Genomic DNA, 57,671 nt, shown 5'->3' on the forward strand with positions numbered 1-57,671 from the left:
CGGTCAATGTCACCGTGGTGGTGTCATCGACATCGCTAACGATGGTGCTGACCGGAACGGTGTTAGGAGCAATGGCTTCCAAGTTACCGCCCGATGCCGAGGCAATCGATTCGGTGACGGTGGTTGGGCCTTGGTACACGTCGTTGCCGACAGGCACATTGAGCTCACCCGAGCTTGCGCCCGCAGCGATGGTGATGGTCTTGCCGCTGTCCAACGTAACGGTCACAGGACCGTTCTGCGCGGTGACGGGTTTTCCGTCAGCACCGGTCAGAGTGGCGGTGTAAGTGATCGTGCCGTTTTCGTTCACGGTCGGTGTGGCGGTCAATGTCACCGTGGTGGCGTCGTTGACGTCGCTGACGATGGTGCTAACTGGAGCAGTGTTTGGAGCAATGGCTTCGAGATTACCGCCGGATGCATCTTTGATCGATTCGGTGACAGTCGTTGGACCTTGGTACACGTCGTTGCCGACAGGCACATTGAGCTCGCCCGAGCTTGCACCCGCAGCGATGGTGATGGTTTTGCCGCTTTCCAACGTTACGGTCACCGGACCGTTCTGCGCGGTGACGGGTTTGCCGTCAGCACCGGTCAAAGTGGCGGTGTAAGTAATCGTGCCGTTTTCATTCACGGTTGGCGTGGCGGTCAATGTCACCGTGGTGGTGTCGTTGACATCGCTGACCACGGTGCTGACCGGAGCGGTGTTTGGCGCAATGGCTTCCAGGTTGCCACCGGATGCCGAAGCAATCGACTCAGTCACGGTGGTCGGGCCTTGGTAGACGTCATTACCGACCGGCACATCGAGCGCACCCGAACTTGCACCGGCTGCGATGGTGATGGTCTTACCGCTGTCCAAAGTCACGGTCACTGGACCGTTCTGCGCGGTGACAGGTTTACCGTCGGCACCGGTCAGCGTGGCGGTGTAGGTGATCGTGCCGTTTTCATTCACGGTCGGCGTGGCGGTCAAGGTCACCGTGGTGGTGTCATCGACATCGCTAACGATGGTGCTGACCGGAGAGGTGTTAGGAGCAATGGCTTCCAAGTTACCGCCCGATGCCGAAGCAATCGATTCGGTGACGGTGGTTGGGCCTTGGTACACGTCGTTGCCGACAGGCACATTGAGCTCACCCGAGCTTGCGCCCGCAGCGATGGTGATGGTCTTGCCGCTTTCCAAAGTCACAGTCACTGGACCGTTCTGAGCGGTGACAGGTTTACCGTCAGCACCGGTCAGGGTCGCGGTGTAGGTGATCGTGCCGTTTTCATTCACGGTCGGCGTAGCGGTCAGCGTCAGGGTAGTGGCATCTACCGAGTCGGTAATCGTAGTCACCGCAGGCGCCGTGCTCGGCACCAGATTCTCAAAGTTGCCGCCGGTTGCGCCGGTGATCGTGGTGCTAACGGTACTGCCGTTGTTGTAGACGTCGTTGGCTGGGGTATCGACAGCCACGGTACCGGTAGTTTGACCAGCAGCAATAGTAATGACCGAGCCGTTGCTCAAGGTCACAGTCACCGGGGTCTGAGCCGGATTGGTCAGCGTCGCGGTGTAAGTGATCTGGCCGCCTTCGGTAATCGTGTTGTTCGCACTCAGGGTGACGGTGGTGGTGTCGATGGTGTCGGTGATCTGGGTCACTGCCGGCGTGGTCGGCACGGTCACGGCGATGCCGCTGCCGCCGGTGGTACCCGTCACGGTCACGCTGATCTGGCTTGGGTCGTTGTAGACGGTGTCGTTCGGCGCGAGCGGTACGTTGACGCTACCGGTCAGTTGTCCGGCCTGGATCACGATGACCGCACCGTTGGACAAGGTCACGGTCAGGTTGGTCAGTGGCGCCTGGGTAACGGTTGCGGTGTAGACCAGCACGCCGCCGGCTTCGGTGATGGTCGGCGTGGCGCTCAGGCTCATGGTCGCATTGAGCACGGCGTTGGCTGTCGTATCGGTGGTGTCGCCACCCAAGGTGTTGTTGTCGGTCGCGGCGGCCGCAGCGAGGCCTGCGGTCGGGAAGCCGATCGTCGGATCGACGCTGCCGGCCGTGGCGTCCAGCACGACGAAGCTGTGGCCGCCACCGGCGGCGCCACCTGTACCCGCGGCGGTTGGGCCTGCGGCGGTGGCTTCCAGGGCGGTCGTCGGGTCGACGCCGGCGGCGATGGCTTGCTGCAACTCATCTACAGACGGCGCGGCTTGGGCTGTGGCCTGTTCGAGGTCGGTGGAGGAGTCCGGAGCGCTGGCGCTCCACTGAGTGTCGCGGCCCAGGTCCAGCGTGCGGCCATCGGCCAGCTCCAATGTGACGGCGCCGGCAGGGCCGGTGTCCAACTGGTCGCCCACATTCAGGCGATCGCCCTCAATGAGTACGCGCCGAATACCTTCGGGGGATACGGCGAAAACCTGACCAACAATGCTTTTGACAACGGCAATAACACTGCTCATTGAAGACTCTCCGGGTACCACGTTCAGTAGACTTCCATGGACCCGACAGCCTCGATGGCCATAGCGGTCTGGACGTTCATGCTCACTAAGGGAAAATGTTTTGACGCTTTAATTTGACAATATTTTGACTGTATTTTTCGGCGTATTTTGTTTCTGCCAAACTATTGACCTTCTGCCGGCCATCCTAAACAATCGCTTCCGTAATGTCACATTGATATTTAAGCGGCGACCTGTTCTTTCGGTGCGTGTTCCAGCCCCTGTTTTGAACTTTCCGACATACGGTCATTCCGGTTGCCATCATCCGATGCAGCGCCACGTTTCGCTGTGATTCAAGACAAGAGTTTCGGGAATAAACCAACCATGCGTTCGCACCTGCTCAAGGCTTTACCTTTCGCCCTCGCCGCCAGTTTCGTACAAGCACAAACCTTGCCGCAGGCCATGCAACAGGCATTGGACGTCCATCCGGAAATCCAGGCCGGCGTGAACAGTCGCCTGGCGGCTGACTATCAGCTCAAGGCGGCCAAAGGCGGCTACCTGCCTAGAGTGGACCTTGCAGCCGGTTATGGCCGTGAAGGCACCGACAGTGTGACGACCCGTTCGGGCAGTAATAATCATTGGGAAACCTTGAACCGCAGCGAGTCGAGCCTGCGTCTGTCGCAAATGGTTTTTGACGGTTTTGCGACGTCCAGCGAAGTAGGGCGTCAACAAGCCAACGTGAATTCCCGTGCTTATTCCTTGCTGGACGCGTCCGAGCGCACCGGGCTGACCGTGGCCCAGGTCTACCTGGACGTGCTGACCCGTCGCGAGTTCGTGCGCCTGGCCGAGGAAAACCTCAAGAGCCACGAGCGCATTTACGACCAGATCAAGCTACGCACCTCCCGTGGCGTGGGCAGCGGTGCCGACCTGGACCAGGCCGAAGCGCGCATGGCCCAGGCCCGCAACAACCTGATCACTGAACAAACCAACCTGGCCGATGCCGAGACCAATTACCTCAGCGCCGTCGGCCAACTGCCCGACCAGTTGGATCGTCCCGCCGACTTTATGGCGCTGTTGCCGGCCAACCTGACCGAAGCCCGTGCCCAGATGCTGGAAAACAGCCCGGTGCTGCGTTCGGCCGAAGCCGACATCGCCGCTGCCGAGAAACAGTATGAAGCTGCCAAGTCGAGCTTCTACCCACGCTTTGACGCCGAGCTGGGCCGCACCGCCGACAACGACCTGGACGGCCAGAACGGCCACAACAACGAGTGGCAAGCCATGCTGCGCATGCGCTTCAACCTGTATGCCGGTGGCAGTAACAAGGCCGACCTGGAGTCCAAGTCCTACCTGTCGAACCAGGCGTTGGATATTCGCAACAACGCGCTGCGCCAGTTGAACGAAGAGCTTGGCCTGGCCTGGAACGCCCTGAACAACGCCAACGCCCAGGTGCCGGTTGCCCAGCAATATGTGGATCGCAGCAACAGCGTGCGCACCGCCTATCAGCGTCAGTTCAGCCTGGGTGAGCGCACCCTGCTCGATTTGCTCGACAGCGAAAACGAGCTGTTCAGCGCCTCCCGCCGCCTGGCGGAGATCAAGAATGTGCAGCTGTTCACCCAGTACCGCATCAAGGCGACCATGGGCCAGTTGCTGAAAAGCCAGGGTGTGGTCGCGCCGTTGGCATCGGTTGTGCAGAACGACGTGAAACCCAAGGTCCAGTTGCCTGGGATGAATTGAGTCCTCCAACCCGTTTCAATCAGTCAGAGTGCCGAGCGTGGAATCAGAAGTCAGTCCAGTCGAACTAGTCCATGACCCGCGCACGCTGCACGACGACCCGCTGTTGGATGGTTTGCTGGCGCTCTGCATGCTGCATCAGAAGCCTGCCAGCGCGGCGATGCTCACCACCGGCCTGCCGTTGCCCAAGCAACGGCTGAGCGTCGAATTATTGTCGCGTGCGGCGGCCCGTGCCGGTCTGCAAGGCCGGGTGCTGCAACGCAAGCTCGAGCAAATCCCCGCCATCGCCATGCCGGCGCTACTGCTGCTGAAAGAAGGCCGCAGCGCCGTCCTGCTGGGCTGGGTCGAGGACGGCCAGGCGCGTTTGCTGCTCAGCGAAAGCGACGGCGGTGAGGTCACCGTCAGCCGTGACCTGCTCGCCGATGACTACAGCGGCAAGGTGTTCTTCGCCCAGCCGCAGCATAAATTTGACGTTAATCACGGCACGCTCATTCCCCGGGCGCGTTCGTGGTTTCGTGACACCCTCAAGCGGTCCCGCTGGCTGTACGCCGACGCCATCGCCGCCAGCCTGCTGATCAATATCATCGCCATGGCCGCGCCGCTGTTCGTGATGAACGTCTATGACCGCGTGGTGCCGAACCAGGCCGAATCGACGCTGTGGGTATTGGCGGTCGGCATCACCGGCGCCTATGTGTTCGACCTCATCCTGAAAATGCTGCGCAGCCTGTGCCTGGATCTGGCGGGCAAGAAAACCGACCTGATCATCTCGGCGACACTGTTCGAGCGCATCGTCGGCATGGCGATGAAATATCGTCCGGCGCGGGTGGGCAGCTTCGCCCAGAACATCCATGAGTTTCAAAGCCTGCGGGACTTCCTGGCCTCGCTGACGCTCACCAGCCTGATCGACCTTCCGTTCACTCTGTTGATCTTCATGGTCATCGCGATCCTCGGCGGGCATCTGGTGTGGATTCCGGTGGTGGCGTTTCCGCTTGCGCTGTTGATCGGTTATGCGCTGCAGAAGCCGTTGGTAGCGACCATGGAGCGAACCATGGCCCTGGGCGCCGAGCGCCAGTCCAGCCTGATCGAAACCCTGGCCGGCCTGGATGCGGTGAAGGTCAACAACGCCGAGAGCGAGCGCCAGTACCAATGGGAACAGACCATCGGCACCCTCAGTCGCCTTGAGCTGCGGGTGAAGATGTTGTCCGGCCTGGCGATGAACATCACGTTGCTGATCCAGCAACTGGCCGGTGTGGTCATGATTGTCTTCGGCGTCTACCAGATCATCGCCGGCAATCTCAGCATGGGCGGGCTGGTTGCCTGCTACATGCTCAGCGGCCGCGCCCTCAGCCCGCTGGCATCGCTCTCGGGTTTGCTGACCCGCTATCAGCAGGCGCGGGTGACGATGACCTCCGTCGACCAGATGATGGAGTTGCCACAGGAGCGCAATTTCGAAGAGCGTCCGCTGAGCCGCAAGGTGTTGCAGGGGGCGATTGAATGCCGCCAGCTGAACTTCACCTACCCGAACCAGCAGAACGCGGCGTTGAAAAACATCAACCTGGTGATCAAGCCTGGCGAGAAGATCGGCATCATCGGTCGCAGCGGCTCGGGCAAGAGTTCGCTGGCCAAATTGCTGGTGGGCCTTTACCAACCGGACGACGGCGCGTTGCTGGTGGACGGCGTGGACATCCGCCAGATCGATGTCAGCGAGTTGCGCTACAACATTGGCTACGTGCCCCAGGACATCCAGCTGCTGGCCGGCACCCTGCGCGACAACCTGACCTCCGGCGCCCGCTACGTCGAAGATGAACTGGTGCTCCAGGCTGCAGAACTCGCGGGCGTGCATGAATTTGCCCGCCTGCATCCGCAAGGTTACGAACTGCAAGTCGGCGAGCGCGGGCAGAACCTGTCCGGCGGCCAGCGGCAAAACGTCGCCCTGTCCCGCGCGCTGCTCCTCAACCCGCCCATCCTGCTGTTGGACGAACCCACCAGTGCCATGGACAACACCGGTGAAGAACGCTTGAAACAGCGCCTGGCCGCCGTGGTGGAAAACAAGACCGTGCTGCTGGTGACGCACCGGGCATCGTTGCTGTCGCTGGTGGATCGCCTGATCGTGATCGATCGGGGGCAGATCCTCGCCGATGGCCCGAAAGCCGCCGTCATGGAAGCGTTGAAGAAGGGGCAGATCAGTGTTGCTTAAATCGGACTCAAAAGGCGCTATCGGCCGCTACTTCAAAGGTTCCGAGTCGCTGCACGGCCAGCCGCTGCCCGAGGTCAACAAGGCGCTGATCGAAGACGCTCCCCGCGTGGTGCGCCTGACGATCTGGGGCATCATTGCCTTCTTCGTTTTCCTGGTGTTGTGGGCCAACTTTGCGGTGATCGACGAAGTCACCAAGGGCGACGGCAAGGCGATCCCATCGTCCAAGATCCAGAAAATCCAAAACCTTGAAGGCGGCATCGTCGCTGAGCTGTTCGTCAAGGAAGGGCAGATCGTCGAGGCCGGCGCGCCGTTGATTCGCCTGGACGACACCCGGTTTGCCTCCAACGTCGGCGAAACCGAGGCGGATCGCCTGTCGATGCTGTTGCGGGTCGAGCGCCTGAGTGCCGAAGTCGATGACCGGCCGTTGAAGTTTCCGCCCGATGTACTCAAGGCAGTACCGGGCCAGGCTGCCAGTGAGGAGTCGCTGTACATCAGCCGCCGTCAGCAATTGCACGATGAGATCGGTGGCTTGCAGGAGCAGTTGATCCAGCGTCAGCAGGAGCTGCGCGAGTTCATTTCCAAGCAGGCGCAATATCGCTCTGGCCTGGCACTGCAACGCCAGGAAATCAACATGTCCGAGCCGTTGGTGGCCCAAGGCGCGGTATCGCCGGTGGAAGTGCTGCGGCTCAAGCGCGCCGAAGTCGAGACCCGTGGGCAACTGGACGCCACGACGCTGGCGATTCCCCGTGCCGAATCGGCGATCAAGGAAGTGCAGCGCAAGATCGACGAGACCCGCGGCAAATTCCGCAGTGAAGCGCTGACCCAACTCAACGAAGCGCGCACCGACCTGAACAAGGCCCAGGCCACCGGCAAGGCCCTGGAAGATCGCGTTAGCCGTACCCTGGTGACATCGCCGGTGCGCGGCATCGTCAACAAGATGCTGGTGAATACCATTGGCGGTGTGATCCAGCCGGGTAGTGACCTGATAGAAATCGTGCCGCTGGACGACACCATCCTGGTGGAAGCGAAAATCCGTCCCCAGGACATCGCTTTCCTGCACCCTGGCCAAGACGCCACGGTGAAATTCACGGCGTATGACTACACCATCTATGGCGGGATGAAAGCCAAGCTGGAACAGATTGGTGCCGACACCATCACCGATGAAGACAAGAAGACCACCTACTACATCATCAAGCTGCGCACCGAACGCAGCCACCTGGGCACGCCTGAAAAGCCCTTGCTGATCATCCCGGGGATGGTAGCGTCGGTGGACATTATCACCGGCAAGAAAACCATCCTGAGCTACCTGCTCAAACCGATCATCAAGGCCCGGTCCGAGGCGTTGCACGAGCGGTAAATAGATATTTGCGGCGCACGCGCTTTTGTGGCGAGGGGATTTATCCCCGCTGGGCTGCGCAGCAGCCCCAACCAGCCACTTCGGTGTGTCAGGCATATTTGCATTCAGCCATTCAGGGCTGCTGCGCACCCCAGCGGGGATAAATCCCCTCACCACAGGATCAATGGTGGTCCCATAGGTTCTGCCATATACATATGCATTTTTAATATTTAAATTAAGTTTCTTATACCTTTAAAGTCACCCCCCTGCGTACCTGCCGACCAATCGGCGCGCCGCACGACACAAACCAACACGGTGACCCCGTGAGTTTTGATCGAGTGCGCGCCCATTCAAGCGCGCCGTGCGTGGGAGTGATGTATGCCAGCCGTCTCTTATTCTCCAGATTCAAATGCCGCGAACAGCGCGCCACAGTCGTTCGACATCCGCCCATTCTCCGATGCCGTAGGCGCCGAGATCATCGGCCTGGACTTGTCCCGGCCCATCAACGACCAGGATTTCGCCCGCATCCACCGCGCCCACCTCGACTATCACGTGGTGGTGTTCCGCGAGCAACGCATCACCCCTGAACAACAGATCGCCTTCAGCCGTCGTTTTGGCGTGCTGCAGATCCATGTGCTCAAGCAATTCCTGCTGGCCGGGCACCCGGAAATCCTCATCGTTTCCAACATCATCGAAAACGGCCAGTCCATCGGCCTAGGCGATGCCGGCAAGTTTTGGCATTCGGACCTTTCCTATAAGGAATTGCCCAGCCTCGGCTCGATGCTCCACGCCCAGGAATTGCCGAGCGAAGGCGGCGACACGTTGTTCGCCGATATGCACAAGGCGCTGGATGGTTTGCCCGAAGCGCTGCGTAAGGCGATCGAAGGCCGTTCGGCGGCGCATTCTTATACGGCGCGTTACAGCGAAACCAAGTTCGAGGGCAACTGGCGTCCGAAGCTGACGCCCGAACAACTGGCCCAGGTCGCTGAAGTCGTGCATCCGATCGTCCGCACGCATCCGGAAACCGGGCGCAAGGCATTGTTCGTCAGCGAAGGCTTTACCACCCGCATCGTCGGCGTGCCGGAGGATGAAAGCACCGCCATCCTGACAGAGCTGTATGCCCACAGCGTGCTGCCGCAGAACATCTATCGCCATCAATGGCAGCCCCACGACCTGGTGTTCTGGGACAACCGTTCGCTGATCCACCTGGCCGCCGGTTGCCCAAGCCATCTGCGCCGCAAGCTGTATCGCACCACCATCCAGGGCGACGCCCCTTTCTGATCGGCTGCGCAGCGCGCAAAGAGCCTGGAGAATCACCATGTCCAAACGCATTGCTTTTGCACCGTTGGCCGCGGCCATCGGCCTGGGGTTCAGCCTGCTCGCCGGCAGCCTGGTTGCGCCGGCCAGCGCTCACGCCGAGGGCGAGATTCGCATCGCCGAGCAGTTCGGCATCGTTTACCTGCTGCTCAATGTGGTGCGCGATCAACAACTGATCGAAAAGCACGGCAAGCAGGAAGGCATCGACATCAAGGTCGACTGGACTCAATTGTCCGGCGGTGCGGCGGTCAACGATGCGTTGTTGTCGGGTTCCATCGACATTGCTGGGGCCGGCGTCGGGCCGTTGTTGACTGTCTGGGATCGCACCCGTGGCAAGCAGAACGTCAAGGCGGTGGCGTCGCTGGGCAACTTTCCCTATTACCTGTTGAGCAACAACCCGAACGTCAAGACTATCGCCGACTTCACCGAGAAGGACCGCATCGCGGTGCCGGCGGTGGGTGTTTCGGTGCAGTCACGGATCCTGCAATACGCCGCCGCCAAGCAGTGGGGCGACAAGGATTTCAATCGCCTCGACAAGTACACCCTGGCCGTCCCGCACCCGGACGCCACGGCCGCGTTGATCGCCGGGGGCACCGAGTTGACCGGGCACTTTTCCAACCCGCCGTTCCAGGACCAGGCCCTGCAAAACCCCAACGTCCACGTCGTGCTCAACTCCTATGACGTGCTCGGGCCGAACTCGCCCACGGTGTTGTTCGCCACCGAGAAATTCCGTGATGAAAACCCGAAGACCTACAAGGCCTTTGTCGAGGCCCTGACCGAAGCCGCCGAGTTCGCCCAGAACGACAAGGGTGCGGCGGCGGACACCTATCTTCGGGTGACCAAGGCCAAGATTGACCGAGCAACCTTGTTGAAGATCATCGATAACCCGCAGATCGAATTCACCGTCACGCCGAAGAGCACCTACCCGCTGGCGGAATTCCTCTACCGCGTCGGCGCCATCAAAAACAAACCGGCGTCGTGGGAAGACTATTTCTTCCAGGACGCCAAACCGTTGCAAGGGAGCTGATTGTCATGAACGCGCCATTGCAAGGCCACGCGGCCAGCAACCCCACCTCCGCCAGCACGGCGTTGTTGTCGGTGGATAACGTCAGCCTGGAATACCGCACCCCGCAGCGTGTGGTGCGGGCCACCCATCAAGTCAGTTTCGAAGTCGACCCGGCGGACCGTTTTGTACTGCTCGGCCCGTCGGGTTGCGGCAAGTCCACGCTGCTCAAGGCCATCGGCGGTTTCATCGCGCCGTGCGAAGGCGAGATTCGTTTGCAAGGCCAACCCGTCAACGCGCCAGGCCCTGACCGGATCGTCGTGTTCCAGGAATTCGACCAGTTGCCGCCGTGGAAAACCGTGAAGCAGAACGTGATGTTCGCGCTGCTGGCGTCGGGCACGCTCAAGCGTCGCGAGGCCGAGGAGCGGGCGCTGCATTACCTCGACAAGGTCGGGCTGGCGGCGTTTGCCGATGCTTATCCCCACACCTTGTCCGGTGGCATGAAGGCCCGCGTCGCAATCGCCCGGGCGCTGGCGATGCAGCCGAAAATCCTGTTGATGGACGAGCCCTTCGCCGCCCTCGATGCGCTGACCCGACGCAAGATGCAGGAAGAATTGCTGCTGCTCTGGGAGGAGGTGCGTTTCACTCTGTTGTTCGTCACCCACTCCATCGAAGAAGCGCTGGTGGTGGGCAATCGCATCCTGCTGTTGTCACCCCATCCGGGGCGTGTCCGGGCGGAAATCCACAGCCATCAATACGACCTGCACAGCCTCGGCGGCGTGGGGTTCCAGCATACGGCGCGGCGGATTCATGGATTGCTGTTCAATGAAGGTCAGCCGCCTGAAACCGAGCGTGAGCTGGATTTCACCGACATCCGTATTGCGTATTAAGGGGGGCCGTTCATGAGCCAATTATCGCCTGCGCGCGAAGAATACGAAGTCGACCTGCAACCCCTGACCCACGTGCCGCTGGAGCGCGAATTGCCCCTGGGCCAGCGCCTCTGGCAGCAGGGTTGGCTGCGTAAAAGTCTGATCCTGATAGTGCTGGCGGTGCTGTGGGAGGGCGTGGCGCGCTACCAGAACAATGACCTGCTGTTGCCGGGCTTCCTGCAGACCGCCAACGCGTTGTACGACGGTTTGTTCAGCGGCGAGCTGTTGGGCAAGGTCTGGATTTCCCTGGTGGTGCTGCTCAAGGGTTATCTGCTGGGCATCATCCTGGCGTTTGGCCTGACCACCCTGGCGGTGTCGACGCAGTTGGGCCGCGACCTGCTCAGCACGTTGACGTCGATGTTCAACCCATTGCCTGCCATCGCCCTGTTGCCGTTGGCGTTGCTGTGGTTCGGCCTGGGGCAGAACAGCCTGATTTTCGTGCTGGTGCATTCGGTGCTGTGGGCGCTGGCGTTGAACATGTATGCGGGCTTTCTCGGCGTGTCGGAAACGCTGCGCATGGCCGGGCGCAACTATGGCCTCAAGGGCCTGCGCTTTGTGCTGTTCATCCTGATCCCGGCGGCGCTGCCGTCGATCCTCGCAGGGCTGAAGATCGGCTGGGCCTTCGCCTGGCGTACCCTCATTGCTGCCGAACTGGTGTTCGGCGCGACCAGTGGCAAGGGCGGCTTGGGTTGGTACATCTTCCAGAATCGTAATGAGTTGTACACCGACAAGGTGTTTGCCGGGTTAGCGGTGGTGATCCTGATCGGGCTGTTGGTGGAGAACCTGGTGTTCGACAGTCTGGAGCGGGTGACGGTGAAGCGCTGGGGGATGCAGCGTTGAGCCATTCCTGAAATCACTTGGAGCCCGTGGCGAGGGAGCTTGCTCCCGCTCGACTCTGTAGGCGCTGGCGAAGCCTGCGATCTTTGATCTTTGATCTTTGATCTTTCGCTTGAGATAGCAATGCCCAGGAAAAGATTGCAGCCCCTACGCAGCTCCACAGAAGCGCCTGTGGCCTGGCTGGGCGGTGCAATGCTTGTTAAACCCTCAACATAATTAGCCAAGTAAAGCCCCTCCCTTTTCCTTTAGACTTGCCGCCTCCAAGCAAGCCTTCAGGACACGGAATGCCAGTCCCTCCCAACCCCCTTCGCAAAGCCCTGGTCGTTTGGTTGTACGCGGCGGCCCTGATGCATCTGCTTGCCGGCCTCATGCTGACCTGGGCCGGTCATTCCGGCTTGCTCGATGACTATCTGAACACCATCGAACTCGCTTTCTGGGGCGCCGATTCAGTGCCTGCTACGGCCCGCGCGCAACAGGTCTGGTGGCTGGCGTTGTTCGGCGCCACGTTGCAAAGCTACGGGTTGTACATGCTCGCCCTCGTCCACATCGGCAATCGATTGAAGAGCGCCATGCCCTGGGGCTGGCTCATCGTCGGCATCCTGCTGTGGGCGCCCCAGGACATGTGGATTTCCGCCCAGGCGCGGGTCTGGTCGCACCTGTGGTTCGACAGCGTTGCCTTGCTCGTTTTATTGCCGCCGCTGTTATGGCTATATCGCCACGATCGTCAAACCTCCCTGCCTGACAACGCGCCGAGTGAATCCAACCATGGCTGATTTTTCACCGCTGGACTGGGCAATCGCCCTGCTGATCGCCCAGGCAATCCTCGGTGCGCTGGACACCTTGTATCACCACGAACTCACCGTCGCCTTGCCCTATCGCCACAGTGCGCGGCTAGAGCTGTCGATCCACGCCTTGCGCTCGTGCTTCTACGGGATCCTGTTCCTGGGCATTGCGCATCTGGCTTTCGAGGGGACGTGGGCGATAGTCATCGCGTTGCTGTTCGCCCTGGAGATTTGCCTGACGCTCTGGGACTTCGTGGTGGAGGACCGCAGCCGCAAGCTGCCGCCTATCGAACGCATCATGCACACGGTGCTGGCGGTCAACGGCGGGGCGTTCTTTGCGTTGTATGGCGTGCAATTGGCGCAGTGGGCGAGTTTGCCAACCGGGCTGAGCGCAATCGACCTCGGCTGGCGCGGCTGGCTGTTGACCTTGTTCGCCATCGGCGTGACGGCCTCGGGGATTCGCGACGGCTTGGCGGCCTTGCGTATGCAACGCGCGGGCAAGCCCGCCAACCCGTTTGCCGGTGGCGCCTACAAGCGCGTGCTGGTCACGGGCGGCACCGGGTTCATCGGCGAAACATTGGTCAATCAACTGCTCGACGCCGGGCACACGGTCAGCGTGTTGGCTCGCGATCCGTTGAAAGCGGCCTATCTGTTTGACGGTCGCGCCCGTTGCCTGCGTTCGTTGGGCAAGCTGGGGCATGAAGAAACCTTCGACGTGGTGATCAACCTGGCCGGTGCGCCGGTGGCCGGCCCGCGCTGGAGTCCCAAGCGCCAGGCGCAACTCATCGCCAGCCGGGTCAATACCACCGAAGCCTTGATGGCCTGGTTGAGAAACGCGCGGCACAAACCGGCGTTGTGGGTCCAGGCTTCGGCGATTGGTTTTTACGGCGTGCGTGACGCCGGTGAAAGCCTGGATGAAAGTGCCAGCCAGGGCGAGGGTTTCATGGCTGAGCTCTGCGCGCGCTGGGAAGCCTCCGCGCGGCCTGCCGTCGAGTTGGGCGTGCGCCAGGTGGTGCTGCGCCTGGGTGTGGTGTTCGGGCCGGGCGGTGCATTGCTGCCATTGCTGATTCCGTTTCGCCTGGGGTTCGGCGGGCGGATGGGCGACGGCAAGCAAATCATGAGTTGGGTACACCGCGACGATGTCATCCAGGTGATCGCCCGGGCCTTCGCTGATCAAAGCCTGAGCGGCACCTACAACCTGGTGGCGCCGGAAACGGTCAGCCAGGCGCTGTTCGCCGAAAGCGTCGGCAAGGTGCTCAAGCGCCCGGTGTGGTTCCATATTCCGGCCGCGCCAGTGCGTGCTTTGGCTGGCGAGATGGCCCAGCTGTTTTTCGATGGACAGCGCGTGGTGCCCGACCGTCTCGTCGAGGCCGGCTATGCGTTCCGTTACCCGACGCTCGACGCAGCCCTGCGCGACCTGGCCTGAGGAACATCCATGAGCAAGCCCCGGATGTACCTGCTGGCCGGCAACGGCAGCGCCGCCGATTGGTGGGGTGACGCCTTGCCGCACTTCCAACACTATGACGTAGTGCCCCTGGAACTGCCCGGCTTCGGCAATAACCCGCAGGCACCTTGCGAAGACCTTGCGGCCTACGCCGAAGCATTGCTGGCGACGACGGTGCGGGGCAGCGCGATCATGGCGGTCGGCGTGAACGCCTTGCTGGTGCTGCACGCCTTGCAACGCCAGCCGGGGCACTTTTGCCGCAGCGTTTTGCTGGCGCCGGTGGGCGCGTTTTTGTGGCAGCGACGGTTGCCGGCGTTGATGTCGCCGCTGCCGATTCGAAAGACCATTCACTGGCTGCTGGCGAACAAGCCGACGCTGTTTGCCCACAAGTTTTCCAGCCAGGCCTGGACGCCGGCGCAGTGCCAGCGCATGGGCGCCGGCTATGCCCGCTGCCGGGCCTTTGTGCCGCATTGGGACCTGGTGCGCGCCGACACCGCGTTGCCGCTGCTGGAATGGATCACGGATCCGGTGGAGCTGGTCTGGGGTGATCAAGACAAGGTGTTGGGCGTCGCCCAAGCGGCGGCCTGGTCGGCCATCCTTGCCCGCGCCGATTTGACCATCAGCCTGAAGCCCGGCTGGGGCCACTATCCATGGATTGATTCACCGGCTGAATTCGCGATGTGGCTGGAGTCCGGCGAGCGTGGTTTTGTCGCGCATACCAAGGGCGGCCGCTTGCGTCTCGCGGCGCTGGCTGGGCAGCCGGTGCCGGCGGCGCTGTCGCTCAACCATTGCGATGATCCACGTTTGCCAGGCTTTCTGAACGGCCAGCCGGATGCTACCTGGGCCGTGCGTTCTTCCAGCTACGGCGAGGATCAGGCCGATGCGGCGAATGCCGGCTTGAGCACCACGTTCCTGCGCGAACCGACGTGCAACGTGCCGGCGCGCATTGCCGAGTTGAGCGCGGCGGGTGTCGAGGAAGTGGTGGTGCAGCGCTTCATCACGCCACGGTTGTCCGGGATCGCGTTCGTGCGTCACTTGTCTGTTGAATTGGAGTGGGTCGAGGGGCATCTGGAGTCGTTGGCCGATGGCCAAGTGAGCCCCGAGCGCGCGGTGATGTCCCGCCTCGGCGAGTCATGGAGCAGCGGCACCTTCAGGCCTGCCTATGGCCTGACCGCCGAAGTGCTGTGGCGCTTTCTGCAAGGCGTGCTGCGGGTCTTTCATTACGTGCCCGGTGATGTTGAATGGGCCTGGGACGGGACCCAGCTGTGGCTGTTGCAATACCGCCCGATCAGCGACTACGGCTGGCGCCGTCACCTGACTGCCGCCAACATTGCCGAGATCCTGCCGCCCCGACCCAGCGTTCTGGTGGAGTACGCGCAGCGCCGTGCGGCGACGAGTATTCCGGCGATCATGGCGCGTTGGGATCGGCGGGTGCTGCAGGACAACGAGCCTTTTACGGCGGTGTTTGGCGGCGCTTCGTACATCAATAATGATTTGTTTCTCGCCCGGCTGGCTGACTGGGGCGTCAGCGCCAGCAGCTATGCCGGCGAGGTCGGCGGCGCGACACCGCACCTGCCCTGGCGGCCACTGCGCCTGCTGCGTTCGCTGCCGTTGTTCCTGCGCATGCAACGCATCGCCCGAGGGCATTTGCTGACGCTGGAAAACGGCCTCCGACGTTTTGATCGAGAGCTGCACGAGCTGACCGGACAAGGCGCCAACGGCCAGCAATTAGCCGACTGGTTTACCCGCTTCTACGTGTTCGTGGTGCAAGGCAACCTGTGCATCGCCAGCGCCTTGGCGAGCAGCGGCGGGGACTGGCTGGGACGACCGCCGACCGCCTATGACGATCTCGAACACAGCCCTCATCGCCTGCCGTGGGAGACCGACCCGGCCACACCGCGTCCGGCGCCGATCGAGCTGCCATTGCAGGCCTTTCCTCAATGGCCGGTGGCGATTCGCCTGGCCCACGGTGTAGGCCTGCCGGGGTTGCGCGGCTATTATTTGCAGGTGCGCGAATGGTATCGCGATAACCTGATGCGGATCTTTTTCCGCCTGCACCACGCCATGCCGGGCGCTGACCGGACGCACTGGTTCGCACCGCACCCGGACATCCGCAGCCGCGACGGCAGCTTCTGGCAGGACGGTCGTGAAGGCACTGAACAGGCAAGCGGATTCCTCATCTACCCGGGCCAGGCCCAAGGCATCCTCGGCGAGGACATCCTGCTGGAAGACACCCTGGACCCTGGCCGCCACGCCCACTACCAAAACGCCCGCGCCGTGATCGCGCGCATGGGTGGACGCCTGTCCCATGGCTCGACGTTGCTGCGTGAACTGCGCAAGCCTTCGGCAGTGTTGCCTCAGGCGGATGTGGGGTGGTTGGGGCGTGAGGTGGTGTATTGCGATGGGGAGTTGAGGTTGGTTGTTACCAATAATCCGGCTTGATGGCAGGGGCTTTGTGGGTGGGTACTCGGCGGGGGAACTGGTGGGATTCAAGCTCTTCGCAAGTGACGACTCGACGCATCCAATCTGCGTGTTCTTTTAGCGAGCCGGGCGCCAGGCGTTTGGATCCGGTACGGTAGGGGAGTACCACACCAATTTTCAGGTCAGGGAAATCCTCTCGAATGGCTCTTAAGGCTGGGGCCATATCGGTATCCCCAGAGACCAGTACGAGTTGTTTGATACGACTCTCCGGCGGCACGTTTTCTTGTTTTGACGCCGTGCGATACATACTGATCGCAATGTGAACGTCCGTCTCCTTTTCTTCCAGCTTCCAGATAGCCACAGTATCTTGGCGTGAAGCGCCGATTTTTTTGCTGACAAAGCGCGGGGCATTGGCACGCTCTAGCTGATGACGACCATAATGCACGGCAACTTTGTTGGCCTTCAACGCGCGTACGTAGGAATCTTGGGCCTCTTTGGAAATGATTCCCCGGGTCGCCAGTTCAGGTTTCACAGAGGACGTGAAGTAATCAACGGACGCCAGTGAGCTTTGAGGATTTTCGACGTGGGCGATATGCGTTAACAGACGTGTCAGGTTTAGCCATTTATAGGGCGTACCGGCGAGTAGTCCATAAAAGACGTTATATCCATCAACGAAAAAAGCAGTACGCACAAACTCAATCCCCAGAAACGAAAAAACCGGCCGAAGCCGGTGTTTTCACCCCAACGGCCAGAGAATTTAATCCCTGCGTACGGGGTTGAGCAGTGAACAAATCCTAAGCCTGGGATGACTCTACGTCAACCGCGGATGGAGGGGCCCTAGCACCGGCAAGATGAGTTTTGTGCATCTGGCCCCAAAAGGGTCAAGGGATTTATCGCTCAGTTTGCCAGCGATTATTACAGGTTCCATCCAAAAAAATTGTGGTCATTATGTGGCATAAATAATCCATAGCCCGCTGCTGTTTCGAACGAACGGGCTCTCCGAAATGCATGTGGGATTTAGTACCGTTATACCTCAGTAAAATCCGTTAGTTTTTTTGGTCGTTCTCAGGTCTTTTTGAAACAAGAGATTTCCCTCCGCCCACGCGCTCCCCTTGACGCCCCCCACCGCTGTCGTAGACTCCGACCATCCGTCAGGGAGTAACGGTCATGCGACGTTTATGCAGTTGGGTTGTGGGATTGACCTTTATAACGTGCGGGGTGCAGGCGCAGACGCCGGCGTCCGACGATCCGTTGCTGGAGAGCAACGTTTCGGCCAGTGCGTCGGGCAACGAGGCGCGAGGGGTACTGCGGGCGCGGGATCAGGCGGTGCTGGCCAGTGAGTTGGCCGGGCGGATTGTCGAGTTGCCGTTCAGTGAGGGCGAGTCGTTCAAGAAGGGCGACACCCTGGCGCGTTTCGACTGTTCGGCCTATCAGGCCCAGCTCAATGCGGCCCAGGCGGCCAGCCGTGGCGCCGGTGAAGAGCTGGCCCACAATCGGCAGCTCGCGGCGCTGAAATCCGTCGGACGTTTCGAGGTGTCGCGGGCCGAGGCCCGTCTCAGCGAGGCGCAGGCGCAATCCCAGGTTTATCAAGTGCAGGTCAAGCGCTGCAGCGTCATCGCGCCGTTCGATGGGCAGATTGTGGCGCGCAAGGTCCAACGTTATGAAAGCGTCGCGGCCGGTGCGCCATTGTTGGACGTCGTGGACAATCGCACGCTGGAAATCCATCTGTTGGTTCCCTCGCGCTGGATGGGCAAGCTCAAGCCCGGCCAGTCGTTCAGCTTCGTTCCCGATGAAACCGGCAAGCCGTTGCAAGCGACGGTCAAGCGCCTGGGCGCGCGTATCGACGAGGGCAGCCAGACGTTGCTGCTGGTGGCGAGCGTGCCGGATGCCAGCGGCCTGCTGTCTGGCATGAGCGGTACGGCGCGTTTCTCGGAGTCGAAGTGAACGCGCCAGTGACGGGCAGCGCCGAGCAGGTGTTCGCCCGTTTCCTCGATCTGGAACGCCAGACCAGGGCTGCGCGCACGCCCGAGCAGTTGAGCTACAGCCTGGTCAACGACGGCCAGGCGTTGTTCGGCTTTCGTCATGCCGCGTTGTTGATCGCTGGCAAGGTCCAGGCCGTGACCGGCGTCAGCGCCATCGAGCCGAACGCGCCGTTTGTGGCATTTGTCGAGCAAGCCGTCGCGCAGTTGTTCAAGAAGGGATCGCTGGACAAGGCGCGGGTCATTGCCCCTGGCGAGGTGAGTGAGCCGGTCCAGGCGGATTGGCGAAGCCTGTCGGCCGGGCAAGTGTTCTGGCTGCCCTTGATCGATCATCAAGGCCAAGTGTTTGGCGGCTTGTGGTTCGCCCGCGACCTGCCATGGACGCCGCCGGAGCAAGTGCTGCTGTCGCAACTCGGCGACACCTACAGTCATGCGTGGCTGGCGCTGCAACCGCGCAAGCCGTGGCGCCTGCGTTGGACGCGCAAGCGCCAGGTCGCACTGGTGGCGGTGTTGCTGCTGGGGTTGCTGATCCCGGTGCGCCAATCCGTATTGGCCCCGGCCGAAGTGGTACCGCTGGGCGGGCAGGTGGTGGCGGCGCCGTTGGATGGCGTGATTGCCGAATTCCTGGTCAAGCCCAACCAGGCGGTGAAGAACGGAGACCTGTTGCTGCGTTTCGAAAGCACCACCCTCAAGGCCCAGGCCGATGTCGCCGAGCGGGCATTGGGTGTGGCCGAGGCGGAACTCAAGGCCAATTCCCAGCGCTCGTTTGCCGATGCTGAATCCAGCTCGAAGATCGACCTGCTGGCGGCTCGCGTCGAACAGAAACGTGCCGAGCGCAACTATGCCATCGAGCTGCTCAAGCGCAGCGAAGTTCGCGCCGAACGTGACGGCATTGCCGTATTCGCCGATGCCGAGCGCTGGCTCGGAAAACCTGTGCAGACCGGCGAGCGGCTGATGGAAATCGCCGATCCGAACCAGGCCGAGTTGCGCATCGAGCTGGCTGTGGGCGACGCGATTGCGTTGGAGCCAGGCGCGCAAGTGGCATTGTTTCTCGACAGCGATCCGTTGCAGCGACACCTGGCCCGGCTTGAGCGTTCGGCCTACGAAGCGCAGCCCACCGCCGCCGGGCAGTTGGCCTATCGATTGGACGCGCGTTTCGATGCCACGGCGCCGCGCATCGGCCTGCGGGGCACGGCGAAAATCTTCGGTGATCGCGCGCCGTTGGCGTTGTATCTGTTGCGCCGGCCGCTTGCGGGTCTGCGCCAGAGCGTAGGCCTGTAGCGTGGACCTGCCGAGCCTGCGGTCGGACCTGCAATTGTCTGCCGCCGCCCCCGACCCCGACGGCTCGCCGCAATGGACCCTGGCCGATCCGGTACGCGGACGCTATTTCAAGCTGGGCGCGGCGGCGATGCGCATGTTGCGGCACTGGTCCCTGGGTGATCCGGAGCAGGTATTGCGAGCGGCGAACCGCGAACCGGGCCTGCCGCTCAATGGCGAATCGCTGGAGCAATTGCTGGGCTTTTTGCGCGGCCATGACCTGATCAGCGCGATGGACCCGCAGCAACGCGACAGCTATCAATACAAGACCGCTTCCCAGCGTCAGAGCCTGTGGCAAATCCTGCTGCATCAATACCTGTTTTTCCGCATACCGCTATGGCGTCCGGATGCGTTCCTCAATCGTGCCTGGCCATTTCTCGCGCGGTTCGGCCCCGGCATCCTGCGCTATGGAATACCGCTGACCCTGGGCCTGGGCATTTTCCTGGTGTCCAGGGACTGGCAGCGGTTCCTGGCGACGTTTCCCCACCTGTTCAGCCTCGGCGGTGCGCTGGCGTTCGGGGTGGCCTTGTTCTTTGCCAAGCTGTGTCACGAATTCGGCCATGCGTTCATGGCCAAGCGTGCCGGCTGCCGCGTGCAAAGCATGGGCGTGGCGTTCATGGTGCTGCTGCCGATGTTCTATACCGATGTTAGCGACGCCTGGCGGGTCAATGATCGTCGGGCCCGATTGCTGATTGGTGCGGGCGGCGTACTGGCGGAGTTGCTCTTGGCCTGCATCGCATTGCTGGCCTGGTCACTGTTGCCCGACGGCCCGGCGCGCACGGCAGCGTTCATGTTGGCCAGCGCCACGTGGATCACCACGCTGATCATCAACCTGAACCCTTTCATGCGCTTCGACGGCTACTTCCTGCTCAGCGATTTGTGGGCTGTGGACAATCTCCAGGGCCGTGCGTTTGCCCTGTGTCGCTGGCGCTTGCGCGAAGCCTTGTTCGGTTATGGCGCTGCTGCCCCGGAACCCTGGTCACCGAAAATGCGCCGGCGCTTGCTGGTGTGGGGCTATGGTTCCTGGCTGTGGCGTGCGGCGTTGTTCTTCGGTATTGCCCTGGCGGTCTATCACCTGTTCTTCAAGGTGCTGGGCATCTTCTTGATGTTGGTGGAATTGATCTGGTTCATTTTTATGCCCATCGTGAATGAAGGACGGCAATGGTGGAGCCGCCGCGAGCAGGCCCATGGCCCCCGCGTGTTGCTGACCTGTCTGGTGCTGCTGGTCGTTCTACTTGCCTTGCTGTTGCCGTGGCGCAGTGCCGTGGAAGTGCCGGCGATGCTTGAGGCCGGTCGCGCCAGCGCCTTGCATGCGCCAGTGGCGGCGCGGGTCAAGCAGGTGAATGTCCGTGACGGCCAGGTCGTGGCCCAGGGCGACGTATTGATCGAGTTGGAATCGCCGGACATGGCGTCGCGCCTGGCGATCGTCCGTCGGGAAATCGAGATCCAGCAACTGCAGATGCGCCGTCAGGCCGGCCGCAGTGAAACCGCCGCCGATGCCGGCATTGTCGAACAGCAACTGGCCGAAGCCGTGGCCGACTATCGAGGGCTGGTTGCCCAGCGTGAACGCCTGCTGTTGCGTGCGCCCCACGCCGGACAGGTGCGCGATCTGCTGGCGGACCTGACCGTGGGGCGCTGGTTATCGCCCACGCAGCCGCTGGCGCGGGTGGTGCAAGCCGACTCCCGCTTGCGCGGCTACCTCACCGAAGCCGAACTCTGGCGGGTCGCGCTTGGTGCCACCGGACGGTTTATTGCGGACGATCCGATGCACGCCTCGATTGCCATCCAACTGAACGAAATCGACACCAACGGCGTGGCCTGGGTCGAGCAACAGGCGTTGACCTCTGACCACCACGGGCCGATCGCGGTGCGCCGCGATTCGCAGCAACGGGCCGAGCCGGTGCAGGCGCAATACGGTGTGCGGCTCAGTGCGGTGGACGACACATCCGCCCCCGTACAGCCGCTGCGTGGCGTGGCGGTGCTGCAGGGCAAGGGCGAGTCGGTATTGGGCGCGGCCTGGCGTCGGTTGGCGGCGTTGGGCGTCAGGGAAAGCGGGTTCTAAATCCAGGGAGCGAGCATGGACTCAGTGGCGGCAGAAGGATTGGTGGTACGTCCATCGCGGGTCAGCGATGGTCCGTTCCTGCAGGGCCTGTACCAGGCGGCGCGGCCGGACTTGCAATGGATCGACGGTGATCCCGAGCAGGTGCAGCAAGTGATCGCCCAGCAGTTCGAGATACAAGAGCAGGGCCTGGGGGACAACTTCCCCAACGCCATGCATTACGTCGTGGAAAAGCTCGGCACCGCCATCGGCGCCTTGAGCACCGATTTCGGCCCTAACGAAATCCGCGTCCTCTACCTGGCTTTCGTCCCCCAGGCCCGTGGGCAAGGCTATGGCCGGGCAGTGTTGCAAGGCGTACAGAAAGCCGCACAACAGATCCGCTGCCCGGTGGCGACGGTGGTCTGGGCCAGCAACCCCCACGCCCGCCGACACTACCTGGCGCTGGGCTTCGAAGTGCAAGAGCGCAACCCCGCGGCGGAGCGGTTGGTCTGGTATCCGAAAGGCAATTGACCGGATCTTACAGACGCTAAAGAACCCCTGTGGGAGCGAGCCTGCTCGCGAAGGCGGTGTACCCGTAACTTCCGCGCCGCCATCCCTTGCTTTCCAAGCAAACCCTGCAATGGAGCCCTCCGAAGCGTAGGAAGAATCGGTTTTTTGCCTAGGACGTTTCCTAATCGTTCCAAATCCATACCCTTTGGGATTGCGTCTTGCCCGTAATGCAACGTTTTATCCATGGCTCTGAAATTCGTTCGGCTTGGCAGAGGACAAGCGAACGACTACCCCTGAGTAGGAGCCTTGAAAATGCACGCATCCCTGCAACTCGGCTATACCAACGAAGTATCCGCTGAATATCTAAGTCACATGGACGACTGCTATTTCAAGGAGCAACAACCGTCGTCGTTCATCGATGAAAAACGGGCATACGTCAAAGCCCATCCGCCCATTGCCATTTACCGCGTCGCCACCGAGGGTAGCCAGACTCGCGACGGGGGTGTGGTCCAACAAGGGACTCTGCGGATGGTATTCACGCTGGATAGCGGCCAACAGGTATGCGCGGCGCGCAAGGGCGACCTCGTGGTTTATGCCGATGGACGCACGGCGCAAATCGTAACCACCGCAGGGGAGGCCAACAGTCACATTGCCCTGGTTGGCAGTCGCCTCGGCAATGGCGATGAAATCATCAACACGCCCCAAGAGGGCTTCTTGCTCTTCACCCGTGAAGGTGTGCCGATGGCGGAGGATTTCTTACCCGCCCTCACGCTTGCGGAGGTTCAGCTCCCGTCCTCGGATGTGACGATGGAGGGCGTGCGATGAAGGAGGGTTATTTCATAGGCCTGGGCGACAAGACCACCTGTGGCGGGAAGGTGCTGGACGGCAATAGCGGGGTCAATATGTTTGGCCTGCTGCATGCCCGTGAGGGTGATCGCGTTTCCTGTGGCCGGGACGGGAAAACCTATCAGATCAGGGGCGGTATCACGCACATGGTCAGCCATGGCAAGCATCTGGCTGGCACGTTGGACAGTCACAGTACCTGTCCTTGCAAAGCGCAGTTGATTCCCTCGGTGCCCTGGGCTACCTACCGAAAATCGGACGTCGCACCGCAAGCCAGTCGCGCCGCTCAACCGGCTTCTCAACCCACCGTGGACGCGCCGATTGCACCGCGGCATTCGAGCTTCGCCCCCTCAAGCCAGCTGCCGTTCGGAGCATCCACCCACCTGGAACCTCAGGAGCCAGGTTTCTATGTCGTCCCTAAAAGCTTGAGCCGTGAAGCCTTGGAAGCCACGCTATTCCCCGCGCCCGACCCGCAGGTGATGCGCAAATTCCGAGCGCTGAACCCTCGCCGCGATGTGGTCAAAGCCGGTTCGATGATCGTGTTGAGCGACCCGAACAACCTGCAATGCACTCGCGAAGAAGCGCAGGTGATGGCGGCGGCGGAAACAGTCAATGCCGCACTCGAAGACCTGACGGCCGAACAAGCTGACTTCATGCACCGCCACGCGGCCGAGATCGCCAGCTTCACCGGCCAGACCTCGACCTGGCTGGGCGTGAGCGCCGTGGTGATGGAAAAACACCTGGCGAGCCTGCGCGACACCCTGCAAGCCATGGAGCGCTTGCACCAGGACAGCTATCGCCAGCATGGGCATCTCAAATCAGCGCAATTCTTTACCGAACGCAAACTCCTGCTCGCCCAGTTGGACGCTCACTTGCTGAATTCCACCCGCCTGCGCGGCCATACGACGCTGGGAGACCATCCCAAGTTGAAAACCGCCCTTGGCATTTCGAGCCGCAGCCTGGTTCATCATTGGAACAAGGCTGGCGCGCCGGGGCAGATACCGGGGTATGCCACGCATGTGGAGGCGACCAGTCGTGCTGCGAAATATATGCAGATGGGTGGGTATGTTGGTATTGGGATTGGTGGGGTGTCTTCTGTGCTGGCGGTTCAGGCTGTGTGCAACGGGGGTTCAGAGGAGGCTTGTGAGCGGGTCAGGTTTACTGAGGGAGGGAAATTTGTCGGGTCAGCAGTTGGTGGCTGGATTGGAGGGGTCGGTGCTTCTGCTGCGAGTGGTTCTGTTTGCTTACTGCTAGGAGTCACTACCGGCATTGGAGGTGTTCTCTGCGTCGGCGCGGTGGTGGCGGCTGGTGCGTGGGGAGGTACGACGCTGGGTGCTATGGGGGGCGAGGGGATTGGGGAAGTACTGTACGAGGAAATTTTGCAATGATACCGGAGGAGTTCTGGAAGTCTTGGCTGGCTTTTTGGTTTATGGCCGGCCCCACCCTGCTGGGCTTTTCGAGCTTTTTATTCTGCCTCTATCTGAGCCGCCGACATTTGAACGCCATGATGCAGGCCCTGAATAACAGCCGCTACATCCATCTTTGGGGCCCCGCATGGCGGAGGCGAGGCTGGGTCGGGGGGATCATACTGATCGTGAAAATCGCCGGAATGGTAGTGTTTCCAAGGGCAAATATACTGAGCGGTAATGTAGATCCAACCGATATTGAAAATTTCCCACCGCGTCTGAAACGCCTTTTGACTGTTTTTTTGGCGATCGTGTACGCTTCCTTAGTCTGGGCGATAGTTGTGTATTTGCTGATGAAATTTAAGTAGCTTGGGCGAGCAGCATGATGGTCTGGACGGGTGCCATCGCGAGCAAAGACGCTCCCACAAACTAAGCAAAATCCCATCAATTAAACGCAATATAAAAATACCCCACCCCCGGATCCCGTCCCATCGGCGGTACCCGTGATACGAACACCCCTTCGAGCCTGCCCAATTCCGGAACTTCCAACCCACAGAGCCCATCGACGAAGTCGGTGCTTTCCAAGCTATTGAACTCGACGCTGAACGGCATGCGTTCGCTGCTGGGCATTTTCGCCCGGGGTGCTTCTTCCAGGGTTTCGATCCGTACGGGCAGGCAACTGCCGTCGGGCAAGGTCAGGTGGCTGGTCTGGCCGAGCAGTGGTTGGAAATGGCGACTATGAACGTGTTGCAGCATATCGATGCTCCCAAAAGCCGGAAGACCGAGGCCTTCCGGCGGGTGGTCAGTTGCGGGATGGGAAATAGCCTTGCAGCGCGATGCTGAAGTTGATTGCCAGGTACGGGTTCATGATCGCCATCGGCGTGCTGCCGCCAGTAGGGGCGACCGTGCCACTGACCACCGTGGTCACGCCTTGCAATGGCACCGGCGAAGCACCCACTTGATCGGAATATATCGCCGCCGAACCGGGCCCGGTGCCCGAGGTGCCGATGAATGAGTTGGTGGCCGTCGGCGTGTTCACCGGGTTGCTGGCCGGGTTCGCCAGTTGCAGCGTGGTGGCGGCGGTAATGCCGGTGAGTGCATGGGTGTGGTTGGGCAGGTTGTTCAGCGTTGCGCTGACGTTTTCCGTACCGGAAATCTCGCCGATCACCCGCGGAGTCAGGCCCAGCCCGTTGCCTTGGCCCAGAGGCAGGCGCCCCTGCAGGTTGGGCAGCATGAAGGTCGTCTGCCCGTTGCCGCCATACGTTACGCCGATCAGCGCGAACAGGGTCTGATACTGGGAAAGGGCGAGTGTTTGCCCGTTGCACAGGGCCCAGTCCCTGGGTGCAAAGTTAAAGGCGAATGACTGGATAGTGCCGATGAATACTTCCATAGATTCCTCGTCCTTCAGGTTATGGGTCTTGCAATGCCTGGCACGTGAAGAACAAGAGTGCGATCAGCCCGACTCCTTCGTTCCCTGGCCTGGTCACGCACGGCTGAGCGTAGACGGGGATGGCTGATTTTGCCGGACGGATCGAATGAAAAAACCGGCTCGGCTGGCTTAATCGATTCACGTCTCGAATGCCTCGATACCGTCCATCTTTTTTACAGGGTTTGATGCGTTTGATATCAAAACACCACTAGGCGAAGTTTTTTTCCTCGGCTACGCTTCGGCTACAAAGGACTACAAACAAGGTGAAGGGATTGCCGCAGTTTCACTTTATCTCCGGTCTACCGCGCTCTGGCTCGACCCTGCTTTCTGCGATTCTGTTGCAGAACCCGCGCTTTCACGCCGGCATGACCAGCCCCGTCGGTACGCTGTTCAGCAGTGTCTTGCAGCAATGCAGCGCGGGCAGCGAGTTCGGTTCGGTGATCGACACCGATCTGCGACGCCGCCTGTTGCGCGGCCTCTTCGATTCCTACTACGCCGACAAATCCGATAAACCGGTCATCTTCGACACCAACCGCCAATGGTGCGCGCGCCTGCCTGCCCTGCAGGACCTGTTTCCCCAAGCCAAGACCATCGCCTGCGTGCGCAACGTCGCCTGGATCCTCGACAGCCTGGAGCGGCTCTACCGCGCCAACCCTTTCGAAAATACCAAGCTGTTCAACGACGATGACGAGCGCAACACCGTCTACAGCCGTTGCGAAACGCTGGCCCAGCGCAACCGCCTGGTGGGGTTCGCCTGGACTGCGTTGAAAGAAGCCTATTACGGTGAAAATGCCGAATCGCTGCTGATCGTCGATTACGACCTGTTGAGCCAGGCGCCTGAACGCGTCATGCGGCTGGTCTACGAGTTCATCGGCGAGCCGTGGTTCGAGCACGACTTCAATCACTTGACCTACGACGCCCCGGCCTTTGATCAGGCCTTGGGTGTTGCCGGCCTGCACAAGGTCAAGCCCAAGGTTGCACCGCAAGCCCGACGGACGCTGCTGCCGCCGGATCTGTTCGATAAATATGCCGAATTGTCGTTCTGGCGCGATGGCACGGCCAGTGCCGCCAATGTCATTCGCATGAAAGCCGACGCCGCGATCAGTTGATCGCGGTTTTTATCATTTGCGTTTAAGAAAGTTCGAGTCCGGGTGATCGTCATGTGGTGGAGCAAAGGCAAATCGCGGGTAACCGAGGGCGCACAGGCCCTGGCATCGCCAATGATCATGTCGCTGGAGCCGCGAATGCTCTTCGACGGCGCGGTGGCCGCGACCGTGGCCGATGCCGCGCAGCCGGATGCACACCCGACCGCCGACGCCGCGAAGACGCCAACGGCGGACCAGCCTTCCGACAGCCATGCGCCCCAGGGCCAGACCGATGCCACCGAGGCGGCCGTCCCGGGCAAGTCCGTGGTGTTCGTCGACTCCCGCGTGAAGGACTCCGCCCAGTTGTTGCAAGGCGTGGCGCCGGGTACCGAGGTGGTGCAGCTCGATGGCACCAAGGACGGCTTGCAGCAGATCGCCGATTACCTGGGCACCCACCAGGGCGTCAGTTCGGTACAGATCATTGCCCACGGTAACGCCGGTGATCTGTGGCTGGGCAACAGCTACCTGTCGGCCGACAACGTCCAGGCGCGCAGCGAAGTGCTGGCGCAGATCGGCAAGGACATGAACGCTGGCGGCGACATCCTGATCTATGGCTGCTATACGGCCGAAGGCGACCGCGGCATGAGCCTGGTCAACTCGCTGGCGCAGCTCACCGGCCGGGACGTGGCCGCTTCCGACGACCGCACCGGCCTGGGCGGCGACTGGAACCTGGAAATCGCCACCGGCAACATCGAAAGCGCCAACGTGCTGTCGGCCAATGCCATGAGCGACTACCAGTGGGGCCTGGCCACCTGGACCGCCACCAACAACCTCAACAGCGGCGTGGGTTCCCTGCGTGCAGCCCTGTTGTCCGCGCAGAACGGTGACATCGTCACGTTCAACACCAGCATGACCGTCGCCCTGACCCAGGTGCTGGTGGTCGATAAGAACATCACCATCGATGGCGACCTCAATAACGACAACGTCGCCGACGTGACCCTCGACGGCCAGTACCGCACCCAGATCATGCAAGTCACGTCCGGCACCACGGCCACCCTCGATGGCCTGGTGATTACTCGGGGGATGGTGGCAGGCAACGGTGGTAACGGCGGCGACGACGCGCTGGTGTCCCAGGGCGGCGGCATCTACAACGCCGGCACCTTGACCCTGCGCAACGTTACGGTCACCGCGAACGCCGCTTCAGGCGGCGGTGGCGGTGGCGGTGTGACGCCGCAGTACGCCGGTGGCGGCGGCGGTGGCGGTGGTGCGGTCGGTAGCGGTATCGGCGGCAAGGGCGGCGACACGCTTAACTCCACGGGTTCCAATGGCTCGGCCGGGCAGGGCGGCGCGGGCGGCGGCTTCTTCAACATTGGCGGGCGTGGCGGTTCCACCACGGGTGGCGCGGGCGGTGCGGCCTATCCGGGCTACAGCACCGGTTCGGCCGGCGGTACGGCCAGCAGCGGTGGCTTGTCCATCGGCGGTGGCGGCGGTGGTGACGGGTATGACAACTTCGGCGGCGACGGCGGCGGTGCGGTCGGTGGCATCTACAACGATACCGGCGCGACCCTGCGGATCATTGGCAACTCGGTCATCTCCAACAACGTCGGTGCCGGCGGTGGCGGTGGTGGCGGCGGGGCGGGCGGTAGCTATCTCCAGGCGGGCGGTGCGGGCGGCGTCGGTGTCGGCGCGATCTGGAACAAAGGTTCGATCCTGATCACCGCCGCCAACTTCGCCGCCCTGGCTGGCAACGTCGGCGGCAGTGGCGTAGGCGGGACAAGTGCAGGTACCGCAGGGGTTTCACCGGCGTCAGTGGCCAACGTCTACGGCGATGGCGGCACCATCAATACCAACTATGTGCCGGACGAGACGCCGCCCACCGCGACTGTCGTGGTGGCCAACACCAACCTGAACTCCGGTGGTACGTCGACGGTGACCATCACCTTCTCCGAAGCCGTGACCGGCCTCACCGCGGCGGACCTGACGGTGCAGAACGGCACCGTTGGCACCTTGACCACCAGCAACGGCGGCATCACTTGGACCGGCACGTTGACCGCAGCCAGCGACATCGCCGACACCACCAATATCATCACCCTGAACAACACCGGTGTGGCTGACCTGGCCGGTAACGCCGGGGTGGGCACTACCGACTCGAATAACTACATCGTCAACGACACCGTGGCGCCGACGGCGTCCATCGTGGTGAGCGACACGGCCCTCAGGATTGGCGAGACCTCGACGGTGACCATCACTTTCTCCGAGGCCGTCTCCGGCTTCACCACGGCAGACATGACGGTGGCCAACGGTACGCTCAGCGGCCTGAGCACCAGCGACGGCGGCATCACCTGGACCGCCACCCTGACACCGGATGCGGCTATCACCGATACCTCCAATCTCATTGTCCTGAACAACACGGGCGTGGCGGACCTCAATGGCAACGCCGGCGTGGGGACGACCAACTCCAACAATTACGCCATCGACACGCAACGTCCGACCGCCACCATCGTGGTCGCCGATACGGCGTTGAGTGCGGGCGAAACCTCGGTGGTGACCATCACTTTCAGCGAGGCCGTGAGTGGTTTCACCGCGGCGGACCTGACCGTTGCCAATGGCAGCGTGACCGGGCTGAGCACCAGTGACGGCGGCATCACGTGGACCGCGACGCTGACCCCGAGCGCCAGCATCAGCGACACCAGCAACCTCATCACTTTGGACAACACCGGCATTGCCGACCTGGCCGGCAACGCCGGCAGCGGCACCACCGACTCGAACAACTACGCCATCGACACACAGCGTCCGACCGCGTCCATCGTGGTCGCCGATACGGCGCTGAGCGTCGGTGAAACGTCCTTGGTCACGATTACCTTCAGCGAGGCCGTCACGGGCTTCACCCTGGCAGACCTGACCGTTGCCAACGGCAGCTTGAGCGGGCTGAGCAGCGGCGACGGCGGCATCACCTGGACCGCGACGCTGACCCCGAGTGCCAGCATCAGCGACGCCACCAACCTGATCATCCTGGCCAATACCGGCGTGGCGGATGCAGCGGGCAATGCCGGCAGCGGTACCACCAGCTCCAACAACTACGCCGTCGATACCCAGCGTCCCACGGCCAGCATTGTCGTGAGCGATACCTCGCTGAGCGTCGGCGAAACCTCTTTGGTGACCATCACCTTCAACGAAGCGGTAACAGGCTTTACCACCGCAGACCTGACGGTCGCCAACGGTACGGTCACCGGCCTGAGCAGCGGCGACGGCGGCATCACTTGGACCGGAACACTGACGCCAAGCGCCAGCATCAGCGACACCAGCAACCTCATCACCCTGGATAACACCGGCGTGACCGACGCGGCGGGCAACAGTGGTAGCGGCACCACCGATTCCAACAACTACGCCATCGACACCGCGCGCCCGACTGCAACCATCGTCGTCGCCGACACGGCTGTCGGTGCTGGCGAAACTTCAGTGGTAACGATTACCTTCAACGAAGCGGTGACCGGTTTCACCCTGGCGGACCTGAGCGTCACCAACGGCAGCCTGAGCGGGCTGAGCACCAGCGACAACATCACCTACACGGCGACGTTCACGCCGTCGGCAGGCGTCACCGACACCACGAACCTGATCACCCTCAACAACACCGGCGTGGTGGATGGCGCGGGCAACACCGGCAGTGGCACCACCGACTCCAACAATTATGCCGTCGACACCCAACGTCCAACTGCGACCATCGTGATCGCCGACACCGCGCTGAGCGTGGGCGAAACCTCCCTGGTGACCATCACCTTCTCCGAAGCGGTCGGCGGTTTCGACAATTCAGACCTGAGCGTGGCCAACGGCACATTGAGTGCGGTCAGCAGCAGCGATGGCGGCATTACCTGGACCGCCACCTTCACCCCTGCCCTCGGCGTCAGCGATACGTCCAACGTCATTACCTTGAATAACACCGGCATCACTGACGGGGCGGGCAATACCGGCACCGGTACCACCAATTCGAACAACTACCAGGTCGACACCAACGTGCCGACGGCGACCATCGTGGTCGCCGACAGCACCTTGGGCATTGGCGAAACGACGATCGTGACCGTGACGTTCAACTCGGCGGTCAGTGGCTTCGACAATTCGGACCTGACCGTCAGCAACGGTACCTTGGGCACCATGAGCAGTACCGACGGCGGCGTCACCTGGACCGCGACCTTCACGCCGAGCACCAGCATTTCCGATACCAGCAACGTGATTACCCTGGACAATACCGGCCTGATCAACGGCGCGGGCAACGCCGGTGTCGGCACCACCGACTCCAACAACTACGCGGTGGACACAGTGCGTCCGACCGCGACCATTGTCGTGGCCGACACCGCCATCGCGGCCGGCGAAACTTCGCTGGTGACCATCACGTTCAGCGAGGCCGTGACAGCGTTCACTACCGCCGACCTGACCGTCGCCAACGGAACGATCTCCGGGCTGAGCAGCAGCGACGGCGGGATCACCTGGACCGCGACCTTCACGCCCACCAACGGCGTCAACGACAGCAGCAATGTGATTTCGCTCAACAGCGGCGGCATCATCGATCTGGCGGGCAACGGCAACGTCGGCACAACCGATTCCAACAATTACGCCCTCGATACCCAGCGTCCGACTGCCACCATCGTGCTCAGTGATTCATCACTGAGACCGGGCGAAACGGCGCAAGTGACCATCACCTTCAGCGAGGCGGTGAGCGGTTTCAGCAACGATGACCTGAGTGTTGCCAACGGCACCTTGAGCGCCGTGAGCAGCAGTGATGGCGGCCTGACCTGGACCGCCACGTTTACCCCGTCCCTGGGCGTGAGCGACACCACCAACCTGATCATTCTCGACAACACCGGGGTGAGCGATGCGGCGGGCAACACCGGAACCGGTACCACTGATTCGGCCAACTATGCGGTCGAGACTCGCGTACCGACCGCCACTGTCGTCGTCGCCGACACCGCGCTGAGCGTGGGCGAAACGTCGCAGGTGACGATCACCTTCTCCGAAGCGGTCAGCGGCTTCGACAACAGCGACCTGACCGTCAGCAACGGGACGCTGAGCAATGTGTCGTCCACCGACGGCGGCGTCACCTGGACGGCAACGTTCACGCCGGCGAGCAATATCACCGACACCAGCAACCTGATCAGCCTGGACACCAGTGGCGTCACTAACGTTTCGGGCAACAGCGGTGTTGGTGTGGTCGACTCCAACAACTACGCAATCGACACCGTGCGCCCGGGCGCGACCATCGTGGTGGCCGATACCTCGCTGGGCATCGGCCAGACCACCACCGTGACCATCAGCTTCACCGAGGCGGTGTCCGGTTTCGACCTGTCGGACCTCAGTGTCGCCAACGGCGTGCTGTCCAACCTCGCCAGCAGCGATGGCGGCCTGACCTGGACGGCGACCCTGACGCCAACGGTGGGTGTCAACGACGCCACCAACCTGATCCTGCTCGACGCCAGCAACGTACAGGACAGTGCCGGCAATGCCGGCGTGGGCATCGCCATCTCCGCCAACTATGCCCTCGATGCGACCCGGCCGACCGCGACCATCGTGGTCGCCAACCCGACCTTGGGCGTGGGCCAGACGACCCAGGTGACCTTCACCTTCAGCGAGGCGGTGACGGACTTCGACCTCTCGGACCTGAGCGTCACCAACGGCGAACTGAGCAACCTGACCAGCAGCGACGGCGGCAAGACCTGGACGGCGACCTTCACGCCCACGGTGAACCTCACCGATCCAAGCAATTTCATTGCCCTGGACACCGGTAACGTCAGCGACCTGTCGGGCAATGCTGGATCAAGCGTGGCGGTGTCCAACAACTACGCGATCGACACCGTGGTGCCCAACGATGTGAAGCCACCACCGGACTTCCTGACATCGGACCCAGTAACGGTCATCCCGCCGTCCGAGGTGCCGTTGCAGCCGATCGTCTTCACGCCGCCGACTGGCAACCTGGGCTCGCCGCTGGGCTTCCCGCCGCTGTTCGAGCAGCGCGATGTCGGCGGTCTCGATCCTATCGGCAGCATCTTCATCAACCGGGGCGAGCTGGCGCCCAGCTATATCGCCCAGGTGTTCAGCAGCGACGCCGCCGGGGATGGTTCGGGCCAGGGGTTCCTGGGCTTTGGTGGTGGCGATGGCGGGGTGTTTGGCAGCAGCACGATTTCCAGCCTGTTCAACCAGGACGCCAGTTCCGATGGCGAATCGCTGGATGCGTTCGACAACCAGTCGATCAAGGGGGGCGATGCGTCCCAGGGCGTGCGCGGGGTATTCGGCGCACCGACCTTGGGCCAGCAATTGCAGCAACTCAAAGACACAGAGCAACGTCAGGTGGACAGCTTGGCAATGGCTTTGAAACAGGCCGGCACCCGCCAAGTGCAGGCCTGAGAAATTCCCATAAGAAAATACGGCAGCCAGGGGCAATCCAGGGATGAATAGAAGTCAGAAGTTATTCGGTATGAGTCTGCTGGCGTTGGTGGTCAGCGGTTGTGCGGTCACCAGCGAGCCGATCGATCGCAGCGTCAGCGAACAGCGCGCCCGCACCGACCTGCAGAGTATGTACAAGGACCAGGAGCCTCTCAGTGGACCACTGACCTTGCACCAGGCGATGGCCCGCGCGGTGAAGTACAACCTTGAAGGCCGCTTGAAAATCATGGAAGAAGCCCTGGCCAAGCGCCAACTCGACCTGGCCAGTTTCGACATGCTGCCGCGCATGGCCCTGGATGCAGGTTATGTGGGGCGCAATAACGTCAACGCCTCCAGCAGCCAGAGCGTGGAAACCGGCACGCAGTCCCTGGAGCCGTCCACTTCTCAAGATCGTGACCGTGAGGTGGCGGACCTGACCATGGTCTGGAATGTCCTCGATTTCGGCGTCAGTTACATCAGCGCCAAGCAGGCCGGTGACCAGCGGCTGATCGTGCAGGAGCGCCGGCGCAAGGTGATCAACACGATCGTCCAGGACGTGCGTTCGGCCTACTGGCGAGCCATGGCCGCCGAGCGTCTGCTCAAGCAGATCGACAGCCTGATGGCGCGGGTCGAGACGGCACGTGGCAACAGCCAGAGCATGAGCGAGCAGCGCATCGGTGATCCGGTGCAGGCTTTGGGGTACCAGCGTTCGCTGATCCAGGCCACCCGCCAGTTGGAAGAACAGCGCCGGGCCTTGTCCCTGGCCAAGACCGAACTGGCGACCTTGATCAACCTGCCACTGGGCACTGAGCTGACCCTGGCGACCCAGGATGAATATGCGATTCCGGAACTCAAGGTCGACCTGGCCCGCCTCGAACAGGAAGCCCTGGCTAGCCGGCCTGAATTGCGTGAGCAGGATTACCAGACCCGCATCACCGCCGCCGAAACCCGCAAGGCCATGTTGCGCCTGCTGCCAGGCCTGGAGTTCTCGGCCGGCGGACATTACGACAGCAACTCGTTCCTGGTCGAACAGGGCTGGGCCGACTATGGCGTGAAAGTCACCTGGAACCTCTTCAATGTCATCTCTGCTCCGGCGGCGATCGACGTGGCCAAGGCCGGCGAAGAAGTCGCGGCGGCGCGGCGCCAGGCCATGTCGATTGCGGTGCTGGCGCAGCTGTACGTCGCCAACGCGAACTACCGTGAAGCGCTGCGCCAGTTCAAGACCAGCCAGCAACTGTCGGACATCGACGGACAGATTGTCGGCCAACTGCGCAGCCGTCATCAGGCCGCAGGCATCGGGGAATTGGACCTGATCCAGGGCGAGTTGAACACCTTGCAGGCCGACCTGCGCCGTGACCTGGCCTACGCCGACCTGCGCAACGCCTATGGGCAGATCTTCGCCAGCGCCGGCCTCGACCCGCTGCCAAACGAAGTGCAATCGACCGAGGTGCAGTCGATTGCCACTGCGCTGGCTAACCGCGAAGCGGCCTGGGCCCAAGGGGACATCGCGGTGGCAACGCCGCCGGTGGCGCAATAACGGAGTGCCGGGATGACGCTTGCGGCGTTTTCCCGGCTGCCCGTCACGGCAAACCTGCCGCTGCTGTTGCAGGCGTTGGCCGCCGTCGAAGAGGATCGTTGGCAAGGCCACTTCAATACTGCCTATCACAGTGGTGATTGGAGTGGCGTGGCGCTGATTTCGGCGGCCGATGCCTTGACCGAACTGTCGCCCGGACGCGGCAGGCCGTTGCCTCGTGCGCCCTGGCTGGAGGATGAGCGCTGGCGACAGGCGTTGCGCGATTGGCCCTTGGAAATTGTCTCGGCTCGACTGCTACGGTTGGGGCCTGGTGGACGCATCCACGAACATCGCGACTATGACCTGGGCGGGCCGGGTGCCGACTTGCGCCTGCACGTTCCTCTGCTCAGCCCGCCTGACGTCGAATTCTGGCTGGACGGGCAGGTCATTCCGATGAAAGCGGGTGAATGCTGGTTCCTTGACCTGGCGCGTCCGCATCGCGTGGCTAATCGAAGTGATCAGCCGCGGGTTCACTTGGTGCTCGATTGCCGTCCCGGACCGTGGTTGGAACAGCAGATTGTCGACGGGCTGACCTCCACGCCCATTGCCGGCATCAAGCAAAGTGACTTGGCCTGCTTTCAGCGGCGCGTGGAGGCTGATCCGCATCTTGCCCGGACGTTGCAAGGCCTGCAGGACCTGGACGCGTTCATCGAATCAGCCCTGGCGCTGGGGGCGGAGCAGGGGTTTCATTTCACCCGGGAAGAACTGTGCGCCGCCATGCGCACCGGTCGCCGACAATGGAGCGACCAGTGGAAGACCTGAACCTGGAGGGCTGGTTGCCGATCCGCCTATGGCAAGAGGTGGGGCAGTGGCGGGTCGATTGGTGCTGGTTCGGTGACCAACGACTGTCACAGCCGTTCTTCAGCGATGCCGTCGAGCAAGCCCTGCGCTTGCCGTTCAACCAAGCGTTCCGCCGCCAGACGCCGCTGGACGCTCTCGGTCAGTGGCAACGTCAGAGCCCGGGACTCGAGCCCGGTGCGTTCATTTTCCATGCCTCCCGATGCGGCTCGACATTGATCAGCCAGATGCTCGCCCGATTGGACGACCACATCGTTATCTCCGAGCCGCCGCCCCTGGACGCACTGCTGCGCAGTGACCTGCCGACCGCCGAACGGTGCGTGGCGCTCAAGGGCTTGATGTCCGCCTACGGGCAGCGCCGCCGAGGCGTGGAACAGCGGTTGGTCATCAAGCTCGACGCCTGGAACATCGGTGAGCTGGCGTTGCTGCGCGAGTGTTTTCCCGATACGCCTTGGCTGTTCCTGTACCGCGCCCCCCTGGAAATCGCGGTTTCCCATATCCGCCGTCCCGGCATGCACATGGTGCCGGGGTTGATCGGGGCAAGCGTGCTGGACGACGGAACTCCGTTTGATGGCCAGGAGGATTATGTTGCGCGGCGATTGGGACGGCTGTTGCAGGTGGGACTGGAGCACTGCCGGGCGTTTGCCGGAACGGCGGTCAATTACGACGAATTACCCGAGGCGATGGCCGGCAGGCTGGGCGGTTTGTTCCGATTGGACACCGAACAACGCGGGCAAGTCTTCTCGGCGGTCAGCCAGCATGCCAAGCAGCCGGCGCAGGCGTTTGCGGGCGACAGCGAGGACAAGCGCCGAGAAGCGTCGCCCCTGTTGCGCGATCGGGTAGAACGTTGGGCACAAGCGCCTTACCAATCGCTGGAGTCGCTGAGAAGGGTCGAAGCCAAGACAAAGGGCTCGGTGTCCACGCCAAAGGACTAGACTTCGAGGGAAGCGTCCCAGCCATCCGACCCTGCTCAGGAGCCCCCATGGAAACCCCGGTCCATACCCTTCCCGCCTTGTTCAAACAGCTCGGCCTGCCCGACGACGCCGTCAGCATTGACCAGTTCATCGCCAGCCATTCGCCGCTCAAACCGGATCTGCATCTGGCCGACGCCTTCTTCTGGAGCGAGGGCCAACGGCAATTGCTGCGCGACGAAATTCTTGAAGATGCCGACTGGGCAGTGGTGGTGGATCAGCTCGACGTGCTGCTGCGCAAGGGCCGTAGCGATTGAAGCGAATGCATGACCTGTGGGAGCGGGCTTGCTCGCGAATGGGTTGTATCAGCCAACGCACCCGTTAACTGACTGACCGCATTCGCGAGCAAGCCAGCTCCCACGGTTCCTTCATATTCTTTTATGCTATTAATAAATATCTTCTTATTCCTTAAATAATATAACTCTCCTCCTTATACTCGTCCGGGAACAGACACGCAGGAGAGCAACCCATGCGCAACGAATCGATTCGCTACCTGATTGTGCCGGGCTGGCAAGGATCGCCGGAAAATCATTGGCAAACCCACTGGCAGAACAGCCTGCCCAACAGCACCCGGGTCGAGCAGGCCGATTGGTTGACGCCCCGGCGAGAGGATTGGGTGGCCGCGTTGGCAGAAGCTGTCGCTGCTGATAGCACACCGGTGATCCTCATCGCCCACAGCCTGGGCTGCATCACGGTGGCCCATTGGGCCGCTACCGCGCCGGTGCAATTGCTGCGACAGGTTCGCGGTGCTTTGTTGGTCGCGCCGGCAGATGTGGAGCGGCCGGCCTGCGCTCCGGCGTTGCGCAATTTCGCACCGATCCCGACCACGTTGCTGCCGTTTCCCAGCCAAGTGGTCAGCTCCGACAACGATGCGGCGGTCAGTGCCCCTCGCGCCTTGGAGCTGGCCCGCAACTGGGGCGCCGAGGCGGGGATCCTGGCCGGGGCGGGACATATTAATGTGACGTCCGGCCACCAGCGTTGGGAGCAGGGATTCGCTTATCTCTATCGTCTGCAAAACCGCATGGAGCATCACGCCCTGCGTCGCGCCTGAACTTTTAACGCCCTCCGTCTCCCGGCGGCCTGGGGCGGGAGCCTGCCATGAGTTTGCATGAAACCTTTGGTCAGCCCTTGCTGACCTTTCCCGATGCGGAAAAAAGCCCCCTGAGCATACGCGCCAAGGCGCTGGTGTTTGTCGACCCGCGTTCGCGGCAACTGCGCGAGGAACTGGAGCAATTGGCGTCACGCTCGGTTTCGGTATTGATTCGCGGTGAAACCGGCACCGGCAAGGAATTGCTGGCCCGGCATATCCATCGCGAGAGTAATCGCGGCGGGTTGTTCGTCTCGGTCAATTGCGGCGCCATCAGCCCGACCTACGCCGATGCCGAATTGTTCGGCTATGCCGCCGGCAGCCATAGCGGTTCGGCCAGCAGCCGGGCGGGGTGGTTTGGTTCGGCCAACGGCGGCACGCTTTATTTGGATGAAATCGGCGACCTGCCGCTGCCGATCCAGGTCAAGTTACTGGCGGCGCTGGAGAACCACGAAGTCACCCGTGTTGGCGCGCATCAGCCCAGTCCGGTGGATGTACGCTTGGTCGCGGCAACCAGCATCGACCTGGCGCAAGCGGTGGCGGCCGGGAAATTCCACGATCGGCTCTATCACTACCTGAGCGAGGGCCAACTCGAGTTACCGGCCTTGCGCGAGAGGGTGGGCGACATTTTGTCCCTGGCCGAATATTTTCTGGGCATCTACGGCCAGCGCCTTGGGTTCACCGTGCCGTTGATCAGCGAAGCGGCGCAGCATGCGCTGGAACAGCACAATTGGCAGGGCAATACCCGTGAGTTGGAAAACGTCATTCATTTTGCGTTGTTGGTGAGTGCCGGTGATGAGATTTTGCCGCAGCACCTGAACCTGCCTTCCCAGCCATCGACGCTGGAATCGATTGAGCGGCAGGTGGCGCAGGTCATCGCTCGGGGTTCGGAAGCCGAGCGTAAATCGCTCAAGGCGCTGCTCGATCAATGGGGCCAAACACTATAGCTCGGGACCCGCTCAACTGTGGTGAGGGAGCTTGCTCCCGCTGGGCCGCGCAGCGGACCCAAGATTTTTTGCGGTCGCTGCGCAACCGAGCGGGAGCAAGCTCCCTCGCCACAAGAGCGGCGTTTTTCCTATATGAGTAAAATGAATATGAACTTGAATAAAAGATATTGTTAAGGCATAAAAAATATCGGTATCTTCCGCATCACGTCAGCGATAGCACTTCGCTGGCACCTCACTTTGGCCGTCGTCGATGACGACAGTGATTTTCGATAAGGACACTGCATGAAAAAGGTTCTGTTGTTCACCGCATTGGCGGCAGCCCTGACCTCGGGCCTGGCCCAGGCCGCGGAGAAACTGGTCGTTGCTGCCACCCCGGTACCCCACGCCGAAATCCTCGAGCTGATCAAGCCAGCCCTCGCCAAAGAAGGCGTGGATTTGCAGATCAAAGTGTTCACCGACTACGTTCAGCCCAACGTACAAGTTGACCAAAAGCGCCTGGACGCCAACTACTTCCAGACCCTGCCTTACCTCAAGAGCTTCAACGAAGGCAAAGGTACTAACCTGGTGACAGTCATCGGCGTGCACGTCGAACCGTTTGGCGGCTACTCGAAAAAGGTCAAGAGCCTGGCTGAGCTGAAGGACGGCGCAACCATCGCCATCCCTAACGAAGGCAGCAACAGCGGCCGCGCCCTGATCCTGCTGCAGAAGGCTGGCCTGATTGAGCTCAAGGATCCGAAAAACGCCCTGGCTACGCCGAAAGACATCGCCAAGAACCCGAAGAACTTCAAGTTCAAGGAACTTGAATCGGCCATGTTGCCGCGCGTGCTAGACCAGGTTGACCTGGACATGATCAACACCAACTATGCCTTGGAAGCAGGTCTGAATCCGGCCAAGGATGCACTGGTAATCGAGGGTGCGGATTCGCCTTACGTGAACTTCCTGGTGGCCCGTCCGGACAACAAGGACAGCCCGGCCATCCAGAAACTGGCCAAGGCCCTGACCAGCCCGGAAGTGAAAGCGTTCATCGAGAAGAAATACAGTGGCGCGGTACTGCCGGCGTTCTGATTCTCCCGATAAAACCCTTCACGGTTTCAAACGCCGACGGCTGATACAGCGTCGGCGTTTTTTTATGCTCAAACAAAGTACTTTGGAAGTGATCACCTGTGGCGAGGGAGCTAGTCCGGCCAATGCCACGCCGGCTCATCCAACGCGCGCTGCCCGGCAATCCCGGTCTGCCCAAAGTCCTTTTCCAGCACGATGCAATTGCAGTCCTCGTCCTGTTCCAGCGCGGCAATCAGGCGCGTGGCGTGGGACACGACCCAGACCTGGCAATTGGCCGAGGCTCGGATGATCAAGCGCGCCAAGGCCGGCAACAGGTCGGGGTGCAAGCTGGTTTCCGGTTCGTTGAGGACCATCAGCGACGGCGGTCGCGGCGTGAGCAGGGCGGCCACCAGCAACAGGTAGCGCAAGGTCCCGTCGGACAGTTCGGCGGCGGTCAGTGGCCGCAGCAGGCCGTGCTGTTGGAACGCGATGGCGAAACGTCCACCTTGCAGCTTGTCGATCTGCAGATGAGCGCCCGGGAAGGCATCGCCGATGGCGGCATGTAACGCCTCGAAGTCGCCTATCTCAAGGATCGTTTGCAGTGCGGCGGCGAGGTCGCGGCCATCGTGATGCAACACCGGGGTGCGGGTGCCGAGTTGGGGTTGGCGCACTGGGGCGTCGGCGTCGCTGCGAAAGTGATCATAGAAACGCCAGCGGCGAATGAACTCGCGCATTTGCAGCACCTCCGGCGAGGCACGCAGGCTGCCGACCTGGTCGAACAGGCTGTCGAAGGTCGGGGTGTGCTGGGACAGGACATCCCAGGAACGTCCCTCGCGGGCACGGACCATCGGCCCGTTGCGGTCCACCAGCAGGCTGGCCGGTCGAAACACCGGGCCGGCCCAGATGCATTCACGCTTGATCTCCGGGTCCAGGGAGAAAGCCGAGCGACTGGGCTCCGGCAGGCCCAGGGCGATCGAATAGCTGAAGTCTTCAGCGGCGAATCCCAGGCGCAGGCGCTTGGTGCCCTGACGCACGGTTGCCTGGACGGGTACTTCGCCGTTGCGCATGCGCCGGCTGATTTCTTCCGGGCCGGCCCAGAAAGTCGAGTCCAGGCCTCCTTCCCTGGCAAGCGCATTGACCACACCGCCTTGTGCCGTTTCCGCCAGCAGCCGAAGGGCGCGATACAAATTGGATTTGCCGCTGCCGTTGGGGCCGGTGATCAGGTTCAGCCGACCCAGTGGAATGACCAGTTTATTGATGGATCGGTAGTTGGCCACTGCCAGGGTCTTGAGCATGCGAATTCCCTTCGTGCATGGATGTCTGAGACGAGTCTGCCCGATTGCCGTGCATTCGGTGAACCCTGTTCTAAGCTCACAGTCGTATCGTCACTGGTACGTCGGTACAACGCAAAGGAGTCTGCATGACTGGTCCTGGAATCAAATTGATTGTTGGCTTGGGCGTGTGTGCGTTGTTGACGGGGTGTGGTGACAAGAAACCCGAGGAAAAAGCCTTGCCCCGGGTGTTCATCCAACAAGCCACACCCAGCGAGTACGCGGCCTCGGTCACGCTGACCGGCGATGTCCAGGCCCGGGTGCAAACCGATCTGTCGTTTCGTGTGGGCGGCAAGATCATCGAGCGCAAGGTCGACGTCGGCGACCGGGTCTCGGCCCGGCAAGTGCTGGCCCGGCTCGATCCTCGCGACTTGCAGACCAACGTCGATTCCGCCGAAGCCCAGGTGGCCGCCGAACAGGCGCGGGTCAAGCAGAGCGCGGCGGCCTTCGTTCGCCAGCAGAAACTCTTGCCCAAGGGCTACACCAGCCAGAGCGAATACGACACGGCCCAGGCGCAATTGCGCAGCAGCCAGAGCGCGTTGACGGCGGCCCAGGCGCAACTGGCCAACGCCCGCGAACAGCTCAGTTACACCGCGCTCATTGCCGAGGCGCCCGGCATCATCACGGCGCGCCAGGCCGAAGTCGGCCAGGTGGTCCAGGCCACGGAGCCGATTTTCAGCCTGGCCCGTGACGGTGAGCGTGACGCGGTGTTCAACATCTATGAATCACTGTTGCGCGAACCGCCCTCGGACCCGCAGATCACCATCAGCCTGCTGGACAACCCGGCCATCAAGACCACCGGCACGGTGCGCGAGATTACCCCAGCGGTGTCCGCCGAGACCGGTACCGTGCAGGTCAAGGTCACGCTCAACGACTTGCCTGAAGGCATGCGCTTGGGGTCGGTGGTCAGCGCCACGGCCAAATCCGCCGGCAAGACCGCCGTGGAATTGCCTTGGTCGGCACTGACGAAGAACCTAAGCGAGCCGGCTGTGTGGCTGGTGGACGGCGAGGGCAAGGCGCAGTTGCAGACGGTTACGGTCGGTCGCTATTTGACCGGCAAGGTCATCATCAGCGACGGGCTCAAGGGCGGCGAGAAGATCATCATTGCCGGCGGGCAATTGCTCCATCCTGGCGTGCGCGTCGAAGTCGCCGAAAACAATCACGACAAAGCCCCGACAGGAGCCCAGCCATGAAGCGCCTGTGGATGGTTTCGGCCGGCCTGCTGCTGGCCGCCTGTTCGAAAGAAGAAGCGCCGCCGGAGCCGATCCGACCGGTGTTGTCCATCGAGGTTCGGGCCCTCGACCAACAGGCCCTCGGCCGCTTCGCCGGGAATATCCAGGCCCGCTACGAAACCAACGTGGGTTTCCGGGTGCCGGGCCGTATTGCCAGCCGCAACGTCGATGTCGGTGCCGAGGTGAAGAAGGGCGACTTGCTCGCGACCCTCGACCCCACCGACCAGCAGAACCAGTTGCGCGCCGCCCAGGGCGACCTCGCGCGGATCCAGGCGCAGTACATCAATGCCCAGGCCAACGCCCGTCGCCAGCAACAATTGTTCGACCGTGGCGTTGGCGCCCAGGCGCAACTGGACGTCGCCCAGACCGATCTGAAAACCACCGCCGCCTCCCTGGAACAGGCGCGGGCCTCGGTTGAGCAGGCCCGTGATCAGCTCAACTACAGCGAACTGCACACCGATCATGACGCCGTCGTCACGGCTTGGACTGCCGAGGCCGGGCAAGTGGTGACCGCCGGTCAGCAGGTGGTGACACTGGCCCGTCCGGACATCAAGGAAGCGGTGATCGACTTGCCTGCTGGGTTGGCCGAACGCCTGCCGGAGGACGTGGTGTTCGAAGTCGCCGCGCAACTCGACCCGGCGACCCGCACCACGGCCATCGTGCGCGAGATCGAACCCCAGGCGCAAAGCGCCACCCGCACGCGCCGCGCACGCCTGACCCTGACCGATACACCGCCAGGATTTCGCCTGGGCACGGCCATCAGCGTGACCCTGAGCTCGGCCATCGAGCCGCGCATCGAGTTGCCGCTCAGTGCGCTGCAGGAAGTGGATGGCAAGACGCGAATCTGGCTGGTCAACCCGCAGGACCAGACGGTTTCGCCCCGGGACGTACAGGTGCTCGAACGGTCGGACGACTCGGTGTTGGTGGCCAACGGCATCAAGCCCGGCGACCGCGTGGTCAGCGCTGGCGTGAACAGTCTCCAGCCGGGGCAAAAAGTGAAACTCGACGAGGACGCACGATGAAAGGGCCTTTCAACTTATCGGAATGGGCCCTGCGGCATCAGTCATTCGTCTGGTACCTGATGTTCGTCGCGCTGCTGATGGGCGTGTTTTCCTACATGAACCTGGGCCGCGAGGAGGATCCGTCGTTCACCATCAAGACCATGGTCATCCAGACCCGCTGGCCTGGCGCGACCCAGGAAGAAACGCTCAAGCAGGTCACGGACCGCATCGAGAAAAAACTCGAGGAGCTCGATTCCCTCGATTATGTGAAGAGCTACACCCGGCCCGGTGAGTCCACGGTGTTCGTGTACCTGCGCGATACCACGGGCGCCAAGGAAATCCCGGAGATCTGGTACCAGGTCCGCAAGAAGATCAACGACATCCGCGGCGATTTCCCCGAAGGCCTGCAAGGTCCGGGATTCAACGATGAGTTCGGCGACGTCTATGGCTCGGTGTACGCCTTCACCGGCGACGGCCTGTCGATGCGTCAGTTGCGCGATTACGTGGAGCAAGTGCGCGCCGAGATTCGCGACGTGCCTGGCCTGGGCAAGGTGGAGATGGTCGGCGAGCAGGACGAAGTGCTGTACCTGAACTTCTCCACGCGCAAACTCGCGGCCCTGGGCATCGATCAACGCCAGGTGGTGCAGAGCCTGCAATCGCAGAACGCCGTCACCCCGGCCGGGGTAATCGACGCCGGGCCGGAGCGGATTTCCGTGCGCACGTCGGGGCAGTTCCAGTCAGAAAAGGACCTGGCCAACGTCAATCTGCGACTCAACGATCGCTTCTATCGACTGGCTGACATCGCCGATATCCGCCGTGGTTATGTCGACCCCGCCACACCGATGTTCCGCTTCAACGGCACGCCGGCCATTGGCTTGGCCATCGCCATGAAGAAGGGCGGCAACATCCAGGAATTCGGCAAGGCGCTGCACGCGCGCATGGATGAACTGACCGCCGATCTCCCGGTGGGCGTCGGCGTGCATACGGTGTCGGACCAGGCCGAAGTGGTGGAGGAGGCTGTCGGCGGTTTCACCAGCGCGCTGTTCGAGGCGGTGATCATCGTGCTGGTCGTCAGTTTCATCAGCCTCGGCATCCGGGCCGGGCTGGTGGTGGCGTGCTCCATTCCGTTGGTGTTGGCGATGGTATTCGTGTTCATGGAATACAGCGGCATCACCATGCAGCGGATCTCCCTCGGCGCGCTGATCATCGCCCTCGGGCTGCTGGTGGACGACGCGATGATCACCGTGGAAATGATGGTGACCCGTTTGGAAAAGGGCGACAGCAAGGACCAGGCCGCCACGTTCGCCTACACCTCGACCGCCTTCCCCATGCTCACCGGGACCCTGGTGACCGTGGCCGGTTTCGTGCCCATCGGCCTGAACGCCAGTTCGGCGGGCGAATACACCTTCACCCTGTTCGCGGTGATTGCCGTGGCGATGCTGGTGTCGTGGATCGTCGCGGTGTTGTTTGCCCCGGTGATCGGCGTGCACATCCTCAGCACTGACATCAAACCCCACAGCGCCGAGCCGGGGCGGATCGGCCGGGCGTTCAATGGCGGCCTGCTGTGGGCGATGCGCAATCGCTGGTGGGCCATCGGGATCACGGTGCTGCTGTTCGCGTTGGCGGTGTTTTGCATGCGCTTCGTGCAGAACCAGTTCTTCCCGTCTTCGGACCGCCCGGAGATCCTGGTGGACCTCAACCTGCCGCAAAACGCCTCGATGGACGAGACGCGCAAAGCGGTCGACCGCCTGGAAGCGACCCTCAAGGATGACCCGGACATCGCGCGCTGGAGCACTTACATCGGCGAAGGCGCCATTCGTTTCTATCTGCCGCTGGACCAACAGTTGCAGAACCCGTACTACGCGCAACTGGTGATTGTCAGCAAGGGCCTGGAGTCGCGGGCGGCGCTGACCGAGCGCTTGCAGAAACGCCTGCGGGAAGATTTCGTCGGCATCGGCAGCTACGTGCAAGCGCTGGAAATGGGCCCGCCGGTGGGACGGCCGATCCAGTATCGGGTCAGCGGCAAGGACATCGACCAGGTGCGCAAGCATGCCATCGAGCTGGCCACCGAGTTGGACAAGAACCCGCACATCGGCGAAATCATCTACGACTGGAACGAGCCGGGCAAGGTGCTGCGCATCGACATCGCCCAGGACAAGGCGCGGCAGTTGGGGCTCTCTTCGGACGACGTGGCCCGGCTGATGAACAGCATCGTCAGCGGCTCGCCGGTGACCCAGGTCAACGACGATATCTACCTGATCGACGTGGTAGGGCGCGCCGAAGACGCCGAGCGTGGTTCGCCGGAAACCCTGCAGAACCTGCAGATCGTCACCCCGGGCGGCACGTCGATTCCGCTGCTGGCCTTCGCCACGGTGCGTTATGAGCTGGAGCAGCCGCTGGTGTGGCGTCGCGACCGCAAGCCGACCATCACCATCAAGGCCGCCGTGCGCGATGAAATCCAGCCCACGGACCTAGTGAGGCAACTGCAACCGGACATCGACAAGTTCGCCGCCAAGTTGCCGGTGGGCTACAAGATCGCGACTGGCGGTACGGTGGAAGAAAGCAGCAAGGCCCAGGGCCCCATTGCCAGCGTCGTGCCGCTGATGCTGTTCTTGATGGCGACGTTCCTGATGATCCAATTGCACAGCGTGCAGAAGCTATTCCTGGTGGCGAGCGTCGCGCCGTTGGGTTTGATTGGCGTGGTGCTGGCGCTGGTGCCGACGGGCACGCCGATGGGGTTCGTGGCGATTCTTGGCATCCTTGCGCTGATCGGTATCATCATTCGTAACTCGGTAATCCTGGTGACCCAGATCGACGAGTATGAGCGTGACGGCTACGAACCCTGGGACGCGGTGGTCGAAGCCACCGAACACCGGCGCCGGCCGATCCTGCTGACGGCGGCTGCGGCGAGCCTGGGGATGATCCCGATTGCCCGCGAAGTGTTCTGGGGACCGATGGCCTACGCGATGATCGGCGGAATCATTGTCGCCACGTTGCTGACGCTGTTGTTCCTGCCGGCGCTGTACGTGGCCTGGTACAAGATCCGCGAGCCCAAGCGTGATTGAAACGGCCGAGAACATGTCCCATGTGGCGAGGGGATTTATCCCCGCTGGGCTGCACCGCAGCCCCAAGGAAAACAACCTCATTCAACCTGATACACCGGGTTTGCAGCCTTTTGGGGCTGCTTCGCAGCCCAGCGGGGATAAATCCCCTCGCCACAGGTTAGGTGTCTGGTCTCGGCAGCGCGCAATTTTTACTTGCGCAACAACCGCAACCCATTGAACACCACCAGCAAACTCACCCCCATGTCGGCAAACACCGCCATCCACATGGTCGCCAGCCCGGCGAAGGTCACGCCGAGGAAAACCGCCTTGATAACCAACGCCAGGGCGATGTTCTGCTTGAGAATGCTCGAGGTCTGCCGCGACAGCCGGATGAACGCCGGAATCTTGCGCAGATCGTCATCCATCAAGGCAACGTCGGCGGTTTCGATGGCCGTGTCGGTGCCGGCCGCCGCCATGGCGAAACCAATTTCCGAGCGGGCGAGCGCCGGGGCGTCGTTGATGCCGTCGCCGACCATGCCGACCCGGTGGCCTTGGGCATACAGATTTTCGATGGCGTGCAGCTTGTCCTCCGGCAGCAGGTCGCCACGGGCCTGATCGATGCCGACCTGCCGGGCAATCGCCTCGGCGGTGTGGGCGTTGTCGCCCGTCAGCATCAATGTCTTGATACCCAGTCCGTGCAATTGCCGGATGGCTTCGCGGCTGGAATCCTTCACGGTGTCGGCGACGGCAAACAGCGCCAAGGGCTTTGTGCGGTCGAGCAGCAGCACCACGGACTTGCCTTGCTTTTCCAGGGCGAAGAGTTGCTCTTCCAGTTCCGGGGAACACAGGTCGAGATCTTCCACGAGGCGGTGATTGCCCAAGTGATAGGTCTGGCCGCCGATGTCGCCACGAACACCGCGCCCGGCCAGCGCGGCGAAGTTATCCACAGCATGCTGCGCCAGTTGTTTATCCACAGCCGCCTCGGCAATCGCCCGGGAAACCGGGTGGTCCGAGCGTGCCGCGAGGCTGGCGGCCAAGGCTGGGACGGTGGCTTCCGTGGTCGGGTCCAGCAGCACGTAATCGGTCTGTACCGGCTTGCCGTGGGTGATGGTTCCGGTCTTGTCCAGGGCCAGGTAATCGAGCTTGTGGCCGCCTTCAAGATAGACGCCACCCTTGACCAATATGCCTTTGCGCGCCGCTGCTGCCAGGCCGCTGACGATGGTCACCGGGGTGGAAATCACCAGCGCGCAAGGACAGGCGACCACCAGCAGGACCAGCGCGCGATAGATCCAGTCGAACCAGCTCGCGCCCATGAACAGCGGTGGGATGATCGCCACGGCCAGGGCCAGGGCAAACACCGCCGGGGTGTAGACTTTCGAGAATTGATCGACGAAGCGCTGGGTAGGCGCCCTGGAACCTTGGGCCTGTTCCACAGCGTGGATGATTCGCGCCAGGGTCGATTGATCGGCAGCGGCGGTGACCGTGTATTCCAGTTCGCCGGCCTGGTTGATGGTGCCGGCGAAGACTTTATCGCCCACGGTTTTTTCCACCGGCAGGCTCTCACCGGTGATGGGCGCCTGGTCAATGGTCGAGCGCCCGGCGACCACGTCACCGTCCAGCCCAACCCGTTCGCCAGGACGAAGCCGTACCCTGGCACCGAGGGCAATGGTCTTCACGTCCTCTACCTGCCACGTGCCATCGGCCTGTTGCACCGTGGCTTGTTCCGGCGCCATTTGCATCAGGCCGCTGATGGCGTTGCGTGCGCGATCGAGGGATTTGGCTTCGATCAGTTCGGCCACGGTGAACAGGAACATCACCATCGCCGCCTCCGGCCATTGGCCGATCAGCACGGCGCCGGTCACCGCGATGCTCATCAAGGCGTTGATGTTCAGGTTGAGGTTTTTCAGGGCAATCCAACCCTTCTTATACGTGCCGAGACCGCCGCTAAGAATCGAGACCAATGCAACCAACGCGACCACCCAGTTCGGCGCGGCGTTGGTGAAGTGAATCACCTCGGCAGCCAGTGCCGTGACGCCGGACAACGCCAGTGGCCACCAGGGCTTCGCTGGGGCAGGCAAGTTATTGGTCGGCTTTTCCTGGCCGGCCGCCAGTGGCTCCGCCTGCATCCCGAGGGATTTGATGGCCTTGATGATGGGGGCATCGCTGGGCAAATCATGGGTCACGCCCAGCACGCGGTTGATCAGGTTGAATTCCAGCTGCTGCACGCCTTCGAGCTTGCCGAGTTTGTTCTGGATCAGCGTCTGCTCGGTGGGGCAGTCCATGGCTTCGATGCGAAAACTGCTCAGCCGCGCACCGTCCGTCGGCGTTTTGCCGAGGCTGACCACCGACGGTGCCGCTTTCGAGGCGCAGCAGGAGTGCCCATGGGCGTGGCCGTGGTCGGGTTTGTGGATGTGAAGGGAATCGCTCATCGGATGATGTCCGTAAAAAGTGCCTGTTGCGCAGTAAAGACCCTGTAGCCACTATAGGGTCAAGCACCTATTTTCGGAGGCCACACCATGAAGATCGGAGAACTGGCGAAAATCACCGACTGCCAGGTCGAGACCATCCGCTACTACGAGCGCGAAGGCCTGCTGCCGGAACCGGCCCGCAGCGACGGTAATTATCGCGTCTATACCCAAGCCCACGCCGAGCGGCTGACGTTCATCCGCAACTGCCGCACCCTGGACATGACCCTCGAAGAAATCCGCAGCCTCCTGGCCTTGCGCGACAGTCCCCAGGATCAGTGCGAGAGCGTCAACGCCCTGATCGACGAGCACATCGACCACGTCAAGGCGCGCATCGATGGCCTGATGGCCTTGCAGGCGCAACTGATCGACCTGCGCCATCGCTGTGGCGAAGGGCCGGATCTTGATCAATGCGGGATCTTGCAGCGGTTGGAGGTGAGCGGGGCGGTGGCGCCGGAGGTGGAGCATTCACATGTGGGCAGGAGTCATGGACATTGAACTGATCTTGAAGCACACGGAGATCTAATGTGGGAGCGAGCTTGCTCGCGATAGCAACCTATCAGTCAACATTGATGTTGAATGTAATGGCCCTATCGCGAGCAAGCTCGCTCCCACAAGGGAGAGGCGGGGTGGCTCAGACCGCCATCGGCGCGGTCATCGGCGCGTGGTGCTGGTAGCCTTCGAGGGAGAAGTCGCCCGGCTCCACTTGCTCCAGCCACTCAGGCTGGTAAACACCGGTCTTGGCAAACTCTGGCACGCGCTCGGAAATCACCAGCTTGGGCATCGGGAACGGCTCGCGGGTGAGCTGTTCGTTGAGCATGTCCAGGTGGTTTTCATAGACGTGGGCATCGCCGATGAAATAGGTGAACCAGCGCGGCGTGTAGCCGGTCAGGCGCCCGATCAGGCTCAGCAGCGCGGCGCCTTCGGTGAGGTTGAACGGCGTGCCCAGGCCCAGGTCGTTGGAGCGGATGTAGAGGGTCAGGGAAATTTCCCGGGTCTCGACATTCGGGTGGAACTGGTAGAGCAGATGGCACGGCGGCAAGGCCATTTCATCGAGCTGGGCGCAGTTCCAGCCGTGGAACAGGATGCGCCGGCTGCCCGGGTCCTTGATGATGGTGTCGACGCACTGGCGAACCTGGTCGATGGCCTTGTACAGCACCACGTAGGCCTGGCCGTTTTCTTCGCCCTCGGCGATCTGCCGGTAACCCTGGGCCAGCGTTTGCTCGATGGCCGCCTGGTTGTTCAGGGAGATCTGCTTGTAGGCGGGCCACTTGCGCCACTGCACGCCGTAGATCTCGCCCAGGTCGTCTTCACCCTGGCGGAACGGGTTGGCCAGCCACTGCGCATTTTCGTTGGCGTTCTGGTCCCAGACCTTGCAGCCCAAGGCGCGAAATTCAGCGGCATTGTTCACGCCACGCAGGAAACCGCACATTTCGCCGATGGCCGACTTGAAGGCCATCTTGCGGGTGGTGATGGCGGGAAAGCCTTCCTTCAAGTCGTAGCGCAGCATGGCGCCGGGGAAGCTGATGGTGTTCACGCCGGTGCGGTTGGCTTGCTTGGTGCCGTTCTTGATGACGTGGGCCACCAGATCGAGATATTGCTTCATGGATTACCTGTGTCCTTGAACCCGGGGCCTGCGCCCCGGGGTTCGAATTTTAAACTTTGGCGGCGGCAGCCGGCGCGCGACGATAGGCCAGCCAGATCAGCGCGAGGCCACCGATGATCATCGGCAGGCACAGCACCTGGCCCATGGTCAGCCAGTTCCACGCCAGATAGCCGAGCTGGGCATCCGGGACGCGGACGAATTCGACGATGAAGCGGAAGATGCCATAGAACAGCGCGAACATGCCCGACACCGCCATGGTGGGTCGCGGCTTGCGCGAGAACAGCCAGAGAATCAGGAAGAGTGCCACGCCTTCGAGGGCGAATTGATAGAGCTGCGACGGGTGGCGCGGCAACTGCGCCGGGTCGCTGAAGGGTGGGAAGATCATCGCCCACGGCACGTCGGTCGGCTTGCCCCACAATTCGGCATTGATGAAGTTGCCGATGCGCCCGGCACCCAGGCCGATCGGCACCATCGGTGCGACGAAGTCCATCAGTTCGAAAAACGATTTGTTGTTGCGCTTGCCGAACCACAACGCCGCCAGCATCACGCCTATGAACCCGCCGTGGAACGACATGCCGCCCTTCCAGACTTCGAAAATCAGCGTCGGGTTGGCCAGGTAGGCGCTCAGGTCGTAGAACAGCACATAGCCCAGGCGTCCGCCGACGATCACGCCCATGGACAGCCAGAACACCAGGTCGGAGAGCTTTTCCTTGTTCCAGGTCGGGTCGAAGCGGTTGAGCCGGCGCGACGCCAGCAGCCAGGCACCGCCGATGCCGATCAGGTACATCAGGCCGTACCAGTGGATTTTCAGCGGGCCGATGGCCAGGGCCACCGGATCGATCTGCGGGTAAGGCAGCATTGATATTCCTCGTAAACGTCAAAAATACCCGGGCGACGCTGTCACCTCGGGATTAAGCCAGGATTGCGTCAGAGCAGGAAACTCAAGCCCACGCTGAACAGCAAAGCGGCGAACAACCGTTTGAGCAAGCGCGGTGACAGGCGATGGGCCAGCCGCGCGCCGACGCGGGCGAAGACCATGCTCGTCAGGGCGATCCCCAGCAGGGCCGGCAGATACACAAAACCGAGTGGTAACAGCGGATCGTGCCACCCCAGAATCATGAAACTTAGCGCGCTGACCAGGGCGATCGGCAGCCCGCAGGCCGAGGAAGTCGCCACCGCTTGTTGCATCGGTACGCTGCGCCAGGTCAGGAATGGCACGGTCAGCGAACCGCCACCGATGCCGAAAATCGCCGAGGCCCAGCCAACGACCGTGCCGGCCAGGGTCAGCCCGACCTTGCCCGGCACCGTGCGGCTGGCCTTGGGCTTGAAGTCCAGGGCCAGTTGCGCAGCGACGAGCATGGCGAACACACCGATGATTTTTTGCAGGTGCGGGCCGGAAATGGCTTCGGCGGTAAGCGCGCCGAAACCGGCGCCGATCAGGATCCCGACGGTCATCCAGGCGAAGATCAGCCAGCGCACCGCGCCTTTGCGATGATGTTCGCGCACGGCGTTGATCGACGTGAAGATGATCGACGCCAGGGAGGTACCGACGGCCAGGTGCGTCAACACCTGCGGATCGAAACCCTGCAAGGTGAAACTGAACACCAGCACCGGGACGATGATCATTCCGCCCCCCACGCCGAACAGCCCGGCCAGCACGCCGGCGCAGGCGCCGAGCAGCAGATAGAGCAAAAATTCCACCAGCGTCGCCTCGACCATCGCAAATAAGAGCGGCATGGTAACGGATCGAGGGGCTTGGGCTCTACTGAAGGCGATGGATGCGTCAGTGATGTATGGGTAGAGTGGTGGGGATGCGACGAATAGCCTTTGTGGCGAGGGAGCTTGCTCCCGCTGGTGGGCGAAGCCCGCCCAAGAAGGTTTTGGGGCTACTTCGTAGCCCAGCGGGAGCAAGCTCCCTCGCCACAAAAGCAGTGTTGTTCAGCTTCATTCTCAACAGGACAACCTGATGTGCCTGATCGTATTTGCCTGGCGCCCTGGCCACGCCCAGCCGCTGATCGTGGCGGCCAACCGCGACGAGTTCTACGCCCGGCCGACCTTGCCCCTGGCCCAGTGGCCTGACGCGCCCCATGTCCACGCCGGTCGTGACCTGGAGGCTGGCGGCACTTGGCTTGGTGTGGGCGACGACGGTCGCTTTGCGGCCCTGACAAACATCCGCGACCCGGGCCAGTTGCCGGCCTTCAAGTCCCGCGGCGAGCTGGTGGCGCGGTTCCTGGCCGGGACTCTGTCGATTACTGATTACCTAAGCGAAGTGGTGCCACGTGCCGGCGAGTACGGTGGTTTTAACCTGCTGCTTGGCGACGGTACGGAGCTTTGGCACTACAACGCCCGCGATACCCGGCCGCAACAGTTGGCCGAAGGGGTCTACGGCGTGTCCAACGCCGGGCTGAACACGCCCTGGCCAAAGTTGCTCAAGGCTCGAACGGCATTGAGCGAAGTGCTGGACGATCCGCAGCCCCAGGCGTTGCTGGCGCTGCTGAACGACCCACAACTTGCGGCAGTGGCCGAACTGCCGGACACGGGGGTGGGGTTGGCGACCGAGATGCTGCTATCGAGCGTGTTCATCGCCAGCCCCGCCTATGGGACGCGAGCGAGTACGGCGCTGATCGTCCATGCCGATGGCACGCGGCATATCGTCGAGCACAGTTTCGGGCCCCATGGGGGGCATTTGGGGGCGGTGGAGCTGCTCGTTTAATGCCGACGATATCCCGTGGCGAGGGAGCTTGCTCCCGCTGGGCTACGAAGTAGCCCCAAAGCTTTTGGGCGGGCTTCGCCCGCCAGCGGGAGCAAGCTCCCTCGCCACAAATGCTCGCCGCAGGATTTAGAGCGTCTTGCTCGACGCCGGATTGATCATCCGCGCCAGCCCAAGGTTCTTCAGCGCCAACTGCAAGGAACTATGAATCACTTGCGGATTGTCGATGGTCATCAGCTCCGCCAGCAGTTCCTGGGCCTTGCTGAGGTTGATCTGGCGCAGCATCCATTTCACTTTCGGCAGGTTGGTGGCGTTCATCGACAGGCTGTCGAAACCCATCGCCATCAGCAACACCGCGGCGGCCGGGTCGCCGGCCATTTCGCCGCAGATGCTCACCGGCTTGCCTTCGGCATGGGCGTCGCGCACCACGGTCTGCAAGGCTTGCAGCACCGCCGGGTGGAGGTAATCGTAGAGATCGGCCACCCGTGGATTGTTGCGGTCCACGGCGAGCAAGTACTGGGTCAGGTCGTTGGACCCTACCGAGAGGAAGTCCACCTGCCGCGCCAGTTCCTTGGTCTGGTACACCGCTGCCGGAATTTCGATCATCACCCCGACTGGCGGCATCGGCACGTCGGTGCCTTCATCGCGCACTTCGCCCCAGGCCCGGTGGATCAGGTGCAGGGCTTCTTCCAGTTCATGGGTGCCGGAAATCATCGGCAACAGGATGCGCAGGTTATTCAAGCCTTCGCTGGCCTTGAGCATGGCGCGGGCCTGGACCAGGAAGATCTCCGGATGGTCGAGCGTCACGCGAATGCCGCGCCAGCCAAGGAAGGGGTTGTCTTCCTTGATCGGGAAATAGGACAGGGACTTGTCGCCGCCGATGTCCAGGCTGCGCATGGTGACCGGTTGCGGGTGGAACGCGGCCAGTTGCTCGCGGTAGATCGCCAGCTGTTCCTTTTCGCTGGGGAAGCGCTGGTTGATCATGAATGGCACTTCGGTGCGGTAAAGGCCTACGCCTTCGGCGCCACGCTTCTGTGCCCGGGCCACGTCGGCCAGCAGGCCGGTGTTGACCCACAGCGGCATGCGGTGGCCGTCGAGGGTCACGCACGGCAGGTCCCGCAGCGCATCCAGTCCCAGGGACAGTTGCTTTTCTTCCTCCACCACATCGGCAAACTGCTTGCGCAGCACGTCGCTGGGGTTGGTGTAGACCTCGCCGTGGTAGCCATCGACGATCATCTGGATGCCGTCGACCTTGGAGTACGGCAGGTCCACCAGGCCCATCACCGTCGGGATGCCCATGGCCCGGGCCAGGATCGCTACGTGGGAGTTGCCCGAGCCCAGTACCGAGACCAGCCCCGCCAGCTTGCCTTCGGGGACTTCGCCGAGCATGGCCGGGGTCAGCTCTTCACTGACCAGGATGGTGTTGTCGGGGTAGACCAGGGTCTGCTGGCGCTCTTGCTGCAAGTAGGCCAGCAGTCGGCGGCCAAGGTCCTTGACGTCCGAGGCGCGCTCGCGCAGGTAGGCGTCGTCCATCAGTTCGAAACGGTTGACGTGGTCGGTCACCACCTGGCGCAGCGCGCCCTGGGCCCATTGGCCGGTCTTGATGACCGTGGTGACTTCGCTGCCCAGAGAGGCATCGTCGAGCATCATCAGGTAGACGTCGAACAGTGCCCGTTCTTCCGGGCGCAACTGCGTCGCCAGCTTCGCCGACAAGGCGCGCATGTCGGCCCGCACGCCTTCGATGGCGGTCTTGAACAACCCCAGCTCGGCGTCGATGTCGCTGATGGCCTTGTCGGGCACCACGTCGAGGTCGGCGGGCGGCAACATGACCACCGCCGTGCCTACCGCCGCGCCGGGCGATCCCGGCACGCCGACGAACTTGGCTTCCTGGATGCCCTTGCCCTGGCGACCCAGGCCGCTGATCGAGCCGGTGGCCTCGGCGTGGGCGATAACCCCGGCCAGTTGCGCGCTCATGGTCACGAGGAAGGCTTCTTCACCTTCGTCGAACTGGCGGCGCTCTTTTTGCTGGATGACCAACACGCCGACGACGCGGCGGTGGTGGATGATCGGTGCGCCAAGGAACGAGGCATAGCGCTCTTCGCCCGTTTCGGCGAAGTAGCGGTAGCGCGGGTGATCCGCGGCGTTTTCGAGGTTCAGGGGTTCTTCGCGCGTGCCGACCAGGCCGACCAGGCCTTCATTGGGGGCCATGCTGACCTTGCCGATGGAGCGCTTGTTCAAGCCCTCGGTGGCCATCAGCACGAAACGGTTGGTCTCGGGATCAAGCAGGTAGACCGAGCAGACTTGGCTGCCCATGGCCTCTTTGACGCGCAACACAATAATCCCCAACGCCGCCTTGAGATCCTTGGCGGAGTTAACTTCCTGGACGATCTTGCGCAGCGTATTGAGCATGGCTCGGGGTCGAACTCCGTCGTCAGTCGCGCGTCAGCAGGCGCGGGGCAAGCTCTTTAAGGGCGCGTCGATACACCTCGCGCTTGAATGTCACCACCTGGCCCAACGGATACCAATAGCTGACCCAGCGCCAGCCATCGAACTCCGGTTTACCGGTCAAATCCATCCGCACCCGCTGCTCGTTGGAGATCAGGCGCAGGAGAAACCATTTCTGCTTCTGGCCGATGCACAGCGGCTGGCTGTGCGTCCTGACCAGGCGTTGCGGCAAACGATAGCGCAACCAGCCTCGGGTGCAGGCGAGTATCTCAACATCCTCTCGCTCCAGCCCGACTTCTTCATTCAACTCGCGGTACAAGGCCTCTTCCGGCGTCTCCTGGGGATTGATCCCACCCTGGGGAAACTGCCAGGCGTCTTGATTGATACGGCGTGCCCATAGCACCTGCCCAGCATCATTCGTAAGAATGATCCCCACATTGGGACGGAAACCATCGGGATCGATCACGGCAACAACCTCGCAAACGCATGTCGCCGCATTGTTCCACAAAGGTTGTGAAAGCAGCAACGAGCGTCCCTAGCTTATGTGCACTCTTGTGAAAAGTCCGTATTCTGGACGCCTTTCTTCAGAATTTTCAGCGAGTAACTGCAATGCGGCTGGCTTTATTCGACTTGGACAATACGCTGTTGGGCGGCGACAGCGACCACGCCTGGGGCGATTACCTGTGTGAGCGCGGGTTCCTCGACGCTGTTACATACAAGGCGCGCAACGACGCGTTCTACCAGGACTACCTGGCCGGCAAGCTCGACAATGCCGAATACCTGAACTTCTGCCTGGAAATCCTCGGCCGCACCGAGATGGAAGTACTGGCGCAGTGGCATCTTGACTACATGCGCGACTGCATCGAGCCGATCGTGTTGCCCCAAGCCATCGAACTGTTGAAAAAGCACCGCGACGCTGGCGATAAACTGGTGATCATCACCGCCACCAACCGCTTCGTCACCGCCCCGATTGCTGAACGCCTGGGGGTCGAGACCCTGATCGCCACCGAATGCGAAATGATCGACGGGCGCTACAGCGGACGCAGCACCGATATCCCGTGTTTCCGCGAAGGCAAGGTGACCCGACTGAACCGTTGGCTGGAGGAGACCGGCTATTCGCTGGAGGACAGCTACTTCTATAGCGACTCGATGAATGACTTGCCGCTATTGGAAGCGGTGACGCATCCGGTGGCGGTGGATCCGGATCCGAACCTGCGGGCCGAGGCCGAGAAGCGGGGTTGGCCGGTGATCAGCCTGCGGGACTGAGTGCTTCGGCGCCCACCGTAGATCGTCAGGTGGGCTGGCCTCAAGCGGGCTTGGCCACCATCAAATAGAAAATCGCCATGAATGCCAGGAACGCTGGCCAGCCCAGCGCAAACCACCAGCGCATGTAAGTGGCGGCTTTGATCGGCATGGGCGTGCCGTCCCGCAAGGCGTGCTCGGCCATTTTGTGTACGCGGATCTGCAACCAGACCACCGGCAGCCAACAGGCGCCCGCCAGGCAATAAAGGCCGATGCTCCACATCAACCAGCTCTGCTGCAATGGCCAGCCGGCGATGTGCACCAGGGCCAGGCCGCTCAGTGGCTGGAACACGGCGGTCGTGGCGGTGAACGCCCAATCGGCGAAGACCAGATGCCTGAAGGTGACGGCAATGACTTCAAGCTTGCCGCTGCGCCAGGCCCGAAGCGCGTAGTAGGCAGACCCGGCGCCCAGGCCGAACAGGACGGTCGAAGACAGGATGTGCAGGGTTTTCAGTAGCAGGTAAATGCTCATTGGCGGGGTTCGGTCCAAAGCAGCCATAAAGTCGCGACTATCAACACCAGGTTCTTGGCGACAGCCGCATAAGGGTCGAACCAATAGTGCGGCAGGATAAAGCTGATGCACAGCGTGTAGCCGAGCATCAATCCCAACTGCAGCCGCAATGCCTGGCGTCGCCAACGCTGGAGCAACATGCCCACGCCCAGCGCACCGTCGCACAGCGCGCCGCTGACCACCGCAAGCTTCGCCCAGGTGCC

The 57,671-nt window shown here is 62.1% G+C and carries 45 protein-coding genes (1 of these 45 running past the window's edge); 32 read left to right on the forward strand and 13 right to left on the reverse strand.

The window, feature by feature from the left end; translation table 11 throughout:
• A partial coding sequence (locus tag Q7C33_RS18950) for a retention module-containing protein (RefSeq protein ID WP_407683931.1) occupies nucleotides 1-2,413 on the reverse strand: 2,413 nt, incomplete at its 3' end.
• 360 nt (nucleotides 2,414-2,773) lie between these two features.
• Here Q7C33_RS18950 and Q7C33_RS18955 point away from each other — a divergent pair.
• From Q7C33_RS18955 to Q7C33_RS19000, 10 genes are all read left to right on the forward strand, one after another.
• Nucleotides 2,774-4,123, forward strand: a complete 1,350-nt coding sequence (locus Q7C33_RS18955) for a TolC family outer membrane protein (RefSeq protein ID WP_030138006.1) — start codon at nucleotides 2,774-2,776, stop codon at nucleotides 4,121-4,123.
• Nucleotides 4,124-4,160: 37 nt separating this feature from the next.
• The gene (locus Q7C33_RS18960; RefSeq protein ID WP_407683932.1) at nucleotides 4,161-6,317 is read left to right on the forward strand and encodes a type I secretion system permease/ATPase; all 2,157 of its coding nucleotides are present in this window, start codon (nucleotides 4,161-4,163) and stop codon (nucleotides 6,315-6,317) included.
• Nucleotides 6,307-7,674 (forward strand): HlyD family type I secretion periplasmic adaptor subunit, encoded by a 1,368-nt coding sequence (locus Q7C33_RS18965; RefSeq protein WP_198797002.1) that lies wholly within the window; start codon nucleotides 6,307-6,309, stop codon nucleotides 7,672-7,674. The genes Q7C33_RS18960 and Q7C33_RS18965 overlap by 11 nt, the downstream gene beginning before the upstream one ends.
• Nucleotides 7,675-8,031: 357 nt before the next feature.
• The gene (locus Q7C33_RS18970) at nucleotides 8,032-8,934 is read left to right on the forward strand and encodes a TauD/TfdA dioxygenase family protein (RefSeq protein WP_407683933.1); all 903 of its coding nucleotides are present in this window, start codon (nucleotides 8,032-8,034) and stop codon (nucleotides 8,932-8,934) included.
• A 37-nt stretch (nucleotides 8,935-8,971) separates the two neighbouring features.
• The gene (locus tag Q7C33_RS18975) at nucleotides 8,972-9,997 is read left to right on the forward strand and encodes an ABC transporter substrate-binding protein (RefSeq protein WP_407683934.1); all 1,026 of its coding nucleotides are present in this window, start codon (nucleotides 8,972-8,974) and stop codon (nucleotides 9,995-9,997) included.
• A 5-nt stretch (nucleotides 9,998-10,002) separates the two neighbouring features.
• Nucleotides 10,003-10,863 (forward strand): ABC transporter ATP-binding protein, encoded by an 861-nt coding sequence (locus Q7C33_RS18980; protein ID WP_407683935.1) that lies wholly within the window; start codon nucleotides 10,003-10,005, stop codon nucleotides 10,861-10,863.
• A gap of 12 nt (nucleotides 10,864-10,875) precedes the next feature.
• The gene (locus tag Q7C33_RS18985; RefSeq protein WP_030138000.1) at nucleotides 10,876-11,742 is read left to right on the forward strand and encodes an ABC transporter permease; all 867 of its coding nucleotides are present in this window, start codon (nucleotides 10,876-10,878) and stop codon (nucleotides 11,740-11,742) included.
• A gap of 281 nt (nucleotides 11,743-12,023) precedes the next feature.
• Nucleotides 12,024-12,512 (forward strand): cell division protein, encoded by a 489-nt coding sequence (locus tag Q7C33_RS18990; RefSeq protein WP_407683936.1) that lies wholly within the window; start codon nucleotides 12,024-12,026, stop codon nucleotides 12,510-12,512.
• The gene (locus tag Q7C33_RS18995) at nucleotides 12,505-13,947 is read left to right on the forward strand and encodes a TIGR01777 family oxidoreductase (RefSeq protein ID WP_407683937.1); all 1,443 of its coding nucleotides are present in this window, start codon (nucleotides 12,505-12,507) and stop codon (nucleotides 13,945-13,947) included. Before Q7C33_RS18990 ends, Q7C33_RS18995 begins: the two co-directional genes overlap by 8 nt.
• 9 nt (nucleotides 13,948-13,956) lie before the next feature.
• Nucleotides 13,957-16,407: an alpha/beta hydrolase gene (locus Q7C33_RS19000; protein ID WP_407683938.1), complete on the forward strand. Its 2,451-nt coding sequence runs from the start codon at nucleotides 13,957-13,959 to the stop codon at nucleotides 16,405-16,407.
• Here the strand turns inward: Q7C33_RS19000 and Q7C33_RS19005 are convergent.
• A complete protein-coding gene (locus Q7C33_RS19005; RefSeq protein ID WP_323155853.1) occupies nucleotides 16,388-17,077 on the reverse strand; it encodes an NYN domain-containing protein in 690 nt (229 codons plus the stop codon). The genes Q7C33_RS19000 and Q7C33_RS19005 overlap by 20 nt on opposite strands.
• 476 nt (nucleotides 17,078-17,553) lie before the next feature.
• Here Q7C33_RS19005 and Q7C33_RS19010 point away from each other — a divergent pair, with 476 nt between their 5' ends.
• From Q7C33_RS19010 to Q7C33_RS19040, 7 genes are all read left to right on the forward strand, one after another.
• Complete coding sequence (locus Q7C33_RS19010) at nucleotides 17,554-18,330, forward strand: efflux RND transporter periplasmic adaptor subunit (RefSeq protein WP_030137996.1); 777 nt, start codon at nucleotides 17,554-17,556, stop codon at nucleotides 18,328-18,330.
• Nucleotides 18,327-19,646, forward strand: coding sequence for an efflux RND transporter periplasmic adaptor subunit (locus Q7C33_RS19015; RefSeq protein WP_407683939.1), 1,320 nt, complete (start codon nucleotides 18,327-18,329; stop codon nucleotides 19,644-19,646). The genes Q7C33_RS19010 and Q7C33_RS19015 overlap by 4 nt, the downstream gene beginning before the upstream one ends.
• Nucleotide 19,647: 1 nt before the next feature.
• Nucleotides 19,648-21,744 carry a biotin/lipoyl-binding protein gene (locus Q7C33_RS19020; RefSeq protein ID WP_198797012.1) on the forward strand — a complete coding sequence of 699 codons (2,097 nt, stop codon included), beginning with the start codon at nucleotides 19,648-19,650 and terminating at the stop codon, nucleotides 21,742-21,744.
• Nucleotides 21,745-21,759: 15 nt separating this feature from the next.
• Entirely contained in the window at nucleotides 21,760-22,251 is a 492-nt protein-coding gene (locus Q7C33_RS19025; protein ID WP_030137993.1) for a GNAT family N-acetyltransferase, read from the forward strand.
• Nucleotides 22,252-22,542: 291 nt separating this feature from the next.
• Nucleotides 22,543-23,055 carry a hypothetical protein gene (locus Q7C33_RS19030; protein ID WP_334598625.1) on the forward strand — a complete coding sequence of 171 codons (513 nt, stop codon included), beginning with the start codon at nucleotides 22,543-22,545 and terminating at the stop codon, nucleotides 23,053-23,055.
• Nucleotides 23,052-24,461 (forward strand): PAAR domain-containing protein, encoded by a 1,410-nt coding sequence (locus tag Q7C33_RS19035; protein ID WP_407683940.1) that lies wholly within the window; start codon nucleotides 23,052-23,054, stop codon nucleotides 24,459-24,461. Before Q7C33_RS19030 ends, Q7C33_RS19035 begins: the two co-directional genes overlap by 4 nt.
• Entirely contained in the window at nucleotides 24,458-24,847 is a 390-nt protein-coding gene (locus Q7C33_RS19040) for a hypothetical protein (protein WP_198797015.1), read from the forward strand. Before Q7C33_RS19035 ends, Q7C33_RS19040 begins: the two co-directional genes overlap by 4 nt.
• Before the next feature lie 76 nt (nucleotides 24,848-24,923).
• Here Q7C33_RS19040 and Q7C33_RS19045 read toward each other — a convergent pair whose 3' ends face one another.
• Complete coding sequence (locus Q7C33_RS19045; protein ID WP_407683941.1) at nucleotides 24,924-25,235, reverse strand: DUF6916 family protein; 312 nt, start codon at nucleotides 25,233-25,235, stop codon at nucleotides 24,924-24,926.
• Between the two features lie 46 nt (nucleotides 25,236-25,281).
• On the reverse strand, nucleotides 25,282-25,869 hold the full coding sequence (locus tag Q7C33_RS19050) for a phage tail protein (protein ID WP_030137988.1): 588 nt from the start codon (nucleotides 25,867-25,869) through the stop codon (nucleotides 25,282-25,284).
• A 302-nt stretch (nucleotides 25,870-26,171) separates the two neighbouring features.
• Here Q7C33_RS19050 and Q7C33_RS19055 point away from each other — a divergent pair, with 302 nt between their 5' ends.
• The 9 genes from Q7C33_RS19055 to Q7C33_RS19095 all read left to right on the forward strand — a co-directional run bounded on the left by Q7C33_RS19055 (nucleotide 26,172) and on the right by Q7C33_RS19095 (nucleotide 39,845).
• Nucleotides 26,172-27,017, forward strand: a complete 846-nt coding sequence (locus Q7C33_RS19055) for a sulfotransferase family protein (RefSeq protein WP_407683942.1) — start codon at nucleotides 26,172-26,174, stop codon at nucleotides 27,015-27,017.
• 51 nt (nucleotides 27,018-27,068) lie between these two features.
• A complete protein-coding gene (locus Q7C33_RS19060) occupies nucleotides 27,069-33,386 on the forward strand; it encodes an Ig-like domain-containing protein (RefSeq protein ID WP_407683943.1) in 6,318 nt (2,105 codons plus the stop codon).
• Nucleotides 33,387-33,429: 43 nt separating this feature from the next.
• Nucleotides 33,430-34,941, forward strand: coding sequence for a TolC family protein (locus tag Q7C33_RS19065; protein ID WP_030137985.1), 1,512 nt, complete (start codon nucleotides 33,430-33,432; stop codon nucleotides 34,939-34,941).
• 12 nt (nucleotides 34,942-34,953) lie between these two features.
• Nucleotides 34,954-35,739, forward strand: a complete 786-nt coding sequence (locus tag Q7C33_RS19070; RefSeq protein ID WP_407683944.1) for an aspartyl/asparaginyl beta-hydroxylase domain-containing protein — start codon at nucleotides 34,954-34,956, stop codon at nucleotides 35,737-35,739.
• Complete coding sequence (locus Q7C33_RS19075) at nucleotides 35,727-36,710, forward strand: sulfotransferase family protein (RefSeq protein WP_258648678.1); 984 nt, start codon at nucleotides 35,727-35,729, stop codon at nucleotides 36,708-36,710. The genes Q7C33_RS19070 and Q7C33_RS19075 overlap by 13 nt, the downstream gene beginning before the upstream one ends.
• A gap of 47 nt (nucleotides 36,711-36,757) precedes the next feature.
• A complete protein-coding gene (locus tag Q7C33_RS19080) occupies nucleotides 36,758-37,003 on the forward strand; it encodes a DUF2789 domain-containing protein (RefSeq protein WP_181290286.1) in 246 nt (81 codons plus the stop codon).
• Between the two features lie 212 nt (nucleotides 37,004-37,215).
• On the forward strand, nucleotides 37,216-37,797 hold the full coding sequence (locus Q7C33_RS19085) for an alpha/beta hydrolase (RefSeq protein WP_217860941.1): 582 nt from the start codon (nucleotides 37,216-37,218) through the stop codon (nucleotides 37,795-37,797).
• 47 nt (nucleotides 37,798-37,844) lie between these two features.
• Entirely contained in the window at nucleotides 37,845-38,780 is a 936-nt protein-coding gene (locus Q7C33_RS19090; protein ID WP_334598630.1) for a sigma 54-interacting transcriptional regulator, read from the forward strand.
• 282 nt (nucleotides 38,781-39,062) lie between these two features.
• Nucleotides 39,063-39,845, forward strand: coding sequence for a MetQ/NlpA family ABC transporter substrate-binding protein (locus Q7C33_RS19095; RefSeq protein WP_198797022.1), 783 nt, complete (start codon nucleotides 39,063-39,065; stop codon nucleotides 39,843-39,845).
• Between the two features lie 110 nt (nucleotides 39,846-39,955).
• Here the strand turns inward: Q7C33_RS19095 and Q7C33_RS19100 are convergent, their stop codons facing one another.
• Nucleotides 39,956-41,116, reverse strand: a complete 1,161-nt coding sequence (locus tag Q7C33_RS19100; protein WP_323154274.1) for an AAA family ATPase — start codon at nucleotides 41,114-41,116, stop codon at nucleotides 39,956-39,958.
• Between the two features lie 125 nt (nucleotides 41,117-41,241).
• Here Q7C33_RS19100 and Q7C33_RS19105 point away from each other — a divergent pair, with 125 nt between their 5' ends.
• Genes Q7C33_RS19105 through Q7C33_RS19115 form a run of 3 tightly spaced genes read left to right on the forward strand, consistent with a single transcriptional unit; the run spans nucleotide 41,242 to nucleotide 46,450 of the window.
• Entirely contained in the window at nucleotides 41,242-42,345 is a 1,104-nt protein-coding gene (locus Q7C33_RS19105; RefSeq protein ID WP_030140540.1) for an efflux RND transporter periplasmic adaptor subunit, read from the forward strand.
• Nucleotides 42,342-43,406 carry an efflux RND transporter periplasmic adaptor subunit gene (locus Q7C33_RS19110; protein ID WP_030140539.1) on the forward strand — a complete coding sequence of 355 codons (1,065 nt, stop codon included), beginning with the start codon at nucleotides 42,342-42,344 and terminating at the stop codon, nucleotides 43,404-43,406. The genes Q7C33_RS19105 and Q7C33_RS19110 overlap by 4 nt, the downstream gene beginning before the upstream one ends.
• Nucleotides 43,403-46,450 carry an efflux RND transporter permease subunit gene (locus tag Q7C33_RS19115; protein WP_407683945.1) on the forward strand — a complete coding sequence of 1,016 codons (3,048 nt, stop codon included), beginning with the start codon at nucleotides 43,403-43,405 and terminating at the stop codon, nucleotides 46,448-46,450. Before Q7C33_RS19110 ends, Q7C33_RS19115 begins: the two co-directional genes overlap by 4 nt.
• 188 nt (nucleotides 46,451-46,638) lie before the next feature.
• Here Q7C33_RS19115 and Q7C33_RS19120 read toward each other — a convergent pair whose 3' ends face one another.
• Nucleotides 46,639-48,858 (reverse strand): heavy metal translocating P-type ATPase, encoded by a 2,220-nt coding sequence (locus Q7C33_RS19120; protein ID WP_407683946.1) that lies wholly within the window; start codon nucleotides 48,856-48,858, stop codon nucleotides 46,639-46,641.
• Between the two features lie 87 nt (nucleotides 48,859-48,945).
• Between Q7C33_RS19120 and cadR the strand changes: the two genes are divergently transcribed.
• On the forward strand, nucleotides 48,946-49,392 hold the full coding sequence (cadR, locus tag Q7C33_RS19125; RefSeq protein ID WP_030140536.1) for a Cd(II)/Pb(II)-responsive transcriptional regulator: 447 nt from the start codon (nucleotides 48,946-48,948) through the stop codon (nucleotides 49,390-49,392).
• Between the two features lie 136 nt (nucleotides 49,393-49,528).
• On the opposite strand, the gene Q7C33_RS19130 is transcribed toward cadR, so the two are convergent.
• From Q7C33_RS19130 to Q7C33_RS19140, 3 genes are all read right to left on the reverse strand, one after another.
• Nucleotides 49,529-50,500 carry a thymidylate synthase gene (locus Q7C33_RS19130; RefSeq protein WP_407683947.1) on the reverse strand — a complete coding sequence of 324 codons (972 nt, stop codon included), beginning with the start codon at nucleotides 50,498-50,500 and terminating at the stop codon, nucleotides 49,529-49,531.
• 49 nt (nucleotides 50,501-50,549) lie between these two features.
• Nucleotides 50,550-51,359 carry a prolipoprotein diacylglyceryl transferase gene (lgt, locus tag Q7C33_RS19135; RefSeq protein WP_030140534.1) on the reverse strand — a complete coding sequence of 270 codons (810 nt, stop codon included), beginning with the start codon at nucleotides 51,357-51,359 and terminating at the stop codon, nucleotides 50,550-50,552.
• A gap of 68 nt (nucleotides 51,360-51,427) precedes the next feature.
• Nucleotides 51,428-52,201, reverse strand: a complete 774-nt coding sequence (locus Q7C33_RS19140; protein ID WP_407684014.1) for a sulfite exporter TauE/SafE family protein — start codon at nucleotides 52,199-52,201, stop codon at nucleotides 51,428-51,430.
• 265 nt (nucleotides 52,202-52,466) lie between these two features.
• On the opposite strand from Q7C33_RS19140, the gene Q7C33_RS19145 reads away from it, so the two are divergent.
• Complete coding sequence (locus tag Q7C33_RS19145) at nucleotides 52,467-53,213, forward strand: NRDE family protein (RefSeq protein ID WP_407683948.1); 747 nt, start codon at nucleotides 52,467-52,469, stop codon at nucleotides 53,211-53,213.
• A gap of 126 nt (nucleotides 53,214-53,339) precedes the next feature.
• On the opposite strand, the gene ptsP is transcribed toward Q7C33_RS19145, so the two are convergent.
• Nucleotides 53,340-55,619: a phosphoenolpyruvate--protein phosphotransferase gene (gene ptsP / locus Q7C33_RS19150; protein ID WP_030140531.1), complete on the reverse strand. Its 2,280-nt coding sequence runs from the start codon at nucleotides 55,617-55,619 to the stop codon at nucleotides 53,340-53,342.
• A gap of 22 nt (nucleotides 55,620-55,641) precedes the next feature.
• Entirely contained in the window at nucleotides 55,642-56,121 is a 480-nt protein-coding gene (locus Q7C33_RS19155; protein WP_003186867.1) for an RNA pyrophosphohydrolase, read from the reverse strand.
• Between the two features lie 143 nt (nucleotides 56,122-56,264).
• Here Q7C33_RS19155 and Q7C33_RS19160 point away from each other — a divergent pair, with 143 nt between their 5' ends.
• On the forward strand, nucleotides 56,265-56,921 hold the full coding sequence (locus Q7C33_RS19160) for an HAD family hydrolase (protein WP_030140530.1): 657 nt from the start codon (nucleotides 56,265-56,267) through the stop codon (nucleotides 56,919-56,921).
• Between the two features lie 40 nt (nucleotides 56,922-56,961).
• On the opposite strand, the gene Q7C33_RS19165 is transcribed toward Q7C33_RS19160, so the two are convergent.
• Both Q7C33_RS19165 and Q7C33_RS19170 read right to left on the reverse strand, forming a co-directional pair.
• A complete protein-coding gene (locus Q7C33_RS19165) occupies nucleotides 56,962-57,429 on the reverse strand; it encodes a DUF2269 family protein (protein WP_030140529.1) in 468 nt (155 codons plus the stop codon).
• Nucleotides 57,426-57,671 carry the 3' portion of an SDR family oxidoreductase gene (locus tag Q7C33_RS19170; RefSeq protein WP_030140528.1) on the reverse strand. Its footprint extends 1,011 nt past the window's final position, so the window shows 246 of its 1,257 coding nt (coding positions 1,012-1,257); its start codon lies off the right edge, out of view — the gene reads right to left on this strand; the stop codon is at nucleotides 57,426-57,428. The genes Q7C33_RS19165 and Q7C33_RS19170 overlap by 4 nt, the downstream gene beginning before the upstream one ends.

This window comes from Pseudomonas sp. BP11-1-1 (genome assembly GCF_052112105.1).
Classification (GTDB): Bacteria; Pseudomonadota; Gammaproteobacteria; order Pseudomonadales; family Pseudomonadaceae; genus Aquipseudomonas; species Aquipseudomonas alvandae.

Coding starts and splice junctions, on each gene's coding strand:
- cadR (WP_030140536.1), top strand. CDS start 48,946: ATGAAGATCGGAGAACTGGCGAAAATCACCGACTGCCAGGTCGAGACC.
- Q7C33_RS19025 (WP_030137993.1), top strand. CDS start 21,760: ATGGACTCAGTGGCGGCAGAAGGATTGGTGGTACGTCCATCGCGGGTC.
- Q7C33_RS19145 (WP_407683948.1), top strand. CDS start 52,467: ATGTGCCTGATCGTATTTGCCTGGCGCCCTGGCCACGCCCAGCCGCTG.
- Q7C33_RS19060 (WP_407683943.1), top strand. CDS start 27,069: ATGTGGTGGAGCAAAGGCAAATCGCGGGTAACCGAGGGCGCACAGGCC.
- Q7C33_RS19110 (WP_030140539.1), top strand. CDS start 42,342: ATGAAGCGCCTGTGGATGGTTTCGGCCGGCCTGCTGCTGGCCGCCTGT.
- Q7C33_RS19065 (WP_030137985.1), top strand. CDS start 33,430: ATGAATAGAAGTCAGAAGTTATTCGGTATGAGTCTGCTGGCGTTGGTG.
- Q7C33_RS19120 (WP_407683946.1), bottom strand. CDS start 48,858: ATGAGCGATTCCCTTCACATCCACAAACCCGACCACGGCCACGCCCAT.
- Q7C33_RS19000 (WP_407683938.1), top strand. CDS start 13,957: ATGAGCAAGCCCCGGATGTACCTGCTGGCCGGCAACGGCAGCGCCGCC.
- Q7C33_RS18975 (WP_407683934.1), top strand. CDS start 8,972: ATGTCCAAACGCATTGCTTTTGCACCGTTGGCCGCGGCCATCGGCCTG.
- Q7C33_RS19115 (WP_407683945.1), top strand. CDS start 43,403: ATGAAAGGGCCTTTCAACTTATCGGAATGGGCCCTGCGGCATCAGTCA.
- ptsP (WP_030140531.1), bottom strand. CDS start 55,619: ATGCTCAATACGCTGCGCAAGATCGTCCAGGAAGTTAACTCCGCCAAG.
- Q7C33_RS18955 (WP_030138006.1), top strand. CDS start 2,774: ATGCGTTCGCACCTGCTCAAGGCTTTACCTTTCGCCCTCGCCGCCAGT.
- Q7C33_RS18970 (WP_407683933.1), top strand. CDS start 8,032: ATGCCAGCCGTCTCTTATTCTCCAGATTCAAATGCCGCGAACAGCGCG.
- Q7C33_RS19080 (WP_181290286.1), top strand. CDS start 36,758: ATGGAAACCCCGGTCCATACCCTTCCCGCCTTGTTCAAACAGCTCGGC.
- Q7C33_RS18990 (WP_407683936.1), top strand. CDS start 12,024: ATGCCAGTCCCTCCCAACCCCCTTCGCAAAGCCCTGGTCGTTTGGTTG.
- Q7C33_RS18995 (WP_407683937.1), top strand. CDS start 12,505: ATGGCTGATTTTTCACCGCTGGACTGGGCAATCGCCCTGCTGATCGCC.
- Q7C33_RS19100 (WP_323154274.1), bottom strand. CDS start 41,116: ATGCTCAAGACCCTGGCAGTGGCCAACTACCGATCCATCAATAAACTG.
- Q7C33_RS19090 (WP_334598630.1), top strand. CDS start 37,845: ATGAGTTTGCATGAAACCTTTGGTCAGCCCTTGCTGACCTTTCCCGAT.
- Q7C33_RS19105 (WP_030140540.1), top strand. CDS start 41,242: ATGACTGGTCCTGGAATCAAATTGATTGTTGGCTTGGGCGTGTGTGCG.
- Q7C33_RS19160 (WP_030140530.1), top strand. CDS start 56,265: ATGCGGCTGGCTTTATTCGACTTGGACAATACGCTGTTGGGCGGCGAC.
- Q7C33_RS19050 (WP_030137988.1), bottom strand. CDS start 25,869: ATGGAAGTATTCATCGGCACTATCCAGTCATTCGCCTTTAACTTTGCA.
- Q7C33_RS19030 (WP_334598625.1), top strand. CDS start 22,543: ATGCACGCATCCCTGCAACTCGGCTATACCAACGAAGTATCCGCTGAA.
- Q7C33_RS19010 (WP_030137996.1), top strand. CDS start 17,554: ATGCGACGTTTATGCAGTTGGGTTGTGGGATTGACCTTTATAACGTGC.
- Q7C33_RS19130 (WP_407683947.1), bottom strand. CDS start 50,500: ATGAAGCAATATCTCGATCTGGTGGCCCACGTCATCAAGAACGGCACC.
- Q7C33_RS18980 (WP_407683935.1), top strand. CDS start 10,003: ATGAACGCGCCATTGCAAGGCCACGCGGCCAGCAACCCCACCTCCGCC.
- Q7C33_RS19095 (WP_198797022.1), top strand. CDS start 39,063: ATGAAAAAGGTTCTGTTGTTCACCGCATTGGCGGCAGCCCTGACCTCG.
- Q7C33_RS19165 (WP_030140529.1), bottom strand. CDS start 57,429: ATGAGCATTTACCTGCTACTGAAAACCCTGCACATCCTGTCTTCGACC.
- Q7C33_RS19040 (WP_198797015.1), top strand. CDS start 24,458: ATGATACCGGAGGAGTTCTGGAAGTCTTGGCTGGCTTTTTGGTTTATG.
- lgt (WP_030140534.1), bottom strand. CDS start 51,359: ATGCTGCCTTACCCGCAGATCGATCCGGTGGCCCTGGCCATCGGCCCG.
- Q7C33_RS19085 (WP_217860941.1), top strand. CDS start 37,216: ATGCGCAACGAATCGATTCGCTACCTGATTGTGCCGGGCTGGCAAGGA.
- Q7C33_RS19035 (WP_407683940.1), top strand. CDS start 23,052: ATGAAGGAGGGTTATTTCATAGGCCTGGGCGACAAGACCACCTGTGGC.
- Q7C33_RS19045 (WP_407683941.1), bottom strand. CDS start 25,235: ATGCTGCAACACGTTCATAGTCGCCATTTCCAACCACTGCTCGGCCAG.
- Q7C33_RS19070 (WP_407683944.1), top strand. CDS start 34,954: ATGACGCTTGCGGCGTTTTCCCGGCTGCCCGTCACGGCAAACCTGCCG.
- Q7C33_RS18985 (WP_030138000.1), top strand. CDS start 10,876: ATGAGCCAATTATCGCCTGCGCGCGAAGAATACGAAGTCGACCTGCAA.